Here is a 57,671-nt window from a genome sequence, read left to right on the forward strand (position 1 = left end):
TCTGCAGGGTCAAGCAAATCGCCATTACCATCTACGTTGTCGGTGATGACAGGTGCTGCAGGCGGTGTGTCAGGCGCCGCTGTATCAACGGTAAAGTCAACAGCCGCACTAGGCGCACTCACGTTACCAGCCGCATCGGTTACGGTGGCAATCACACTGTACTCACCATCCGCGGTGATGCCGTCATCTGCATCATTTGCAATGGTCACGTCAGCAATACCGTTGCCACCGTTGGCATCAAGATCATCTGCGGTCACGATATAGTCAACGGTAATGGTACTGCTGTCAGGCAAGGTCACCGTCAAGGTGACCGTGTCACCTGCAACGGTGCCAGTTGGTAGGGTTACTTGGGTTTGAACGCCATCTGCAAATTCTGCGGCATTGACCCCATCATCCGCTTCATCATCAATGACCACGACTGGCGCTGCGATAGCGGCACCTACCTCGCCACCAGGGGCAACGGTATCAACCGTTATGGTGGTCGCAGGAGATGGCTCACTCACGTTACCGGCAGCATCTGTGATGGTATAGCTGATATCGTAGGTGTCATCAGCAAGTGGTGTGTCAGGCGTTAGGGTGTTATCCACTAAGGTGGCTGGTACGGCCACGCCATCGACCAACAATGTCGGTGTGCCGTTTGCCAATTCATCATCTGGTATGACAACCCCTGGGGTGTTGTCGTTGGTGATGCCGTCATCAGGAATGGTTTCTGCAGGGTCAAGCAAATCGCCATTACCATCTACGTTGTCGGTGATGACAGGTGCTGCAGGCGGTGTGTCAGGCGCTGTGGTGTCTCGAATAGCATTGGCTGTTACAGCAGGAGAAACATTACCAGCCGTATCTTCGATTCTGACAGAAACCTCTAATACGGCCCCTTCTTCTGGTGCAGGTATTTCAACTTCAACATTACCAGCTTCAATATCGTCATCAGTCAAAACCTTTTCGACACCGTTGACGATCACGGTATAACCAACACTCGAACTCTCTGGCAAGTCAACAACGACATCTACCTGGTTACCCTCTATCTCATCAGCCGTGATAAAAGCATCTCCGTTCCCGATAGCTACACTATCTGGTGCTTCAGGCGCATCATCTGTATCTCTAGTAGCACTAGCTGTAACAGCCGTAGACTCGTTTCCAGCTAAGTCTGTGATACTGGCAGTGACTTGCAGAGACTGACCTTCTAATGGAGCATCAATAGTTACAGTTGCCGTACTATTTGCGATGTCATCATTAGTTAGTTGCTGATCAACACCATTGACAGTAACAGTGTCACCTACAGAAGCATTATCTGGCAAACCAATAGAGATAGTGACTTGATTATCACTAATCTCATCAGCGGTGATCAAGGCGTCACCATTACCGATAACAATGCTTGGAGCATCGGGAGCGGTAGTATCAGGGGCATTTATTGGATCAGACTCTGCTGAGGTATTACCTGCTGCATCAGTAGCAACGGCGTTAATCGCCTCACCATTGGCAAGCGGTGTATTAAGAGTTACCTCGTAGGCACCTGTGGTAGCATCTGCTATTACTGTACCAATGACATTGTCATCTGTATCTAAGATGTCTACGCGACTGCCGGGCTCAGCGTTACCTGTGACGGTAGTACCATCGAAGGCATCAATACTCGGGGCATCAGGGGCGGTAGTGTCTGCTTCTGAATTATCATCATCGTTATTATTACTACCTCCTCCTAAAGCTGCTGCCGCCACACCAACGCCTGCTAGACCTAACAACCATGGTAGAGCTGCAAAACCTTCAGATTCTGTCGCCCCTATCCACCAAGGAGTTGCATATCCATCTCCGCCCAATGATTGGCCCTGCACCTCGCCCACCTGTAGCTCGGTAACATAATCTGTCACATCACCTGTATCAGGAAGATAGTAGTAATAACTTCCATCTTCAGCGACACCAACAAGTGCACCATCGATATCATCATAAAACCCTTCAATAATAAGGTCAGCGTTTTCACTATTATTTTCAAACGAAATGTGAAGGTCTTTATCTACACGTTTGGTAACAATGTTTTTTGGTGCACGCCCAGACGCTGTATCAAGAAGCTCGTAATTTGTTTTATCAGTAGCTCGTATCACTGTCGGGATATTATTCTGCGTAACCACAGTATGTTCAGCAACTGTTCCGACTTGATTATTGGCTTTAACGGTTATAGTTTTCATAACATCATCCTTGATTAATGAATTCTAAAATAGTTTCCGATCTAGAATTATGAGTGAATTTGTTTGTATCCTTCATTTTTGTTCGCAGTGACTGAATTGTTTTTTACACGTATCTCTATATCTCGAAGATATCTTCAACAATATTTTTATGAAACTAACAAAAAATTTAGTTTGTGATTTTTGGCTGTTCGGCGATATGTTTGCTTTTGCAAAACAATAGCCATATGACAGAGGGGACGGACAATGTAATGAATCAAATAACTTGAAGATATCTTCTGAGCAGCTATCACTTGCTGAATAGCAAGAGGCTTTAATAGATGAGGTTTTAATAGATATAGGTGGGCTTGCAATTTTGTTTTTATCTGAGGGATATGCGGGTAATTTTTGACGTAAAAAACAGTACTACCAATCACTTTTCTGATGACTAGTTTTGTTAGGGTATAAGTATTATAGACAGACAATATTCGATCAGCCACCATAGTCCGGCTACTTACTAAAATGGCCATCCTAGCCGATAATAGTGCAGTCATGCTGATCATAATAATCGACCTCCAATCGATAGAAATCTAACTCATTAAAATTATTTTACCAACCTATATTCCTAATTATTTTTTATAAAAATATAGATTGATAAAAAAATTTATCTTTTTACAACTAACTATTTTCTATGCATTGTATATTCTAATAATAGTATGCTGATTTTATAGGTCAACATTAATACATTTATCGATTTGTAAAAAATGTTCCTTTATGTAAAACATGTATATGTATTTACAATAAACCTTATCATCCTTAAGTCAAAATGTAGATAAAGTTATTACGTACATCAGTGTAAATTGATATAAAAATAACTAGATATAACTATACTTACTTGTAATTATTACAAATATTACCAGTTTATTTTATATTCAATAATGATTATATAAGTCTAATCACTTCAGCATTCAGCACAGATTCTGGCAAACAGAAAACTATGATACCATCTATGCAATCACTACCTCTCTTAATGGTTAATGTCTTAAATATTAATATATTAAGATTAATTAGAGATCATTAAAACTCAAAATCAGCTTCAATTTATATTAAACAATGGATTATCTGATACATACTATCAATTGAAAATTTTATTTTGCATCATTAATATCTACGAGATGCACTCATATCGTAGATCTATAGTGAAATATAATCTTTTCTCTTAAAAATATCGTTTTCATATACATTTCATATCATTTTATTAGACCAACATAATTATACTAAAACTCTAGATACCAGCCAATACTTATCCGCTTCACATCCTTAAACGCTTTATAGATCGGCAATAATTTTCATTTTTAACCAAATTTTGTTTGATAGACTCTATATTGTCGCTACTACCAATTTAATGTAGTGACAAGCGTTCAGGTACACGTCCTCAGCACTACTTGATAGCGCTTAGTAGTATGGGGTGCTGGATGAATGAGACACTTATATGAGCTACAGGAAGACCTATCTTGTTTCAGATATTTTCGCTCAGTAGTCACTGGCTATGTTGGAATGAAATGGAAGAAGATCTGCCTTAAAGAAAGGCTATCTATGAGCTGTTGAAGGAAGGTTTGAAATCTCACGTAGGAAAGAGTCTAAGAGGGTCTATCGATATAAAACTGTCAATACTTAAAGTAGCTATAGTTGATTCAGATTAAAAGAGAGACAAGGCAACCGAGCGCAGATGTATATGTGATAATTCAAGTGAGGTTAACGCTGTCACTCTTTTATAGAAGTTTGACTATATTCAAGATACTACCCACAGCGCATCTAACACATCAAATATAAAGGGCTAATGTGTCAGATATTACGTTTATGGGTCACTCAGATAGTTGATACAGCACTTTCCACAAGTTTTATTTAGGCTTCATTTATTTCCAAACCAATTATCTGGCTTAGATGCCCTGTTTTCAGATATATCGTCGCGCCCCCTCGTCCTGCTGTGATTTGCGCGTACTCACCTGCAGGCAGACGCAACCATCCCCAACGCTGATAGACTCGGTTATCATCTACCAGCTCGCCTGCAATGACTAATAGCTCTGCGCCATTAGGGAGTGGATCATTGAATAACAACTCGCCTGCCTCTATACGTTGCAAGCTCACCTGCTCGACACCATCTGAGAACAAAGGACAAACGTCACGGTCACCTTGTCGCTGCCAATTGGCACCATCGTGAGTATCGATAGCAACATGATGCGCTTCATCAGGTAACATCTGCCGCAGCTTGACAAAAATAACTGCGCCTTCATCACTATAAGGCCTATGACCGGATGCTGGTGGGTTACGTAAATACCAACCTGCCGGATAGTGGGTGTCGTCTGCAGAAAAAGTCCCTGACAATACTAAAATCTCTTCACCGCCCGGATGCAGATGGTGCGGAAAATAAGAGTTCGGTGCATAACGGACAAGACTGGTCGCACGCGCCTTCTCCTCTCCTATGCGGTCAAGCATCACTCGCTCCACGCCATTCTGTGGTGATTTGACCCACCCGTGGTCTTCAGGTGCTAGCGAGGCACGACGTGAAAAATCTGCATTGATACGCATAAGGGGTTCCAAAGATAGAGTGAGTGGCGTCAGCGAGTGAGCCGTTATGAGATATAGATTGGTTATCTAAAATATCAATAACCAATCATGATGGCGAATATTGAATTATTGAGATTGGTGTGTTGTTCACTAACGTGGCGAACAACGCACGACCTTAATTTAGTGTCACTTTATCGAAAAACAAGTGATCAAGGAAAAATTATTAATACATCCATTAGCGTACTAGAATCACGGGAGACAATGTGCTCGCGATGATCTCTGTCGTTGTACTACCAAGGAACAACTGCTGCCATTTAGAGTGTCCATAAGCACCGACCACCATTATGTCAATATCGTTGTCGACTTGAAACGTTAACAGTCCATCAACGGCATCAGAAGCAGATAAATGATGCGCCTCAACGACAAAGCCTGCATCTTCTAATTTAGCAGCGGCGGCACTCATGCTTTGCTTGGCAGCATCATTGTGATTGCCGACCATTACGATATGACCTTTTAAACCTTTTAACAAAGGGCTTTTTGACACCATCCACGCCGCTTTTATAGAGGTCTTACTACCATCAAAAGCAATCATATATGAGCTAGGCTCTGTAAAAGTCTCTGAGCAAATCAGTATAGGAATATCCGATGCGCGAGCTACCGTTTCGATTTGGCTGCCGATATTGATGCGGCTATTTTTGTGGTCTTCGCCGCGGCGGCCCATGACGATCGCGCGATTTTCTTCTTTGAAATGCTCGATGCTAGGAAGCAATTTGCCATGACGTTGATAAATGCGCACATTGACATCCGCAAAGCTGCCTTGGATATGGCTTTTTGCATCTTGTACTAAGGCGTTGCTATAGCTATTGACTACCTTTGCCCTTTGCTCATCTAGCTGGGACAACTCTTCTAACAAAAACTGGCGGCTATTTATCCCTATCGCTCCTGACAGATCACGTCTGACTGAAGCGGGGACGTCGCTGACATGCAGCAACCCAACAGGCAAGTTCAGTTTGCTGGCATACCATGCTGCATAGTCACAAACCGATTCAGTCACTGCTGAGCCGTCAATACAAGCTAGAATGTGCTGTGATATTGTCATAATCTGTCCTTAGATGTGTTATTTAATCCTATACAGCTTGTTATATATGACCAAGCTATGCCCATCATTTGAGAGATGTTTCTAAAAACCGCTCCCTTAATTTGATGATACCCAATTTGGTCAGCTTCATCCAGCGATGTACACGCTTTTCTAGAATCACAAACGTACCAGTACTATTATTTTATATGGTTTACAAGAGTATTGCCTTAACACCCTGATGAACTCTAGTCATTGTCTAACCACAAGCGTTAGTAAAGTTTGCTACAATACCTCTTTTAGTATTTATGGTTCAGTATTTAAGACTTACGTATCGTTATTTAGGTGATTGAATTATGGCAAAGAACGCCCTACAGGCTCAACTATTAAAGGCTGGATTGGTCGATAGTAAAAAAGCCAAAAAAATCAGCAAGCAAACGCAGCATGCCAAGCGTACTGGCGACTCTGAGAGTTTGGAGACCAAAAAAGCGCTGGCAGACGCTCAAGCAAAAAAACTTGAAAAAGATCAAAAGCTCAATCAAGAAAAACAACAAGCCTTGGAAGAAAAGGCACTAAAAGCCAATATTGTGCAAATGATTAAGCAGCATCAAATCAGCGACACTACCGGTGAAGTCAGCTATCAATTCGTCGATGCATCAAAAGTGAAAAAAATATCAATCACTCAGAAGCTATATGATCAAATCGTAGCAGGTCACGTCGTAATTGCACGCTTAGAGGACAGCTACGCGTTACTGCCGCGCCCACTCGCAGATCGTATCGATACAAAAATGGAAGGGTTCATGGTGGTGTCCAATGATACCGCTGAAGACACGCCAGAAGAAGACGATCCTTACGCCGCGTATGTGATTCCAGATGATTTGATGTGGTAATCACTCGTCTGATTACTCAGACAAACATTCAGTCAAAACCCCTTCATAGAGTGACCATTCTATGAGGGGGTTTTGCTATCTGCGGTTTAATAGACAGTTTATTATGGCAGTCATCAGCCAGTTAATGACAGAAAACGTTTAAGCGTGGTGCCTCTCATTCTACTTTATCAGATTGTCTACTTTATCGAATAGATAGGGCTTTTAATTGAACAGTCACTCAACATTCAGTACAATATAATCCTACTCAATGAAATAAATGACCGTTAGACTCAATATAATATTTACGATCACGCAAAACCTCGTGCTTCAACCATGTCGACACAATCTCGAAGCTCTCCTCCGCTCTCTGACTTAGCCGGAAAAATCATGATTAAAAGAATATCCTTAATACTATTAATATTGATACTGGCGGCAAGTTTTTTTTATTTTGACCTCAATCAACTACTGACGCTTGAGGGCTTAAAAGGGTCGATGGCGCAGTTTGATGCGTATAAAGCTCAGTCTCCATTATTGGTTATTGGTGGTTTCTTCTTACTCTATGTGGTCGTCACCGCGCTCTCTTTACCTGGCGCAACTATTTTGACGTTGGCAGCAGGAGCACTGTTCGGTTTGGTGCAGGGCTTACTTATTGCGTCGTTTGCGTCCAGTATCGGCGCAACGCTTGCTTTTTTGACGTCACGTTACCTGCTGCGCGACACCATCAAGCAGCGCTTCCCTGAGCGTTTAGAAGCGATCGATAAAGGCGTTAAAAAAGAAGGCGCCTTTTACTTATTTACCCTTCGACTGGTACCGATATTCCCGTTCTTTTTGATTAATCTGTTGATGGGCGTCACTGCCATCAAGTCATGGACTTACTACTGGGTCAGCCAAGTCGGTATGCTCGCTGGTACGTTTGTCTTCGTCAATGCAGGGACACAACTGGCACAGGTTGAGAGTCTATCAGGCATATTATCGTTCGATCTGATTGTCTCGTTTGCGTTATTGGGCTTGTTCCCCTTAATCGCAAAATCGCTACTCAATGCGTTTAAAAAGCGTCGCGTCTACAAAAATTATAATAAGCCAAAAAAATTCGACCGCAATATGATCGTCATCGGCGCAGGTGCTGGCGGCCTTGTCACCAGTTACATTGCGGCGACTGTCAGAGCAAAAGTCACACTCATAGAAGCAGGTGAGATGGGCGGCGACTGCTTGAACTATGGCTGTGTCCCGAGTAAAGCCATTATCAAAAGCGCAAAAATCGCAGAGCAAATGCGCACAGCTGAGCGTTACAGTTTAGAGAACACCGCGCCGCAGTTCTCGTTTAAAAAAATCATAGCGCGTGTACACGATGTTATCGCTGAGATTGCGCCGAACGATAGTGTCGAGCGCTATACCGATCTAGGGGTCGAAGTCCTAAAAGGGTATGCCAAACTGATTGATCCTTGGACGGTTGAGGTTGCGCTCAACGATGGCGGCACTCAAACGCTCACGGCACGCACGATTGTGCTGGCCACTGGCGCTCGTCCCTTTATCCCGCCACTGCCAGGTCTTGAGGAGACAGGTTATGTCACCAGCGATACTTTGTGGGATAAATTTGCAACGCTTGATGAGACGCCCAAAAAGCTCGTCGTGCTTGGGGGTGGCCCTATTGGCTCTGAGCTGGCGCAAGCATTTGCGCGTTTAGGCTCAAACGTCACGCAAGTTGAGCGCGGCACGCGTCTTATGAAAAAAGAAGATACAGAAGTCTCCAAGTTTGCCCAAAAATCACTAGAAGCCAGTGGCGTCACGGTTTTGACATCGCACCAAGCATTACGCTGCGAGATGCGAGATGGCAAAAAGTACATTATCGTTCAGCAGTTGGTTGATGAGGAACAAAGCGGTCAGCAAAAAGAGATGGCATTTGAATACGATGAGCTGCTGTGTGCAGTCGGTCGTAGCGCCCGTCTTGAAGGTTATGGACTTGAAGCGCTAGGTATCGAAACAGACCGTACAGTGGTCACCAATGAATATCTAGAAACGCTGTATCCCAACATTTATGCAGCCGGCGATATCGTTGGGCCCTATCAGTTTACACATGTGGCGTCGCATCAAGGGTGGTACGCTGCTGTCAATGGCTTGTTTGGTCATTTCAAAAAATTCAAAGTCGATTACCGAGTGATTCCATGGACGACTTTCATTGATCCAGAAGTCGCTCGCGTGGGTTTGAACGAGCAAGAAGCAATCGACAAAGGGATTGATTTTGAAGTGACGCGCTATGACTTTAAAGAGCTAGATCGTGCGATTACTGACAGTGCCGCCAAGGGTTTTATTAAAGTCATCACCCCGAAAGGCAAAGACAACATCCTAGGGGTGACGATAGTGGCTGAGCATGCTGGCGATTTGATGAGCGAGTTTGTACTGGCGATGAAACATGGTTTGGGACTGAATAAAATACTTGGTACGATTCATACCTACCCAACATGGGCGGAGGGCAACAAATACGTCGCTGGCGAATGGAAGCGCAATCACGCACCTGAAACAGTATTGAGCTGGTTAGAGAAATATCACACATGGCGCCGTGGTTAATTAGGCATTTACCGATAAATAACCTAATAGACAAAACAAGCCTGAGATCATCTGGTTGAGCTGATAACTTTTTACTAGCTTAACTAAAATATATCAGTACAACGGACGCTTGAATGTTTGCATTTGGCCGCAGCATTTTGTGCTGCTCGCTGGTATCTTTGCCACTGCCTGCGCAATCACTATTTTTACCCGCATACATGGTGGCTATCATACTCTTAAGCAATTAGAGATGTCATAGCGATAGCCTTTTACAATCAACTAATATGCTTTTACTGAATGATCGAGTCGCAGCGCTTCTATAGAGGATGCCATATCTTCAGCAAGGTCATGTACTGTCGAGCTCTTGACATCACGCTGTGCGAAGGCGCGCAGCCCCATGACCTCCGCCTGTAGTCGTCGTCCTAGTCTGACCGCATCAAGCTGACTGTCTATCTCACCTATCTGCTGAGCCTTTTGAAAGCACTCTATAAATCGCGTCTCCATCCCTGACAGTAACACCTCAACTTTCTCTAATGCAGATTGCTCACGAGCACCCAGCTCCAATAAGCTTTTGACCAGCATACAGGCGCGGCTCGGCAATGCTTTATCACGAATACCGCCTAGCTGCCTGATGTAAGCGGCTAAACCTGATAAAGGCGTTTGGTGATGACTTAATACGCGCTCAAGCTCAGTCAACCCTAGACGGGCATAGTATTCTAGCGCTTCTTGGAACAGGCCGTCTTTACTACCGAAAGCGGCATAAATGCTCCCTGGACGCATATCGAGCGCTTGTTCGATGTCTTTTAATGAGGTGGCATGAAAGCCTTTTTGCCAAAAAAGCTGTAATGCTCGCTCCAGAGCGTCTTGACGATTATAGAGTGCGCTGCGTGACATACTATGCCCCATGTAAAAAGCCGTGACCTCATATAAAAATGAGCACGGCGATAAAATTTGAATGATTGCTCAATTTTATCCTTAATAGATGTTTCAGTAAAGTGAATACGGGAAAATAGACTGGGTAATAAAATAGAGAACGATCATGACGCTAGCTATCAATAACGATATTAACAGCTAGGTACTAGGTTCTAAAACAGCTAATAAAACTATGAGCGACTCAATCAGTCAGCAATACATGCTTGCTCTTTTGATAAGCGGATAAGCCATCGCCGCCCAACTCTCGGCCAATACCGCTTTGCTTAAAACCGCCCCAACCCGACTCTGGTAGGACGATTTGTTGCTCGTTAATCCAAACGTGACCTGCTTGAATTTGTAATACCATCTCCAGTGCGGCAGCTTCGTCAGCGCTCACGATGGTCGCTGCCAAAGCAAACTTGCTGTCATTGGCTAAACGAATAGCTTCTAAATTTTCGGTAAAAGTCGTACTGACTAATACGGGTCCAAACACTTCTTCCATCCATAACTGACTGGTCGTTGGTACATCCGTGTAAATGGTTGGCGTCGCAAAATATCCTGCGTCATCTACTATTTTGCCCCCCGTTAAGCACTTAAGCTGCTCGGTCGTGGCAATATCAAAGTATTTTTTGACTTGGTTTAATTGTTGCTTGCTGACTAGTGGTCCCATTTGCGTATCGGCTGCAAAACCATCGCCAATTTGCAAGCTTTCTGTTTTTACTTTTAGTGTCTCAAATAGCGACTCAGCAATACTTTGATGGACAATCAGTCGTGAGGTCGCCGAGCATATTTGACCAGCATTGGTAAATATACCACCAACGATCAAATCACAAGCGTGGTCGATATCGGCATCTGCGCATACTACAATGGCTGACTTGCCGCCCAGCTCTAGGCTGATGTCTTTGACACTCTTAGCCGCTTGACTCATGACCTTTTCGCCGACCACATTACTGCCGGTAAAAGAGACTTTATCAATTAGCGGATGGCTGGTCATGGCAGCGCCTACTTCAGCTGCGCCCGGTAAGATATTGACCACGCCTTTTGGCAGTCCTATCTCGGATAGGATATTGCCGAGCATCAGCTCTGGTAATAATGTCATCTCAGATGGCTTTAATAATACAGTACAGCCCGCCGCTAGCGTAGGTGCTAGCTTCCAAGCCGTCGTCACCATAGGGAAATTCCAAGGCGTAATCAGCGCGCAAATACCCACAGGCGCGTAGGTCTTTAGCAGTCGTATGCCTGACTCAAGCGTGGACACCTCAGACCACGTTGCTTGATCGGTGATCAAATTAGCATAATAACGATAGCAAGCGATGGCATCACCAACGTCTATCTTTGCTTCCTCAATTGGCTTACCATTATTTAACACAGACAGGCCAACCAACTTATCGAATTGCTGCTCCATAGACGCTGCAATCGCGCTTAGATAACGGGCGCGCTCGCTAACATCAGTCTGCGACCAGCTGCTATAAGCCTTAGAGGCAGCTCTGACCGCCATGTCTACATGAGCACTGGTACACAAGCGCGTCGTTGCGATTATCTCGCCTGAACTGGGGTCATATAGGGCATGGTTATTTTTATTGTCAAAGCTTGCATTATCAGAGTCAGTCTCAGGCGCTTCAATCTCAATCCACTCCCCATTGATATAAGCGGCATTTAACACGACTTCATTTTGAGCCGTCTGTGTTGCGCCTTCTCTGGTTAAGCTTGTAGCGTTCATCAATTCCACCATGGTTAATTGCCTTATACTTTTTGATAAAATTTTATTTATTTGCATAGCACGTGCAACGTAATTGATGAAATAATCGGTTTATCTGACGACAGAAAAACCAATTATTTTTTACGTTATATGCTTTGTTGATATCGAATGTGCGACTAATAAAGCAGATGCGCGACCGAAGTAATCACCACCAAACTGATAAGCGTACGAAGGATAAAAATCCCAAACAGCTCTAATATATTGAGTTTGATGTTTGATTTCAAAATCAGCGCACCGACTTCAGACATATAGATAATCTGAGTAATTGAGGCGGCACCCACGATGAAGCGTGTCATTTCACTCTCGATGCTTTTACCGACCAACGCTGGCAAATACATATCCGCAAAGCCCATAATCATGGCAGGTGCAGCCTTTGCCGCCTCTGGAATCTGTAACCATTCAAGCAATGGCACAAGTGGGGTCGCGAGCCAATTAAAGACAGGCGTGTACTCTGCTAAGCCCAAGCCAATCGTACCGATGGCAAAGACAACTGGGATCAGTCCAAAGTAAATATCAAACAAATTACCCACGCTGCGTTTGAACACATAACCCAAGCTTGGCATAGAGTGTGCGCGAGTGACGGCACGATTAACCGCCCATTGGTAAGTGCTATACCCAGCAGGAATACCTTCGTCTAGCATGCTTTTGCCAGAGTGATAGGTATCAGGCTTCATTGACAGTGGCGGTATACGCGGCATGATGATCGCAGCGATAAACCCAGTCAGCGCAATGGTCAGATAAAAATAAACAAAGTTATTGTCCACGCCAATGGTTTTGGCAACCACGTAGGTAAAGGCAATGGAAGTCACTGAAAAGGTGGTGGCAATGATGGCTGCTTCGCGCTGGCTGTAGAAACTTTTATCATACTGCTGCATGGTGACCAGCAAGCCGATAGATGCGGCCCCAAACCAAGAAGACATCGCATCAACCGCAGAACGACCTGGTAGTTTAAACAGTTTGACAAATATCTTGCTGGCCAATGTGCCCAAGAATTCCATGAGGCCAAAGTCAGTCAAAAATGGCAGCGATAAAATGGCGAAGAAAAACAACGGAATTAGAATGGGGATCAAATCTTCAAAAATGACGCCGCCCGTATTGCGATTAATAATAAACTCAGGGCCGACTTGCAGATAAATCATCCAAACAAACACCATACCTAACAAACGCGTGGTGAGCCAAAACCAATCAACATCAAAGAGATTCTTTATCAGTGAGCCTTCAGGCAGATTGGGTTTTAATACCTTTACTGCTAATGCTCCAAGACAGGAAATGGTCACGATCGCCATGGTGATATAGACCACAAATCCGCCCAATATTGCTTGTAATGTATCTGTGAGCACCCCCAATAAAATGGTGACCTTACCATCCCACTGAAACGGTATGATAAATAACGCAATACCCAATGCTGAAAATAGCAGAAACTTCCACATTGACGCCCGCCACTGCCCTGCCTGCGGTGTGTTTGGATCGACATCGTTTCCTAAAATCGGTTGCTGCGATTTATCAATAGCATTCGTCATTTACCTTCTCCTTAATGGGTGGTGATCGCCAGTTTTTCTATCTGGCTAGGGCGTGTCCCTATTTTAAGAATGGTGATAAAAATGAGATAAATCGTAGGCAAACAAGGAAAATAGTGCAGATAATATCGAGATATTGACCAGCTATTTGACGCCGTTTGGCAAAGATTTAGCCATTTTTAGCCCATTTAGTGATACACGTTTGAATTAGGGACACGCCCTAATAACGAGGTTTGCTCTAATGAAGATTTTTCCTTGAGCGACCCGCGTTTATAGTCCTTTGAGCATTGTTTATGAGTACCGTTAACTAAAATAGGTAACCGTCTCACCCATCTCTTTGAGAAAGTCATCCGCTTCATCAATCTCATAAATGATCGGTTGCTTGCCTGTCGTGTCTGTTTTTAGCGCCTCTAGCAATTGCTGCTTATCTGTAATTCTGCGATAGCCAGCGCCAAATCCTGCGGCTAGCGGCTCAAAGTTTGGCGTTTTAATATTGACACCAATCAGTGGCAAACCGCCCTCTTCCATATATCGGCGAATCTCGCCATAACCTTGGTTGTTCCATAACAGCACAATCAATGGCAGCTCAAGCTCAGCCGCACAAATAAGCTCTGCAATAGTAAATTGAATACCGCCATCGCCGATTAGGCTGACAACCGGCAAGTTCGAGCCAATCATGGCACCGATCGCCGCGGGCAAACCATAACCTAGCGTGCCAAAGCCCGTTGAGGAGTTGAACCATTTACGCGTCGCCAATGCTTCAAAGCCAAGATTACCGCTATAGACAGGCTGCGTTGAATCGCCCACAAAAATCACGTCTTGCACTTCATCTCGAATCAGTTTTAGCAAGGCATTTTGGCCCGCAAAGTCTGGGGTTACATCTTTTAAAAGTGCGTGTTTTGCCTCGTTCACTCGTGACAATGCCTGATGATCGAGTGCCTGCCCGTTTAATACCTGATTTTCTAAACGCCTGCATAGTCCACTGATAGCCATCTGCGCGTCAGACAATACCGCGATATCTGCTATAAATGGACGCTGCAGCTGCTCGGCATCGCAGTCGATACGCACTAATGTGCCATTGATTTTGAATTCGCCATTAAAGAACACATCGTAATCGGTCTCGCCAAGCTCCGTACCAATGGCGAGCACCCAATCTGCCTCTGTAATCACGGCTCGACCTGCGTCTAACGACTGGTTACTACCTAAACTTAATGGATGACCAGGTGGCAATAGCCCTTTGGCATTGATGGTCAAAAACGTGGGTGCATCGATCAGCTCTGCCAGTTTTTGCGCATCTTGATCGACATCCACACAGCCACCGCCATAAAGCAATACTGGGTTTTTTGCAGTTTTTAATGACTCGATAATCAGATCCAATTGCGCAGGATTTGGCAGTGGTCTTGTCACTTGTGGTGGGATTGAGCTGTTCTTGTCAGCTTGGCTATTAGCTACACCCTTTATACTAGGCGGCTTGGCAACATGGCTGGCATCAGCGGTGATGACATCAATCGGCAGCTGAATATGGACTGGCCCTGGACGCGCACCGTTAAATAACGCAAACGCTTCGGCGATGACTTTGGGTAATGACTCAGGCTGCCAGATGGTTTTGCTTGCGAGCGCCACCTTACTGACCATGCCTTGCTGATCGTGCAACTCATGCAAGTGCCCCTCCCCGCTCCCTGTGTCTTTGATTTTATTGACGCTAGAAATAACTAACATCGGTATAGAATCAGCCAGTGCTTGCGCCATCGCCGTCATGATGTTGGTCATGCCAGGACCTGTGATTATGAAGCACACACCGATCTTGCCAGAAGCACGATAATAGCCATCTGCCATGAACCCAGCGCCTTGCTCGTGACGCGGGGTCACATGGCGAATATTGGTATTGGGTAGGCCGCGATATAGCTCTACTGTGTGTACCCCCGGTATGCCAAAGACGGTCTCTACTCCATAGTATTCTAGCCACTGGACGAGCAACTCACCGCAGGTCAGAGGCGAAGCATCAAATGATATAGAAGGCGTTTGGGTCAATTGGGTCATGGAGTAATCATCCTAAAAGAGTCAGTAAGTATTGAAAATTGCTTATTGCTTATCGTTGTTATTTATAGCGTCATTATTTTTTTAGTAGCTACTTATATTGAATAGCCATTTGTTTTAGATTCTAGCTAAGTGCGATCAATCACAAATCATGATGCCTTAACCAGTCATCAATCATTACGTGCAGATGCTTGCCTGAAAAACTAGGAAAGTGACCGCCATGAACGACTCGCACAGGCAACGCATTAAGACGGCGCATGCTTTTGGCATAGTCAGCCATGTCGCTGTGCCATGTATCTTCGATCAATGGACCGTCATAGATGAGATCGCCAGAAATGAGCGTTTCGCTCGCCGCCTCCCACAAGGCGATACCACCTGGTGAGTGACCGGGTGTATGAATCACCTCAAATTGACGATTACCCAAGTCAATCATGTCACCATCTTCTAATGGCATAATTTTGGCAGGTGCAGCAATTTTGTAGCCACAATGGGCATAAGGCTCGGGCGGTAGCGCGTCAAACATCTCGTCATTGACGAACATATCCGCCAACGTACGGGCATTGTCTGGTTCAGCGAGAATATGCGCTTCAGCAGAATGCACATGACAGCAGTCAAACTCGCTCGCCGCACCAATGTGATCAAAATGCGTATGACTGGCAACGCCCACGATATCGCGATCACTGAGCAAAGCGACATGACGACGCAGCGGCACCGCACCCAATCCGAAATCTACTAATAAATCACGCCGGCTGCCACGCACGTGCCACAAATTGCAGCGAAAAAATGGCTTGATCCACGGTTCATCGATGAGCGTAATACCATCGCTATGCGCGGTGGTGCGATACCAGTTCTCTGGCTTGATACGCGCTAATGATTGTGCACTCATAAGTCAGCTCCATTAGATATATCCGAGCGGCTAAGATTTAAGTCACTGAGATTTAAGTCACTGAGATTTAAGTCACTGAGATTTAAGTCACTGAGATTTAAGTCACTGAGATTTAAGTCACTAAGATAGTTTTGATGTGTGCGGCTTTCATCGATGCGGGAGAGATCGATATCTACTATCATGGTGCCAACCGCTAAGCCAAGTCTGCCCAGCACCTCACCGTCGGGGCCAGCGACGATGCTATTGCCACAATAATGCAGATTCTCTTCTACGCCCGAACGATTGATACAAGCGACAAAGCATTGATTGTCCATGGCTCGAGCACGTATTTGGAGCACTTGACGCTCTGCATTTGGCAGCATGTTTGCTGTCGGTGATAGGATGATTTGTGCCCCTGCTTGCGCCAGCTCTCTTGCCACTTCTGGGAATTCATTGTCATAACAAATCATCAAACCCAATTTACCGAATCGCGTATCGACGATGCAGGACTTTTTACCTGCTGTAAAAAACTGATGTTCGCGATCCCATAAGTAACGCTTATCATAAGTCGCAAGATGCTTGCCGTTGTCATCTATTAATATGGCAACGTTACTCAGCTCACCATGGGATCGGCGTTCAGCGAGACCAAATAGCACATGTAAATTGTACTGACTAGCAAGTCTCGCTACCTCAGTGACAATAGGGCCATCGATCTCTTCTGCTAAATCATCAAGGCGCTCAAAGATGTTGTAGCCTGTAAATGCAAGCTCTGGTAGTGCGATCAGATCTACTTTTGCCTCCATAGCTAGGCGGCAAAGCGATTCTAACGCCTCTAGGTTGGCAGCTGGTTCAGCCCATAAAGGATTGGTTTGAGCGATCATCAGTTTCATAATGCGCCCTCCTCTTGAGCTGGAGTGACAGCATCACTCGGGCGAGTAAACAACGTCGCGCCTAACCAGTAGAGACCGCCTGTGATGATAAAGACAGGTAACGATGCACCAAATGACGGCGGCGCAATCAATGTCCAGTAAGCTGCTAGAGCCGCGCCAATCACGTAAGCTGCAATCGCAATCCTTGCCGTCAGACGTCCCAATTGATGCGTGGCGTCAAGTAGCTTTGCCGTATAGCCTTCTTTACTAACAAGGTAATAATCGACAATCATGACTGAAAATGCGGGGATGAATAGCGCGCCTACGATCAATAGGAAGTTTTGAAACTGATCTAAGATACCCGGAATGAGCGCACCAAAAATAGTGACCAGACCAATGATAAGAGCAGGTTTCCAAAAGCTCATATTGGGTTTGATGTTCATACAAGATAGCGTTGCGCTATAGACTGCCATGACATTGGTGGTCATGACCGAGAAGAAAATAACCAGTGCAGCTGGCAAACCAAAACCAAAGTCAGCGAGCAAGCGCGTCGGATCATAAGTCTGCTCCATACCATACATGATAGAGAGACCTGAGATAGTCGCACCTAAACCCATGGCAACGATGGCTGCCACAATGTAGCCAAAATAAGTGCCCCATATGGCAACTTTTGGCGATTTACAATTGCGATTGTAATCAGCAGCCGAAGACATCCACGAAAAGGCAGTAGCAATGACGATATCAAAGGCGATACCTAAGGTAATGCCATTACGCGATTCAACGGGCATCTCAAACAGTGTTGAAACATCATAATGTTGGTTTAGCTGATAGAGCACTATGACGGTAAGCGCCGCCATGGCTAATGCGGCCCAACGTTCGACAAGCTCAATACCGAGGTGACCACGCAACACGATAAGCACTACCACTGTCTCGCATAAAATAACAAACAGCGGCAGATTGCTATAACCTGTAGTGGCTTCGATTGCGTAATCAAGACTCATGCCAGCCAGCAGCGCCTGAATACAACTCCATGCAATCAGTACTCCCATATTCACTAACGAGATGAGCTGACTACCAACGGGGCCATAAGCGCGGCGCGTCAACGCCATCGAAGGCAAACCTGTGCGCTGCCCCATTAGACCAACCAATAGCAGCGGTATTGCTCCGATTAATGAGCCAATAAGCACGGTGGTGATAGCCGTAGTAAACCGTAAATCAGGTACGAGTAACATGCCCGTTAAAATAGTCGTCACCACGATATTGGCACCGAACCATAGCGCAAATGTACCAATCGAACCTAGACTATGCCCAACCTCATTTGGAGAGAGCGTGTCTTGACCAAAAAATGAAGAGGATTTACTCATTGGGGTCTTCCTTAACCGAATTATATTCATACCAGCTGCTCAAAAACGCTGATAACCATGTCCTTGTCTACTCACATACCCTATTCGGATAGCTGTCCTATGTGCCAACTCTAGCCAATAAGAGTCTGCTTTTAGTAAACCGCTTTGACCTTATCGTCATAGCGCACACCCGGTAGGATACATAGCATCTCAAACAATAAGTTCGCAGCCAGTACAGAGGTGTTGCCAAATGGATCATACGGCGGTGATACTTCGACCAAGTCACCACCGACCACATCAAGACCACGCATGCCACGAATGATTTCGATACCTTGAGTGGAAGTCAAACCACCGATCTCAGCCGTACCCGTACCGGGCGCAAACGCAGGGTCAATCCCATCGATATCGAAACTTAGATAAACAGGGCCATCGCCTAGCTTTTCGCGTACTTCTGCCATGAGCGGCGCGAGCGACTTATACCAGCACTCTTCTGCCGGTACCACGCGAAATCCTTGCTGGGTTGACCAGTCAAACTCTTCGGCGCTATAGCCTGTACCGCGCAGACCAATCTGTACCACGCGATTACCATCGATGAGGTTCTCTTCGACCGCGCGGCGGAACGGTGTGCCATGAGCGATTTTTTCGCCAAACATGTCGTCGTTGATATCAGCGTGAGCATCGATGTGCACCATACCGACAGGGCCATGTTTTTTGGCAAGTGCCCGCAGGATAGGCAGTGCGATGGTATGGTCGCCGCCCAACGTTAAAGGAATTGCGCCATGTTTAACGACTTTATCGGTATAGAATTTTTCGATGATATCGACGCTTTTTAGCAGGTTAAACGTATTGATAGGCACATCACCGATGTCAGCAACTTGCAATGACTCAAATGGTGCGGCACGCGTGGCCACGTTGTAAGGACGAATCATTCTTGACTCATCACGAATCTGTCTAGGCCCCAATCTGGCACCACTACGGTTTGATGCGCCAATATCTAAAGGCACACCAACAAATGCCACATCTAACCCTTCGGCATCAGCCTGAGTCGGCAAGCGCATCATAGAAGCGAAACCGCCAAATCTTGGCATATCATTGCCACTTAATGGTTGATTGAATGTCATCAGTTACTTCCCTATTTTGTTTGATTTATATACACAATTTGCTACATACAATTGACAATACATAAAAATATGGGAAGGAACCATGGTAAAATTTAGAAGTAAACTTCTGCTTTTTCGTAGTAAACTTGTTTTATTGGTTATTACCAGAAGTTTAAGAAGGATACAATTACTTGATAAAGTAGGTTTAATGGATAAAGTAATTTGTTGCGATAGCACATTATTGTGAAAGTAAGGGGTCGAGTATGATATTAGATGAGCTGATAAAAATAGATATCAAAACGCTACGTAGCTTTATGGCTATCGTGGAGTGTCAAGGCGTGACTGCTGCTCAGTCGCGTTTGAATGTCACGACCTCAGTGATTAGTGGACATTTGACTCACTTAGAAGACCGCTTGGGCATGACACTTTGCCATCGCGGTCGAGCAGGATTTAAACTGACAGAGGATGGCGCGGCTGTCTATGAGGCATGTCTGGGCTTTACCGAATCGGTCGCGAGTTTTCAACATCAGCTGCACTATATTAAGCAATTAGACTCAGTGCACGGCGGGCACATTAGGCTTTGCTTGATTGATCAGATGCCCAAGTTTTTTTATGATGCGCTTAGACAACGTCTTGCTAGCAGCTACCGAGAAAACCCACTGATACACTTTTCTATCGATGTGCAAAGCCCTGAGAGCATGCTAGAAAAGCTCGTTAGCAACGAGAGTGACATTGGTGTGGGTTATTTTGGTAGCTTTCCGCCGTTACTTACCTTTAAGCCAGCATTTGTCGAAAAACAAGTGGTCTGCTGCGGACGTGAGCATAAGCTATTTTATAACTCAGAAGGATTGACTTTTGAGGATTTAGAGCAGAATTATCCGTGGATAAAAAGGGGCTACGTGGTCGAGCATCATATCAATCATATCCGCCCAAAAACCCTAAGTGCCACCACATATCACATGGAGGCAACCGCGCAGCTTATCCTTGCAGGCCACCATGTAGGGTACTTACCGCGTGATTTGGCGAGACGTTATGAGGGCATGGGACTGATGAAAATACTCCTGCCCAATGAAGCAAGCTACGATGTCGAGCACCACTGGGCATATCGAGAAAATCAGCACAAACAAGCCGCTGACTTTTTAAATAAGATGATGAACTTATTATAAAAAGAGGACTATTATCACTGCACTACTACAGACGGTTGTTGATGCTTGAGACCAATGCTTCTAAGCTTACCTTTTTCGCCTACTTCCTTGATGACCAGTGACCACTCATCGTTCACCACAACTGTATCGCCTGAAACGGGTGCGGTACCTAAATGTGATGTCACATACTCAGCGACCGTCTGCTCCCACATGTTTTGTGCATGAGCTTCGTCTGTCGTCTTGAGGGTTTTTACTAACGTTTCGGATGCCATGACTTCCGTAAAAAATGGCAAATCTCCGAGTTTGACACTGGGTGACAGCAACCAATCACCATAAAAGTCATCGATAGCCTTACGATCTAACGTTGTGTCATTAAAAATCTTGGCAATTTTACTGGCGTGATTGCCTCGCATGGCGTACCAAACACTATCACCAAATTTTATTTTTGTATTTTCATCGACGACGACGATTTGTTGACCGCGCACCAGCGCAAATATACTGATCTCATCAGGGCTGATGCCTTTAGAGATACCCATAGGATGACGGCCAATAGCAAATGCGCCTGATTGCGCCTCAAACTCGTATAAGGTAATACTCGCTTTATCCGATACCCAAACCTCGTGTTCTTCTTTGGGATCTTTATTGGTTGGAATACGTACTTTAAATAGATTTGCCATAGTAGGAATGGTCGTACCTTGCAAAATCAGTGACAACACCACAACCCCAAACGCAATATCAAACAGCATAAAGGCGTTATCTATCCCCGCCATGACGGGCAAAATCGCAAGGGTAATAGGAACGGCACCGCGCAATCCGACCCAAGAGATAAACCCAATCTCACGATCTTTAAACTTAAACGGCTTCACACTGGTATAGACCGCGATAGGACGGGCAACAAAGATCATAAAGGCCGCTATCGCCACCGAATAATGCCAGACATTAAGAACATTTGATGGAGTAACCAGCAGCCCCAATACCACAAACAATACCGCTTGCGATAGCCAAGCGAAGCTGTCCATCACGCGCATGACATGCTCGGTTGAGCGTACCTTATGGTTGCCTATCAGTACCCCTGTGAGATACACCGCCAAAAACCCACTACCGCCGATCAAGTTGGTCGCAGCAAATACGGCTAAGCCCGCGGAGAGTATCAAAATGGCGTACATGCCCTCTGCCAGATGTATCTTGGGCAATAGTCGAGATAACAAATAACCAAAGAGCAAGCCCATCCCTAATCCAAAGCTCAACTGTTGCAACAGTAAGACCAAAAAGCCAAATACTGTCTGACCAGCAGGGTCGACGTTTAGGGCAATCAAACCCGTTACTAATAAAATGGCCAAGGGATCGTTGGCACCAGACTCTAACTCGAGCGTGGCTTGGACGCGGTCGTTGAGCTTGACTCCGCCATTACGTAGTAGAGAGAATACAGCAGCCGCATCGGTTGAGCCAACAATCGCTGCCATCAATAGACCAAAACGCCAGTCGACATCAAGTAGCCAAGTAACGAATACCCCGAGCACCAAAACCGTGACCAGTACGCCCCAAGTAGCCAAGGTAATCGCAGGTTTTAAACCGACCCGAAACGACTTAAAAGACGTGCGTAAACCACCATCTAATAGGATACAAGCCAGCGCTGCTTGACCCACAAAATTGGCCAGCCCATATTGAGAAAATTCAATACCCAAGATGCCCTGCTCGCCTGCCAACATACCGACGATCAAAAACAGCAATAGCAAGGGCACACCCAAACGCGCCGATAACGTGCTCGCCATGATACTGGCGAAAATGAGTACTGCCCCTACGAGGTATAGGATATTTAAGGTATCCATTTTTTAAAGCCCTGTTTTTTATAGTTATTGCATCAATATTGAATGAAGCATAATAGTACTTGATTGCGAAAATATTTCCGTTATCGCACTGTTATTAGATATCACGCCAGAGAGTTTCTCATCAGTGGCGATTGTCAGAGCTATTAATAAAAGCCATTTACACCGATTCTATATCGGTATTAAGAGTAACACCTGCTACTAAATTTATAGACAATATTTCGAGAAAATTTATCGAATACACCAGCGCGTATCTGTGAAATTATAACCTTTATTTAGCTATTTTTTTGTCCTGTCTTTTGACAGTATTTAGCCCTGAATATATTGCCATGTCAGTACCAAAATGGCGGCGGCTACTGTCCAAGCGACAACGCCTAACAACAGTGCTTTATATAAGCTCATATAACTGATGCTAAAAAACACCACCAAGGTATAAATCAAATGCGGTATCACACCCAGCATGCTAAATATCAGGGCAACCCTTAAATCAGTAGGACTGCGCTCAGTACCAACAATGAAGTGACTGATGAGCGTAAACGTAGGGAAAAGAGGCGCAAGTGCCGCCAGATAAAAAATCGCGTTTGTGCAAATAATTGAATTGCCAATACCATCAAAGCGCCAATAAGCATTTTTAGCCAGATCATGATGGATCACTCTCCTATTGAGTATGACGGGCTGAACATAGCCCAATCAGCCATCATACTAGAGTCTACAAATTGACATAAGAGGCGTCGCTGATTAATTGACTAGTGTGATCAAAAAATGCAAAAAAACCCATTTAGCTACGTTGCTAAATGGGGTTTTTTCTTTTACTCAGTAAGCTTTTACAAGTTACTTAATCCTTCTTTGGTTTTAATGCTGCGCTAATATCGGCTAGCAATGGCGGGATATCGTGCTTATCAGCGATGACTTCTATCATTACAAGCTTATCAGTAGTCGCGGCAGCTTTGTTTAAAGCCGCTTTTAGCTCGCCTGCTGTTTCTGCTTTGAGTAGTAAGCTATTCGCTTCGGTTGCGCCAAACGCTTTTGGCATGATCTGCCAATCGCATTTAGGAATATCGTTGTAGTATTGGTTTTCGCCATGAATGGCACGCTCTACCGTATAGCCGTCGTTATTGATTAAGACGATGACTGGATTGATACGCTCTTGAATCATGACCGCCAGCTCTTGGATAGTGAGCAGTGCTGAACCATCACCAATCAATAAAACACTGCGCTTATCTGGCGATGCAACTGCTGCACCTAAGCTGGCTGGTAATGTATAGCCGATTGATCCCCACATTGGCTGCCCATATGACGTCACCCCTTCTGGCAAACGTACATCACTGATGCCAAAGTATGCTGTTCCTTGCTCAGAGAACACTAGGTTATTACGATCTAAGCAATCAGCAATGATATGCCATAGGTCATCTTGGCGAATCGCCTCATTATCCCCGCCTTTTTGTTCATGCGGCTTAACTGGCTCACAGAATGGTTTTGGTACGATATTGATGCCAGAGGTCATGACTTCATGCAAGGCCTGTAACGCATCTTGCAAGGCAATCGGTGCAAAGTTCTTTCCACTAATAGAAGCACGCTCATAATGCAAGTCTACTACTATACTCTCGTCAATATCTTGGCTAAATCCCGCGGTAGTGGTGTCCGTATATTGCACCCCTACTTTGATCAGACATTCACAGTTTTCTACTGCATCTTTGACAATGGGGCGCGAGGCAACGCCTGCATAAGTCCCGGCCCAGCGATCGCTGTTTTCATCAAGCAGTGTCTTGCCCCACGATAGCGTGGTATAAGGAATATCGGTATCAGCAATCAGTGCTTTGAGCTGTGACTGCAACCCCAAACGATGCACCATCAAATCTGCCATCAGCGTCGTTGTCTTGTTTGGCAAGAACTCGGTGAGTGCTTGCTTGAAATCTGCTAGTGCCGCTTGACTGGTGATATCTTCTTGGCTATCGATCAGCTTGGTGGTTGGCGGATAAATAGGCTGACGCGCGACGTCTGGTGATAGCAATAGGTAACCTGGACGATGCTTTTTGAGAATTAAGCGAATGACTCTATCAATTTCTGAAGCAGCATTTTCAGGAGTAAGCTGCGCTCGTGCTACCGTCACGGGCTCAACCATCTTAATAAAATGATTAAATACGCCATCGCCAAGCGAATGATGAATACGGCGTTTTGAATCTTGCAAAGCTGTGCTTGGTGCACCTACGATGTGCAATACAGGCGCGTACTCAGCAAAAGAACCTGCGGTCGCGTTAATCGCTGACAGCTCGCCTACGCCAAAAGTCGTCACCATGGCGGCAAAGCCACGCTCGCGTGCATAGCCGTCGGCCGCATAACCTGCATTTAGCTCATTGGTGTTACCCACCCAGCGCAGCTTATCGGAGGCCAAGACATTGTCCAAAAAAGTTAAGTTAAAATCGCCTGGTACGCCGAATATCTCAGAAGCACCCGCTTCTGCGACACGATCAAACAAATAATCAGCGATGGTATACTGTTGACTCATTTTTTATCCTTATGACTTATCTTCGTAAGTGTTGATAATTGTGAATGTGATTAAATCATAATGTGCATCCCAGCTTATTTATGTATGCAAAGCTTTTGGAATACATATTATAATGAACCGTTATAACATACATTTGTAGATAGAAGACATGCCTATTTTAATAACTTTAACTTTTTTCATCATAGGTGTTGACACATAAAAAAAACTGCGTATAATACGCCTTCATCAACTGACGATAGTTAATTGATAATTAGCGGGAATAGCTCAGTGGTAGAGCATAACCTTGCCAAGGTTGGGGTCGAGAGTTCGAATCTCTTTTCCCGCTCCAAATACTTAAAAAGCCTCACTTAACAGTGAGGCTTTTTTTTGTCCAATTTTCGGGGGCTATAGCGTTTTTATATACTATTAATCCATCAAACTATTAAGTTAATCTAACGAGATAAAAGTCTCAAAATCAGCACCGTGACCAAAACGTGACCATTTCGTGCCCACGCTATAAATACTGATTTTGTAATTGACCCCAACTTATTATTCCTACCTTTATAAGAAGCGATGCTGAAAATATTTTCTTAGCATCGCTTTTCCCTTTCCACTGCTTTTTTACAATTAGTTCATAGCGTGACCAAAACGTGACTAAATCAGAGAAAAGCAAATTAAAAAATAACCCCGACCTTAATTTTATACTTTGAAGCGCCTTACATATAAAGCTATACCGCTTTCTTCTACGCATATATTTCTAGTTTTATAGGTCTTTAGGACTGGTCACCTACGTCTTTATTTGGCTTATAGATAAACAAGTCACCCACCTGCACGTCTAAAAACTCACATAGCTGGTCAATAGTATTGAAATCAATTCTAGATGACTCTTCATTATATAGTTTATGAAGGGTTGATTTACTCATGCCTGTTGCTCTTACAACGTCTGCTACACGCAATTTTTTCTCCGCCAAAATAACAGGAAGTTTAGACACGATCATAAAATTTACCTCTTTTCGGGTAAAAATGCTTTACATTGCAGTAAAAAGGTAATATATTACACAAATCGGTTATTAATTACCTTCAAGCGGGTAAAATATAACTGATTCCTTCAAGATGCATTTTTACAGGCTGATAAAATAATTTTTATTCTATCACTTAATGCAATGATTTAATAACTGAAAAGAGGTAAATACTATGAGTAATACTTATTTAACAACTGATGAGTTAGCCGAACGCATCAAGTACGACGCACGTACTATCCGCAATCAAATGAAAGACACCGTCTTGATTGAGAATATCCATTACATACGCCCTTTTGGTGGTCGTAAGATTTTATATGTATGGGAGCGTATCGAAGAAGATATGTGTAAACCTGTCATGAGCGCTATCAATGGAATGGCACTTCAATAAAAATAAGGAGATTTACTATGGCTACTATGCGAGGACGGTTTGGCAAGCTGGTCGTCGATTTCCGCTACTTAGGTAAGCGCTGTCGAGAAAAGACCAGTTTAGAAGACAACCCAGCTAATCGTAAAAAATTAGCGCAAGTCATGAAAAAAATGGAAGCAGAAATCACTCTAGGTATTTTCGACTATGCCGCTTACTTTCCAAAGAGTGAACGAGCACAGGAGATGATGGCACTGGCTGATAGAGCCGAAGCTTGTATCAGTCGCAATCCGACCTTTAGGCAGTTTGTCGATATTTGGTATGAGGAGAAGAAGATTGAATGGCGACCGAGCTATCGGCAAAAGATACAGATTATTCTAGATAAGTATCTCTTACCTGAGTTTGGTGGTAAAGCGGTACATGCCATAAAAAAATCAGACTTGCTGACTTTCCGTAGCTCCCTCGCCAAAGTTCGTTACGGTAAAGATGGTCAGTCAAGTCTGTCAGTAGCACGGATCAACCAGATCATGATACTTCTTCGTATGATACTAGAAGAAGCGTCAGATCGCCATGAGTTTGAGATGCCTTATAAAAATATTAAGAATCTCAAGCAAGCTCGTCCTGATGTAAATCCGTTTACATTGAGCGAAGTATGGCTGATTTTAAAGCATGTCCGTGCTGATTATAGGCCCTACTACACTACTCGCTTCTTTACTGGGATGCGTACCAGTGAGATTGATGGGCTTAAGTGGGACTGCATTAACTTTGACAGGCGTGAGATCAGTATTCGAGGAGCGTTAGTTAATGGTGAAATGGGTCCAACCAAGACATTGGGCTCACAACGTGATATTGCGATATCACAGTTAGTCTATGACGCCTTACTAGAGCAAAAGACTCGCACCTTTGGTAAGTCAGAGTTCGTATTCTGCAACTCACAGGGCAATCCGATGGAGTACCGTAATGTGAATAGACGGGTATGGAAGCCCACCCTTGCCCTACTCGGTCTTAAACACCGGCGTGCTTATCAGACTCGGCATACCGCAGCGACGCTTTGGCTCGCTGCTGGTGAGAATCCTGAGTGGATTGCTCGACAGATGGGTCACAGTAGTACAGAGATGCTGTTTCGGGTGTATAGCCGCTATGTGCCTGATATCACCCGTCAGGATGGCTCAGCGATGGATAACTTGCTACTTGCGAGCAAGGAAAAGCTAACTAGCACATCAAATAGCTCTAATGCACAACATGACAAGGAGACGTCACTATGACAATTATCAATTATGAAGAGCTGTTTGCTGAACTTAAACCTGACGGTGCAATCAGTGCAGATGCAAACCTTATTGCTAATGCATTAATGCGTGAGTTGTATATTTCATCTGGTCATAACCTAGCACGCTTCTTAGGAGTGAAGCGGTGCTTTAATAATGATATGGCGATGCGTGTGTGGGTGCAGAAGCGCTTGGATTCGAGTCTTGGTTATATGGTTGAGGATATGCGTTGTCAGCTTCAGAGCGAGCTTTACGAGCTATTACCACACTCTGATTATGGCAGCTACTGAGGAGAATATTATGAGTGTAAAACTTCAGCCTAATATGACGCATAGCCCATATGATATCAAAATATGTAAGGATTACTGGGCATATGATAATCAGAGCGGCTTTATTAACCATGTGAAGACGCTTTGTAAGAAATATGAGGTAAGTCCTCAAGTACTCTTTGAGACAGTTGCTCAGTGTCATGCATGCTTGGACGATGTTGTATGTGAGTACTGCGGCTATGCTTGTCCAGTTGAAGTACCTGCTGATATTCGTTATATGCGTGCAAAAGACAGTTGGTTATGTGCAATATGTGAGCATGCTTTATGGCGGACAGATAAAGAAAATAAATGAGTGTTAACCATCAAAAAGCCAGACAGCTTAAGTGAACTGGCCTCCATAAATTGGACATAATTTATGGGGGTTATTTTATGCGTTACGATCTAGACTTTAAGATCAAGGTCATTGCATACTATAAAAAAGGACGTACTGGAGTTTCCACAGCTAAGAATTTTGGACTTGATAAGGAGATAGTATCTAGATGGGTCCAGCAATATCAAATCGGTGGTATCGATGCTATCAAGCCTAAAACTAGCAAAACCAGATATAGTGCTGATTTTAAGTATAAAGTGATAACAGTGATATTGACAGAAGGTTTGAGCCAATCTGAAACGGCACTTAAATTTCATATTAGCTCACCTGCTCTCATCAGCCATTGGCATAAAGCTTATCGACTCTACGATATGTCTGGACTCACATCCAAACATAAAGGTAGTATCCCTATCATAAACTTATCGCCAAGCTTATGAAGCAGCTGAAGCTCAGTGCACGGATTCGACAGCAAAAATGGCGCTCATATAAGGGGCAACAAGGCAAAATATCAAACAATCATCTAAAGCGTCGGTTCAAGGCAAGTAGACCCTTTGAGCGTTGGCTCACTGACATTACCGAGTTTAAGGTCGGTGATAACAAATTATACTTATCACCGATACTCGATTGTTATAATAATGAGATTATTAGTTATACGCTCTCAAAAAGGCTGACCTATGATTTAGTAAGTCGAATGCTAAGTCAGGCACTGGAAAAAACTAAAGCCAGCCGTCATAAGAAGCTAATGCTACATTCAGATCAGGGATGGCATTATCAGATGAAGCCGTTTAAAAAGACGCTCAAAAAGCATCAGATTAAACAAAGTATGAGCAGGAAAGGAAATTGCCTCGATAATGCGCTGATGGAAGGCTTCTTCGGTACACTAAAGTGTGAGACTATTTATATTGAGAAGCCAGGCTCGATTGAGGCGTTAGAGAAACAGATTCATGAGTATATCCACTACTACAATCATGAAAGAATTCAGCTTAAACTAAAAGGACTGAGTCCTGTGCAATAAAGAACTCAGTCCTTGAAATAAACTTAAACCGTTTAAGATTTGGGGGTCAGTTTAAAGCTGGCTTTTTTGACGGTTATATCTCTTAAACACTATAAAAATTTAGTGTATTACCACAGACATATAGTCAGTTCAATATAATTTCGATACAAGGAAACCGAGTGCAAGCGATACATTAGTATGCTTAGCGAGGATGACGATGTAGCGGATTTATATAGACTTGACTATACCTACGGGTCTTGTTACCTTTCCATTAGATAATGTCACTTTCAGAACTTATAGTGCTGATTCAATATCTTCCTTCAAAACCTCAAATACTTTATTTTTATGTGCTTTTATGGCTTCATCGTTCCATAATTTATCTTCTAGTGTTGCAATCATCAGCTCTAATTTCAAGCTTAATGGAGCCATCTTGTTGCGCTGACTCTCTAATATCTCAGCCTTTTGCTTAGGAGTGTCATTACTTAAAGACGAGTTCTCACTAATACTCATTAAACATAAGTTTCCGAACCCATGTAAATCAGTTTCAGATAATATCTCATTAACTCTAGAGGTTTGAGGTGAAAAGTGCTCAACAGAACTTTTGAAACTAAACCTAAATTTAGATTTTGTTTCTTGAAGTAACTCAGTATCTTTCCACAATAGATAATCTAGGTAATTAAACGCAAATATTCTAACCTGGCCATACCTTAAGCATTCACTAAGAACTTCATTAGAAGCTGTAAATTTTGCGCTCTTGTCTATGATATACATAAAATCTCTAAACTCTTTACGCGTTGTTGTGAGATAACGATTTACCATAAAAGCTCGAGCAAGACTTTCTAAAAACTTTAGATACTCTTCTGCCCTAATTGGAGTTGATTTTTCTTTATCGTTTAACCAGTACAAAACTGCAGACAACCAGTTTTTACGAGAGTTAGTTGGATAAGACACATGAAAGGCTGAAAGTAGCATCATACAAGACAAATTTTCACCAGATTTATCACCTTCGTCTATACCGAAACTATTCACATAGCTTGAGCCATTTTTATCGAATTTATACCTTTTTAATGACCAATCTTCTTTGCCACTTGCGCGCTCACGCTTAACAATATATTGATCAAATAAATAACGTAGCTTTAGCAATGAAAAAATAAAAACCTTCACTTTCTCAATGTCTCCTCCTATAAATTTTTTGAAGGCATCAATTAAATCTTTATCATCTAAAGCAGGAAGGTCTTCATCAGACTGTGACTTTATATAAATGCGCAATACGTGCATAAGAAAATTAGGAAAATCGATAACGCTCGTAAATCGCTCCGCTTTTCCTTCATCAATATCATCATTACTGCTTGTACCTCTATCCCCTTCTTCTCTTAATTCTTTACCGACCTCGAGTGCACCCTCAAAAGAGAGCAGTCTATTCTTTGAACATGAACTGTCGCTTTGTACGATAATCTTATTAGTCAAATCATCAAATCTTTCCAATAAAAAATCTGTAGAATCTTCACTGAATATAGCTTTGCGCTCATCTACCGAGAATCCCAATTGTATATAACGGCTCATATCTGCACAGGCAAGCCATACTTTCTGAATAACAACACTAGCTTGCATATCTTCTTGGACGGCAGATAGCAAGCTTGCTTTGACCACTTCATGCTTCTCTAGCTGTTCCCCTCTATTATTCATCACCTCGAAATAGTGTGTAACATCAGTATTTTTAGGTACGCAGACGCGTAGGATTTTTACCTTTTCTAATAAATAATTAGCAAATTCATTTAGCGAAATAGCTCCTTTTTCAGCAAAATTGCTACTGATGACTCGATCTACAACTTTAAAACCCTCTAATATCGAAGTATTACTTTTATTGGTACTGACTATGTTTACTAATTCAGACAGCTTGCCCGGCGAATCGTATTTAGATGTTTCACTTGAACAAAAAACGTCAAACAGTTTATTGATTGTAGATTCTGACTTACTTCGGCTCTCAAAGCCAAGATTTACCTTCTTATACCATTCAAAACTATGTGGTATATGATGTTTCAAATAACAAGCTAATAAGCTTAATGTGGTAAAGCGCTGCTGACCATCCAGAATTTCAAAGTAATTTTTTTTCTCATGTACTACTAAACTACCAATATAATAGTCAGTTGTTTTACCTTCTTTTCCTGCAAAATCTTGAACATCATCGATAAGTTGCTGTATTTGAGGCTCGCCCCAGTCGTAGTTACGTTGATACACTGGTATCTTGTAATGATCTTTACCAAGTAGTTGCTGAAAATTAAGGCTTTTTTGAGTGCTACTGGACATTGGTAGTCTCCGTTACTTGCTTTGATATATAGTAGCCAAGCTCCTCAAAAATAGTTTTGATGCCTGCTACTGTTTCTAAATTTCTTATTTTTAGATTTTTTTGATTAAGCTGCCGTAGTGGCTTATTCAAAAAATCAACGGGCGACAATGATTGCTGTAAACGCATGAATAAATTATTATGCCTAATGTGTTTTTCTACACTTTCCAAGTAAACGCTTGCATTCTGTAGGCGCAATGAATAAGCCCAAATAAATATATACTCAATTGCTCGTGCTAAATCTTGCTCACCAAAGCGGTCGTAATAACAGAGAACAAGCGCGTTAAACAGGCGACGAACGTATCTATCACCCTGGCGCCACCAGTGGCTATATTCGTAACCCTCTTTTCTATTATCTATGGTCTGCATAATAGTTAAAGCAGTGGGTCTAGACACTTTGCCATGCTCTGACTTTTGTAATTTTTCTTGCTGGTATAAAGCAGCTTTTAGCCAATCATCTTTTTCTTCAATAGCCTTATTTAACAAGGGGTCTAGAAGTTTTTGATAGTAACCAACCCAATCAAAAAAGCGACGTCCATTAATCAATGTTTGGGTAATCTGAAACGGGTATTCCATTATTTGTTGGTCAAAATCACGATGTGCGTGTTGGTTATAATTATCAACTGTATTATGGATGATTTTTAGCCCTTTTTGAAAAGGATATGAGTGTGGATAGTACTCACTATTCAAATTAATCCCTTTAAATACATGAATATCAGATTTTGAAAAGTATAGATTAGGCTTGCCAAGACTCCACTGACGGATAGGGTATAGATAATTAGAGAACAACAATTTCAGATCCTTTGTGTTTTTTTGTTCCCAATTATTCACAACGGCTTCTTTTAAACTATTCTCTGACGCAGAAAATTCACGTAAGTGAAACGCTTTTAGCAAATCATGAGGACTCAATTCAAGACCGCGTGAGTTTTGTGAATCGAAAAATTGGAAGGCTTCAGATAGATCATGCAAGGTTACTTGAACCACTTCGCAATGATGCAGTAAAAAATCTAATACCTCTGGTGTAAACTCTGGGTTGCTGACATGACGTTCTATAAACTCAAGATTCTTACTTAGGTTTTTTTGAGTTTCACTACAATCAGGAAGGTTTATTTCTACTGGAGTAAAGCCATTAAACTGCTCCTTAAATCTTTTGGAATCCGCGGCAGCCTTAATAAGCAGTAGCAGTGTCAAAGCGCGCTGCTGTCCATCAACTAAATCAACTTGCATTTGACCTGCTTCATCATTATGTTGATGTAAAACTACAGTACCTAAGCGGTACGCATTATCTGGATTGTAAACATCACCTAAGTTATGACCAAGCTTTGTGCATTGGTAGTACAAATCTGTTAGCAAATCGATAATGTTGTTTTCTGTCCAGCGGTAAGGTCGCTGATAAATAGGTATAACTAGTTTTTTATTTGAATACTCTTTTGTAGATAGAAAACTCGAAACCCTTAGAATATTGTAAGCTTCATCAATGCTACTTTCTTCCGACATGAACTTATACCTATCTGATTTTAGTTGTTGTTAGCTATTATATATAACTAGAATTCTTATCATTTGTTGAAAAATATCACAATATAATAAACTCAGTCCGCCTGTTTTAAACTTCTATTTACCCTTCAGCATGTATTGTCCTTAATCGAAAAGAGTTAGGCTCATCGCTCATACTTGTGCAGTAGTACGTATATAATTCATCAGCCATAACGTTCTTTTCAATACATGCCACTATATAAGAAATAGTATCTAGTGAGGGGCTTTCACTACTCTCAATACCTAACAATAGCCCTTTGATATTAAGGTTTTTAGGGAACTGACCAACCAACTCATTGGCTGCATTTTTCATCATATCTGTGTCAAATCCATCTGTTATATAAGTTTGAATAAATTTATACGATTTTTCTCTTTCGAATAAGCTTTTAATATCGATAACATCTATACCTATTAAGCCACGTGGACTGATATTTAACAACTTAACTACTTGATTTGCATCTTCAGGCTGACATTTAACAATACCCTCTATAATATCTAAGCGATCAAAATTCATATCACTTATTTGCAATCCCACTAGAAACCAAGCCTCTGACTTCTCTTTTAGCTCTAGTAGCGCCTGCTCATCCCAATCCTCGCTGATAATAAAACAACCAATAACAGACTTAGGGTAACGATCCATAATTCGTTGGTATAGAAATGCATTAGGTGTGTCATCTATATACGAAGTGTCAAGCTGGTACTTCATGGTTATACTCACTTATAATTAATATTTTTTGGTATGATTAGAAGTATCAAATTTTGGCACTAGTTAAATCACATTCGGTTTTATTTACTTAGATTGCTGGTCATTGATTTGCTTTAGCATCTTGATAGTGTTTATATCGTAACTGCCAGCGAAGAACTGATATAAAAGCTGCTCAAATACACACTTATTACCAGCAGCAAAAGCAAATAACGTTAGCGAAGATTGCAGCTTCAAATTGTCCGGTGAACCAAAGATATCTAAAGCCCTTTTATCAGGATGCAGTTGCAATAATTCAGCGCACTCTATTAACCGTGCTCCAAGCACCTCATGCTGCAAATACGCTTTTGCTTGTTCTAGACTCCCTATTGCGAAGCGTCGAGACATTTTACTGTGCCCTAACCCTTTCACCTGTGGAAAAACAAACCACATCCAATGCGTACGCTTACGACCTCGGGTCAGCTCTTCAATTACTTGTGAATAGATAGTATCTTGAGCTTGGATAAAATCATCAAACAAACCTTTATCTATTGTTGTCATTTTCTGCACTCCTTGCGATTTAATTAATGAGCGTTTGCCTACCTGCTACGCTAACCAGCCACATATATCACCCCCATCCAGCAATGGTCAGGTTTATCAATCATCCTATCGCTGTAAAACACTTCTGAATCATCAGCAATCCGACTTTCAACAGCAGTTGTGATACTAAAAAACTCATCAAGAGATAGTGTATGATCGCTTTCAATATCAAGCATCATATACTCTATACTAAGACCTTCAGGAATTTGATTGAGTAGCTTATTAACGGCATGCCTTACTTGCCCTGAATCAGCCACACCCGTTACCCTAGCTTGTATAAATTTAGCAGTCTTTTCAGACCCGCAGGATCTTTTGATATCATTGACATCTATACCAACCTTATCCCGATCAGATAGTACCGATTCAAATACGCTTATCACCTGCTCGACTTCATCCGCTTTGCAAATAATGATCCCGTCTATAACCTCGAATCTATCAATATGCTTATCGGTGGTTTGTAGCGCAAACAATGTGCAACCGACTTGTTGTTGTAGATTTAGCAATGACTGTTCATCCCAGCCATCTTCGATAACAATAAACCCAACCTCAGACAAACGATAGTTATCTGCCTGCGGCGTATATAAAGCAGTTAAAGGTATGGGCTCTATCTGAAGCTCATTACTACGTTCTTCGTTGATATCGTTTTTTATAGTCTGTTTATCTTTAAAAATACTATCTACTGTCATACCTAACCCCTCTTTAAAGTGAAATCATTAATTACGGTTATAAAGCTGCATCCCACTTTCTAGGCGCTCAAGAATAACTACCTTTAGCTCTAATGGTTCAATGACGACGGACAATTGCGACATACTTACCAGCCAATCCTGCAGACGAGTAGTATTAGCAACTGTAGCGCTGACTTGTTTCCAAGTGTCATCGATAATAGTAATTTGCTGATCTATCGATAATGGTCGTTCATAAAGATGCTGACAGGCATACCTTTGCACCTTTAAAATCAATTTAATTTGGGTATCGTCGGTCGGCTCTAACCTACCCAGTTTATGCAAACTCTTTAACGAAAAAGCATCTCGCCCTACCCAGTCAGGTATTGGCTTATCTATGGCTACTGCCTCGGTAATACGATTGAACGCAAAATTGCGATGCTCCTCTAGCAGTTTATTATCATCGATATGATCATCAGCAGGATTAAAGCCTGTGAGATAGATCATATTGTCAATAAAGATCAGTCCTTTGGGATACACCACTCTTTGAACTGGTTTTTCTTCCCATTTATTTTGATAGCCTATTCGTAATTGACGATTCTGTAGCAGAGCCTGATGAATACTGCCAATCACCTCACTATCAAGCTTTGGTGCTTGCACGATACTAGGTAAGGTGATGAGATGATCTTGCCATTGTCCTAGCGGACTTTGATGAAATTTGTCTTTATCCTGTCGACGTAATTGAGTGAGCTTGTCTGTGATTTCTTGTTTAAAAGATACTGGTAAGTAGTTTGCGGTATATTTATCTAGCATCTCCCAAAAGAACACGGTTTGCTCGTTAATAACATCGATGCTAAAGCTGGGTTCAATATAAAACCGTGCTGTCTTGCCACTGATATTATTGCCCCATGCTGGCACTCGGACTAAGGCGTCACTATAGAAGATATCGTTAAAGATTTGGTTTAAGCCAATCAGATCGTTCTCTAATTTTTTACGCTCATTTATATAATTGTCAGGATCATCACCATAACCAACCATAAGCTCTGTTAATGACATAGCATCAGCTTCACTACGAGGCAAACATTGATATAAAGCAAATAGGCGTTCTGATTTTTTATAGCTGGCGATTGAATATGTAGGCATAGTATTTACTCTATTAGACTGATGAAATAATCAACTCATTATTAAAATACAGGCTCAATCAAAACGAACCAAAATCGCTGTGCCATTGTCATAAGCATTGCCATCGGAATCATAGACCTGATTTTTAAGAGTGATTAACCATTCTCTTAAATCCGTCTCCGCACTAACAGTTTGCCATTCGTGGCTCGGTACTAAGTCATGAATACCATCAGTACAAACCAAGAGACAGTCGCCACTATTAACATTAATCCTTCGAGAGATGCTCTCTGGTGCTTCACTGCTGATATAACTGTCATCAGTGGTCAAGGCAAAGCACTCAGTAATGCTATATAAACTCCCTGCCATACCTTCTCGGTTATAGTCAGAAAACTCCACTTGGCGACCCTGCTCTTTTGCTTGCTGATCAATGAGTTCGTTCAATAGATTATGGTCGCGAGTCAAGCACTGCCACTGTGATGCGCCTTTGGACAGCCGATAAACGCGGCTGTCGCCCACATGGGTTATCGTTGCCTTTATGGTTCCATCATCCTTTAACTCACAGGTAACCATCGCGAGGGTTGCCGCCGCACCATGACGCTTAGATGAATGCTTGGTTTGATTAATCAGCTGATGAATACTGTCTGAAGAAATACTTTTCTGATCGTTCCATAACCGTCTGATCACTTTTACCACCGCCTTTGAGCAGTACTGCGAGTGATTAGAGCTTGCGACACCATCAGACACTGCTAGACAGAATGGCGCCGCAACTGGTGTCACTACCATTACCCCTAAGTCTTCTTGATACCAATTATTTAAAAAGAAAAAAGCGTCTTGCTGCAGGTTATTACTAGCATTCCCTAGAAAGGTAATTGCACAGGTCTGTGCAATAGAAAGAGTTTCTTTTAAAGGACAATGGTCAAGAGAAGAAGACATGATGGTAAACCTATATGTTTGTCATAGAGGCTAGTATATCTGACTACCTGTAAATTTATTTTCTAGGTTGCATTTGCTGAGGTTTTCGTTCAAATGAACTTTATTTTCATATTGAACTAATGTTTGTATATATAATAAATTGTTGCTAATATGTAACCCTTTTATTTTATCGGATATATGTTATGTATCAGAACAAATTTTTTCTTTTGAGTGCCAGCTTAATAGCCTTAGCAAATTTATCTGGCTGTGCTGAAGTAAGCACATTAACAAAGGATTTTAGTACATCTGTTGGTCAAGGCGTCTCTACCATAGTCAAAGATATTAACACCAGTATAAACACATCTACTTCAGTAAAGTCTCAAAATCAGAATGCTGCTTCAATTCCTCCGACAGATATGATTTTTTTAATGGGTTGGATGGAAGATGCTTGCCAAGGTAGCGTCGCACCATATAACAAAATTTCAGATCGTTATTATGCTTTTAAAGATACCGTTGTTGATATGGATAACTCACGTGCCCAGCCTTATTCACAATGGTCACCAGAATATCGTGATCAGATTCAAAATGTTATAAAAAGTACAGATGGATCCTATGTAACTTTCTCACTGCCATTGAAGAATGCCTATTATAGAAAACAACCTTTAAAGGCTATAGAAATTGGCTACCGTGAGGAAACTGAAGGCGCTCATGCGAAATTAGTCTTTACTCAATCTGCGAACGTTACCGCAGTTGTCTCAAGCTTTAAAACTCGTAAAGTCGAAGGTATGGGAGGTATGTACAATAGTGGAGCTACTTATAACGCTGAAGAAAGAAGTCTAAATTGTGAACTTTAGGTCAGTACTCATTAAAACATATAACAAGAAATTCTAATTTCTGACGTATCTTCATTAAAAATTTGTTTATTAAAATATATATTCCTACATCATTACTGTGTTTTGAACAAACAATATTAGAAAGTAAAAAGGACCACTAGGATGTTACGAAAAAAGGTGATTGCCTTAACAGTTATAACAAGTTTCTTATTTATTGGTTGTAGTAAAAGCGAGTCTGTTCCAAGTACTAGAAATGCTAACGACGATATCAGTAACAAATCAACCAAGGTAGAAACTGCATCAAATATAGAGCCAAATATAGAAGTAACACCAGGAACGGAAGAGACTTCAACCACAGACTCTGTTTCTAAACTGGTTCAATACGTAGCCCCCAATGGTGAGTACTCAGAACAATGCGGGTTCAAAAACAACGAAGGTAAAATCGTTGTAAAAGCAGAATATGATTTCTGCGGTACGTTTCATGAGGGCATGGCCTATCTACTCAAAAAGAATCTAGAGTCTGACTCTGACGGAGGCTATTACCTTGGATACACTAATAGCTCAGGTGAACTTGTGATTCCGGTGAGTATCGAAGCAGATTATGGCTGGATGTTAGATACTAGAAACTTTAGCGAAGGCTTGGTCGCTATTTTAAATAAAGACCAATGGGGATATATGGATAAAGAAGGCAAAGCTGTAATCCCCTTTGAATTTGACAGCGCTAGTGACTTTGCTAATGGTATTGCTACAGTATCCAAAGACTACAAATATGGTGCGATTGATCGTTCTGGTAAAGCGGTACTTGAGTTTAAATACAGCCACCTTGGTGATTTTAAAGAAGGCCTAGCATCCTTCAGTCCAATGAATTCAGATAAGCAAGGTTTCATCAATACGAAAGGTAAAGAAGTCGTTGCCCCAATTTGGGATCAGACAATGTATTTCTCTGAAGGACGAGCTGCTGTTGCTAAAGGCGATTATGAAAATGCCAAGTGGGGATTTGTTGATACCTTAGGCAAAGTCATCATTGAACCTAAATATGATGGCGTCTTTGTTGATCCAGGTGGGGATTCTCCCGATGTCATCGGTGGCTATTTTGAGAATGGCACTATAGATGTTTATCAAGAGGGCGAAAATGGACAAGTAACGGCTATTACTATTGATAAGAATGGCAAAGAGCTGAAACGTAAAGACTATGCGAGCACCTTAGATGTACTAGAGTCAATGTATAACTAGACTACAAGAAAAACTCTAAAGTATTTAGTTGTTTAGAGCTCTGTTCTCATCCAATAGGAATAGCCATCTAAACCTTTTCTGATTTAAGCCCTTATTTGCTAAGGTTTTATTAGAAACTACCGTTCGTCGGATCGATATTTAGACGCCAAATTAGTCGATATAATTTCAAATACAAATCGAGACCAACAAAAACTTTAATTACAAGGAATGCAATTCATGACTTTACCCCCTACCCGTTTGCTACCCCTAGCTGCCCTACTAACCTTTGCTACGTATATTCTTCCCGCTCAGGCTTACGTAGATAACTGTAAACCGCCTAAGACAAATTATGCTGAAATTGCTTGTACCGCAGATAGCAAATACTTTGTCGGGTACAACTCTGATTATAGTGTTAGAACCTTATTAGATGAGCAAGGCAAAGCGCTAGTAAGCTCAAAAGGCTATGACGATGTAGACTACTACGGTATTAGCAATGGCGTCTTTGCAGTGATGAAAAATGACAAAGTCGGCTATATGAATACCCGAGGTAAGCTTGTGGTACCAACCATCTACGATACTATGCAAGACCCTAATGATAAATACGATGAGTCATGGTCTGAGCCCGTATCTGACGGACGTATATTAGTCTCTAAAAACGGCAAACTGGGTATTATCGATACATCAAACAAAATTGTCATGCCCTTCACGAATAAATATCCTTCTATAGAGTCATTTAGTGAAGGTATGGCACCAGTTATGTCAAAGTCTTATAAATGGGGCTTTATTGACAAAGATGGTAAGGAAGTTATTAGGCCTCAGTATGACGGTATAAATGGTGATTTTGGCGGCGTCTATGGTTTTTCTCAAGGCTTAGTTGGCATGAAAAAAGGTAAGAAATGGGGCTATATTACTAAAACTGGTAAAGTCGCTGTACCTTTCGTATACGATGAAATACGTCCGTTTAGTGAAGGTCTCGCCGGGGTATTAAAAGATGGTAAATGGGGGTTTATTGATGGTGCAAATAAAACTGTGATTCCTTTTAAATACTCTGATAGTAATGTCGAACGATATAGTTCTAACTTTATGGGGGCCACTTATTTTATCTTTAATGAGGGTACAGCCCAAGTTGCGACCATCAATCAGAAACAAATATGCATCAATAAATCAGATAAAAAGATAGCCTGTCAATAGATTGATACTGCTTTAGCAGCTCAAACCAGTTCTATCAATCTGTGTCTTTAGCATCACTATTTAACATCTTTTTAATTTTAAGGAACTTTGCATGCAGGCCAATCATATTTTATCTATATTCGCAATAAGTAGCTTAATGGCTATATCGGGATGTTCTGAAACCACTTCAGTAGAGGAAATGACAGAGGTCACTACTCCTGAAGAAACAGCACCTACAGAAATAGTCGCCACTGATTCAACGGCTATTGCTGAACCTGTAGTAGAGACTGAAGAAGTAGAAACTGTCGAATCTATTGACGAAAACCCGCCTAGATTTGCTAACGTTACTGACTATTTAGCATTGAAATCTAATACAGATTGGAGTTGGGATTCGCTAGCAGATACTCCTGATATTAAGGAGTGGTATAGCAAAACGCCTACCAAGAACGAATACTCACCCGAGGATCCTAGTTATTCTATTAGAGGAGGTCTTGACGATTATGGTGGCATGGTAGTTTATGGTACCAAAAAGCAGCCAGAGATAATAACTATTGGTTCAGGTCAAGCGGTTATGGAAGATGAGACTGGCAGCGCTGTATATAAACTCGAAGACATATTTAGAGCCAGCGAGCTTACCCGAGTGAAATCGAACTGCGACACAGGCGAAAACGAGCTATTTTCACAACAATTTTATAAATGGCAAAAGCCAGGGTATCAACCGCTTTATATCTACTCAATCATAGATCATGCCAATGCAGGTACCTCAAGTGATGTTGGTATTGCCAAAAGCTTGGATAAGTTCTTTGAGTCCGATTATAGTAGCGCCCTTATGGACTTAAGGGCTTTAGATGCTGACTATAATGATATTACTTGCACCTTTGATCTTTAATATCTTTTTAATTTTAAACTTAACGGAATGAACGATGAAATCAAAAAATACGTTATCTGTGTTGGTTATTAGCAGCTTTATAGCATTATCTGGCTGTGCTGAAAGCAAAACGATAGGTAGAACCGTAGGGAAAGGAGCCTGAAGTCTTGTTGATAGTTTTGCGACAGGTGTACAAAAAGGTATTGATGAATCTTTCTTAGGTAATAAAAATAAAGCAGTAAGCTCTGCCAACAATGTCAAGACGACTACCACCGCCACAAAAGCATCAAATACTATTACAAGCAAGGATATGGTTTACTTATTTGGCGGGATGGAAGATGCTTGCTCAGGTGAAAACCCAGCTTACAACGGTGTAAGAAAAAACTTGTCTGAGTTTACCGTGTAGTGGTCAACTAATTTTAGACACCTGATAAGAGGATTTGATTAAAGTAACGTCTTTCTTTTTCAGCTGGTGGCAAATAATCATTAAAACTATGTGGTCTTACGGATTGATAGGAGCCCCAGATATAGTCAGTGATAGCACTCTTAGCCTCAAAGATATCCTCATAGCCACCCTTAGGCATCCATTCTGTCTTAAAGCTTCTAAAGAAGCGCTCAGTGGGTGCGTTGTCCCAGCAATTACCTTTTCGGCTCATACTTTGCTTCATGCCCTCACAACTTGACACAGATTCAGTGTATGCCTTGCTAGTGTAATGCGTTCCTTGATCTGAGTGAAACAAGACGCCACTGGGTTTAAGTCTCGTCTGATACGCCATCTGTAGTGCTTTAATAGTCAGCACACTGTCAGGTGAGTCTGAGACACTAAAGCCTACCACACGCCGTGCAAACAAATCTAATACTACCGCTAGGTAACACCAGCCGCTTTTGATACGGACATAGGTCACATCACCCGTCCAGACTTGATTAGGTGCCGTTGGTCTAAAGTTTCGGTCTAAGAGGTTGTCATGTGTTTTATGCATCTGATCAGCATGCTTGTACTTGTGCGTCTTTTCCTGACAGCTTTTAAGTCCCATGCTTTTCATAAGGTTACCTGCTAAGTAGCGCGTCAGCCTAATTCTGTGCTCGTTCCATAAGATGGCAACAATAGTACGAGTCCCAGCTGATTGCTTGGAGTCGTTGAATATCAGGCGTATCAAGGCTTTTAATTTCACGTGTTCTATATCTATCGGCTTAGTTTGTATGCCATAGTAGTAGCTGCTTCTAACCACACCGAATAAGTCGCATAGCTTGCGCTTGCTCAAGCTTTTATCTTGCTCTATTAGCGATAGACGTTCAGGCTGTCCGATGCCAGCAGAGCGGAAGCCTTTTTTAGGATATCTTTCTCCATCTTAAGCTGTCTAACTTCTCGTTCAAGCTCTTGAATGCAGCGCTGATCATCGGTTAGTGCTAGACCTTCGGTTGGTCCAATATCTTGTCTCTCTTTTTTATACTTGCGTACCCAGTTATCTAGGGTCGAGACGCCAACTCCTAGCGACTCTGCGACCTCAACAACTTTGCGCTTATGATCAACGACTAAGCTGATAGCTTCTAATTTGAATTCTCGGGTGTGTTGGTTGCGTTTGGTAGTCATACTAATTATCCTCTCTAAGATAGTATAACCTCTTAAACATGGTACGATTTAATTATGCCACTACATAAAACCCTCCTTGTTTTCTTCGTATCTATTAAAAAAGGAGCACGAAAACGTAATTTCTTCGACCTCCTTTTTATTCTTAAAACTATAAGATCAACTTATAACCCCAAGTAACACATTACCGAACGACTATTACTATCAAACTCACCCCCTCGAGAGATGTCTAGATCATCTCTAGTGGTTTTAAAAATTGGCTTTAGTTCCATAAAGTTACTATTTTTGAAATATAATGATTTGTAGACATAGTCAGACTCTGGCCGATTAAATAGCTCTAAGCGTGATAAATCATACCCACGATAAGTTGCATTGTTGAAATTCACGTAGTAGTGGATGCCCTCATCATCTTGGACTACTGATATGTCTCTGATAACATTAGTCAGTAAAGCAGGTAAATTTTGACGATAATCAGGTTTAACATACGGCGTATAATCACCATTCTCCTGATAGCGCTTACCCATAAAACTCTCTTCAAAAGTATTGAAAGCTTGCTGTCTCTTATTCTCTTCAGTACCCGGAGTATAAGCCACCTCATTAAATCCGCAACTATTTTCAAACCATTTAAGCAATCCGACTAGATCTAGTTTTTCAGTAGGTGGTGGCGATGTTTTGTTGACTTTAGATGCATTTTGATTTGGCATTGTCGAGCTAGTCGTCGTCTGCAAATCATCCATAAACGTATTCATATCACTGCAGCCTATTAACGCCGTGCTCACTATAAGTGTCAACGTCATAGCTCTGACGGGTATACTAGATATCTTTTTTAATATCATCAGTAGAAATCCTTTTAGCTGTTATTTATAAGTTCTCAAATAGTATGGCAATTAATATTTATTTTAAGCCAATCTTATAATAGCTCCAGGGCTGCTGCTGAAGATCATAACTTTTTATAGCTTTTAGCTTAAGGTCTTTACGATTATATTCAGGGGAATCACTATTAAGCTTAGCATCTAGCTTATCCATAATTGAGTAGTAGTTATTTTGATTAAGACCACCAATGAGCTTGGTACCCATGAACTTCAGGTACTCATTGTTGTAACCTTCTATCTCAAACTCAGTATAGTAATTGTCCTGAGATCTACTGATAACAAGGTTGTCTGCAAGCTCAAGACCGGAAGGACAGTTAAAACAACCAGGTAGAAATTTAATGCTATCTAGATCAGCCTGATTGAGCATGTCTATAATTTTCGTAGACTCGGTGTTGTAAGTTACGCCACTTGACGCGGTCTTAAACCTACACTTTTCGTTGTTCGGTTCGGCTCTAATACTATTAATTTTACCCTGACTATTGACTTCAACGTTTAACATACAGTCATAGGCTTCGCTATTACTATAGCCACCCCAGCTCTGCTTTTTAAGACCGAGCTTATATTGACTACTTAAAGCTTTAACATCTTTACCTAAAGAGCTTGGCGATAAGAAGCCATTATAATCAGCAGCCATAGCAGGCGTACTTACCAATAAACCTAGCATGATCCCTAGACTAAATGTTTTGTTATTCATAGTACATATTCCTATATTATTTGTTTAATAATCGATTTTAGTTTATTTCTATATTAGATGCACTACTAATTTAATAATGCATCTAATCTTGCAACCCATTGATCAGCATCTGTACTATCTATAGTAAAGAAATCATACCTAGGCTGCTCAGGATTTCTAATGTAAACGCTAACGTAGTACTTACTCATGGAACTTAGAGTGGCGCCATATTGATTTTGAGTTTCTACCCCTTGAGAGTAGGCTTGCCAACGCTGTACGTCATTAAAGTTACAGATAAGCACTTGAGGACTCGTGTTAGGGTCAAGGGTAAGGGCAATGCGTCTAGCCTGCGTGTCAATTAAAATACCTACCGACTCATAATCTACATTGAAGTTATGCTCTTGGACTAAATGGCGCTTAAAATAGTTATGAGTATTCTGAAAATAAGGCGGAATACTGTTTTTTGTACGGTCGATAGTAAGAACTTTAGAAAATGCGCTGAATGTAGAATATATAAAGCCAAGTAAGCCTAATATTATATATATAATGATCAGCCACCCAACGCTGCCTACGATAATTAAAAATAGAGCAGATAAAACAGCAACGACTATCCAAAACTTTTTATTAGTAAGCAGCTGTGTTAGCCCACTTGGTTTACCTAAGTCAAATTTAGGAACGTTATTGTCAGGGGCAAATACCGTTTGGATGGTCATAATAATGTTTCTCTAATAAGTTAAAAGGAGATTACTACGCTACTCTACACACACGGCAAAAGTCAGCTCTGTATATATTGGTAGCAATACTACGTTATTCGTAAGGCCAACATTTTTGGCTTGTACAGTAGTTTTAGCCAATACCGTCATTGGCAGCGCTAGATAAAAAATTTGTAGGAAGTTCACAAACAATCCTTGGGATAGTTTTTAGTCTATAAATTATAAGTAGCTAAACGTGTTATTTTTTAGCCATCCGACGAACGGTAGCTAAATATTTTAGTTATTTAACTACCGTTCGTCGGATGGCTTTCCAGAAGTGACATTTTTGTGGTATGTGGCAAATGTAAATTAAGACATTCGTTTAATTCAAATTTTTAAATACTCACTTGTATGATTTAATGCAAAACACTTTAAAAAAACTCAACTTGCCTAACCTCTAGAATAAAAGTAAACAAAATATTGCTAATATTCTTAATTATTTTTGAGAAATGAGCGGATAACTAGCATATTGCGAACGAAACTATTAACGCTGTTCATAATCACAGCTTTTGCTCTCAGTAGATGCAGTAACAACGATGCTACAGCTACTGAAACTAATATCGTAACCACTAATAATGTAATCGAATAAACCAAAGTACTAGTAGAGCCAGCAACCATATTGGAAGACGAGACAAAGCCTGAAGTTACTGCTGATCTAGTTCACTACACTATAGTCAATGGCGAGTACTCAGAACAATACGGCCTTAAGGATGAAGCAGGCAACGTAGCCGTAAAAGCAAAATATGACTTTTACGGCTGTTCTAATGAAGGAATGGCATACCTTAAGAACAACTCAAATGCAAATTCTGAAGGCGCTTATATGATTGGTTATGTCAATAGCTTTGGCGAATCAGTCATACCAGTAGATATCGCAGCAGGTTATGGCTGGTTCTTAGATGCTAGAGACTTCTCTGAAAGATTGGTGGCAGTATCAAAAAAAGATGAATGGAGTTATATGGATAAAGAAGGCAATACAGTGATTCCTTTTAGATACGAGACAGATTCGGACTTCTCTGGCGGTTTAGCTACAGTGTTAAAAGATTATAAATACCGCGCTATCAATCACAATGGTGACAGCGCTATCATCCTCAAATACAGTCATCTAGGTGAGTGTAAAGAAAGCTTGATGGTGTTTATCCCAGTAAGTTCAGACGAAACGGTGTTAATACTAAATGTAAAGTAAGAGTAGAGCCAGTTTGGGATCAAGCTATGGACTTCTGTGAAAGCTAAGCTACTGTTGCTAAAGGGGACTACGAAAGCGCTAGGTGGGAATTTATAAATACCTCAAGCAATGGCGTCATCGAACCCAAATATGATCATGTCTATATCGACTCTATGGGCGACTCACCTGATATTATTAGTGGTTACTTTGAAAACGGTATAATTGAAGTCTATCAAAATGCTGACAATGAAAAAGTAAGGGCTATTACTATTGATAAAAAAGGTAAAGAGCTTGAACTTAAGAATTATCATTACTCATCAGACTTACTTGAAGAGAGCTACAACTAACTGAGCAATAGAAAATAGTGTCTTTTTCTATTGCTATAATCAAAACTTATCAAAAAAAACTTCATATTTTTATCTGATTTAGCTGAAGACCTCGGTTTTAGAGACTCGGCTAGAATTACCGTTAGTCGGGGCGCTAATTTTAGTAGTAAATCAACCATTATAATGTCAAAAATAGATCGAGTCTCACTACTTATTATTCATTATATTAGGTAAGTTTTTAATGCAAGCCAATCGAATTTTATCTTTATTTGCCTTGAGTAGCCTAGTTTCTATGACAGGTTGCTCTAACTGTAGTAGTCAACTAATTTAGGACAGCTGATAAGAGGTTTTGATTAAAGTAACGTTTCTCTTTTAGTTAGTAAAATTTACTCTTAGGTCAAATAATTAGAAGATTTCCTGAGTGTGCTACCTATCAGGCTGTCATGTTTTGAGAGATAAACCAGGACAACCAGGGAAACCATTCAGCTGCTAATGGCGTATCTTCTAAAGCTAAAATATAGTCCGAAAACTGTTCATCTAATCTAGTCAACAGCGCAGGCTGTTTATCAATACGTGCTCTGGTAAAGACTATACCCACTTCAAGTTGCACTGCATTGTAATCGTGCCAGCCACTTTCCTGCTTATGATAATTAAAATCGTTTTGCCAACGGCTAAGTGTATGACTAAAACCAAAATAACATTGGAACATGATATAAATATCTAATGTCTTGGCACATGGTATCTTGGGTAGCAAACGATATAATTCCAACAACCGACTGTGATCCACTTTATGTTGAGTTTGCGTTAATATCGCACGCATTCCTGTATTCAACAGCTTAGGATAATCTTGTAGGTAAGTACGAGCGGTTGAAGAAGCAGCAAGTGACAAAGCAGCAGATGATATAGCATTTATTAATTTGCTTACTTCTTCGAACTCATTTCGATAGTAGGCAACCGATTGAGTTTCAAGCGATAAAGCGATCCATTCTGAAAGTATAGCTACATCTTCTGAAGTATAAGACAGGTCAGTATTCCCCGCATCATTACCGGCATATTTCGTTTGCGTCAATAGTGATAGCTGCTCAATACATTCATCAGCATCATAGCACCATTCAAAAAATGCACTATCTCTAGGTGTCAATGTACTAGACATAACTCACTTTCAACCTTATCTCTCCTTAGTTTCATTCAGCTTGACCCTGTTTGATTAGTGATTTTCTTTATTTAAGTGCTAACTAGAAACCATTCTCTCTGTTCAGATGGTAGATGGCACACAAAATTTGCGCTTGCGGTGTTTGCCTGCAAAAATACCACCTTTCTATCCAAGACCTTAACTGCCACAAAGTGTCCTTGTTTAATCAAGGTAACCTTGGACACATCATCACTCTCTGGTTCCGGCAATACATAAGCACCTTTGCTACCTCCTGCCAAATATACCTCGTCCTTCAGGGTGTCACAGCCAAACCAAGGAATATGTGGCATATTCATAGCGATTGCAAATGTATTGTTAGATTGTTGGCGTAATATCAAACCTAAATTTGATACCGCTAGCAGTCGACCATTAGCATAGGTAATATCATTGATAGGTATGTCTGATGGGATTGAAGGGTCAAATGTCATAGCATGCCATTGTTTATTTTCATACTTCATCAGCTGGCAGCCATACCCCATTAAGAAGTAATCACCATTTACTTTTTTGAATCTGATGGGGCGCTTTACACCAGTATAGCTAGTAAAATCTCGTCCATCATAATGAATCAACGTACCCTCAAAAGTTGCTATCCATAAGTCACTATCTTCACCAATGATACAAACAGGCGTTTGCTCTGTTATTCTCTGATATGACCATTTTAATGCGTACGCTTGGGTTTCCAGCTTTTCATACAAGTCACTACCACTTAACTTAGATTGAGAGCTATATAGATGTCCCATCATATCCACTGCCCAAATTGTGCCAAGTGAGGATACGGTGATGTCTGCTAAGGTGACGTTTGTGGTAAGCAAGGTAGTTTTATGAGAATACTCACTATATAAAGTGACTTTTTTGATAGCGGCGGGGGGCATAATATGCATGTCGTCATTTTCGTAAGACTGCAAGCATATAATGCCACCACCTTGAATGAGCACTTTATTTACTGTTATATAGTCAAAATCATTGCTCATTATAAAAACTCAATATACTCATTTTCCGAACTTTCTAGGTTAGGTAGCCTTGTTACGATATCAGATATCGCTATAGGGCACGCTGTTAGCATCGGCATAGATTCATTTAAACTCAGAGTTTGTTGTAATAGCTCTTGCTTTATACAAGCAGCAAGTACCTCTGCCTCTTTTTGAAGATACATTCGGGGTAGACTGTTTGTCACACGTTTTACGCGAACGGTCGTAAAAAACTCAATCAATGCGCTTTCTATTTCTTCCAACCATACTAAAAGAGTGGGCTCACATTGTGGTGTTATGAGTTTGCGAGCTATACTGATAAGCTGAATGGTTAAAAAACGACATTCAGTGCCTCTTGTCTGGCTATCTTCCACCCAAAAGCTTAATGCACTTTCTCTGATAAGCCCTGTCAAATAAAAGGTAAAAGATATATTTTTGCCACCGTACCTTTTTTGCTGTGGTAAATTATTGGCGTGGGCAGATGGATTAAATGGGTTAATAAGCTTTAGCACTTCATATCTTGCGCTATGATAATCCATTAAATTTTTGGGTATGGCTTCTAAATCATAACCCATATCCGTATTGCCTTTAATTATATAATCAGCTAATAAATTAAGTGTTACTAGCATACCTTGTTTATGCGCGGTCTTAAGAGCTTGCAAAGTATCAGTGTCATATAATCTAGCGGCAGTTCTGATTTGCTTTTGTTGGTCGGTCTCGTATTTTTCACGGCTCATACTGGCAGTCAATATCACGTGTATACCGTTATCAAATATCAGCAAATCCTGAGAATCATAGTGAACTGGGTTTACCTTCTGCCCTAATGACACTGCCCAATGACCACTGGATGTGAGGCACTCATATAAAGGTAGCCCTGCTTCATCAAATACGGTTTTATTAGAGATGCTGAAGGCAACATCAACCAGCGCCTTTGTCATTATATTGACGATACTACGATGCGCCTTAGCGTCCTCAACTTTACGTGCGTTGATTCTCCTAAATAAATCGTAATAAAGAAGCTGTAATAGTTTATTGCGAAGCGATGGTGGTAAATTAGCCCAGCCAATTCTCGCGACGAGAGTTAGCAGTAAGCTTAAATCGTTAGGATTAAAGCTAAGCAATAATTGTTCAATCAACACCAATATAGCTTGCGCACGCTTGATGTCTTTTTTTGAGCCGCTCGTGCGAGGGTAAGTAATATAGCCCACGACTATAACTGCTTATTATTGCGTTCAATGGCTATTTTCCCAATGGTCGCTTTGTCTTCATGAGCGTCTATATCAGGTCCTTGATACAAATCGTCAGGATTGGTCCAGCTTAGATACTGCAAAGACTCTCTCTCCTCTTTACCATATAGCCTCTCGAATACTGCGAAGATAGGCGTGTCTGGTGGTATTTCACCAGATTCGACTTTGTTTAGTTGCGATATAAAGTGACTATTCCAATCCAAAGTAGCCACATCGCCCAAGTGTTTTTGCAATACTGCATAAGTCTCACGCCCCTGCTCGGTCATCTCTACCTTATCACCTTCTTTTACTATATTTATCAGCTCACTGTCGTGCATTAGGCTTTCGATAATTGATGCCGCTGTAGATGGACGGCCCACCTCAAAGATATCCATATTTTCTAATAGCTTAGTCAGTGACAAGGCTTTGGTCTCATCCTGCAAAGACAGCTCCATAGTAAAGTTGCCATTTTCAATAGCTTTAATATCTTCTTCTGACAAACAATTGGACTGCTCACCATCACCACTATTAAAGAGTACGCCTAAAGGCGTGTCTAGCCAGCCTTTCTCTACTGCCATATTAGTCTGTAGTGCAATAATAAGGTTATCTTCTTCCTCTTTTACCGTTTCAAATTCAAGCTGTATCTTTTGGCGCATAAATTGAGCGGCACCTAATTTCTCGCTGTCTTGCATCTCTTTAATAAGTGTAAATAGTTTGCGCTCATCATCCTTGTGAATATGTGCTAATGCATCTTGATCTATAACAGAGATATCATCGTGGGCGCTATTTGTCATGAATTTCCCTCATAAAGCTGCTGTAATATGCGCATGGTTGTTGCGGGCATCATGCGGTGCTTTTGCCAAGCTAATGATATAATCTCAAGCGTTGAGCGGCTAAAAGGCTCATACTCAACCATATCACTTTGAATATCAACAAGTGTGTATTTCTCAATGTTTTTTGCTGTGATAGGTTTACCCGTTTTTTCAATGCTCTCTGCTACCTTTTTTAGATAAGAAGCGGGCACGTTTGGTATCTGCCCCATTACTTCACGCCCATTCACTATTAACTTAACTTTCAAAGTAGTCGACTTGCATCGCTTTACGCTTGCTTCATGTTGTGCTATTAAATCCAATATTACAGCCTTTACTCGCCCCATACCTTGGCGACCAGCATGTCCATAGGGTAAATGTTCTGCTAGCAACGTCCACATATACTGCGCCAACCAGCGGTCGATAACTTGTCGGGCAACTTCAGCAGACACCATATTTTGATCAATCTTTCTTGAATTTTTAAGCGCTTTACATACCCCATCTTCAGTTATTGACCGTAATGCCACTCGTTCAAACTTTTCTATAAGCTGGGGCGCACGCTGTTTGATAGCATGATGCAAATGCCAGGCGATAGCCTCACCAACATTATCATCATCAGTCGCTACGTATATTTTTTTGACTTGTGGACCTTGCTTTAATATTACTTCTAGCGTTCTTTCTCCATTGGGCAGTAATTCATATTGCGGACGTAGCTGCTGGCTTGCCACCTCTACCGAGGCATCTTCAAGATCCATATTGGTAATTGCACCACCTGTGGCATGCACAATATAGTCACTTTTCAAAATTTTTTTAAGCGACTTTATCTTACCCGGCGCTTCAACAATAAACAGATAGTTTGGGAAGAGACGCACACCAAATCTGGCCATGTACCAACCTAAATAATGTATAGAATTGGTTGTGTGAAACTCTTTGTTTTCAATGGCTTTAAGGTTGTCCAATTTATATATTTTTGGTGATAGAAACGCAATAAACGACTGTTTAGCACGAGAGACTGCCACGTTTAAAAGGTACGGTTGATCTTCAAAAAATAGGGTTTCGCCATCATCATGAGATTGTACACCAGAGTAGATAATAATATCTTTTTCGGCACCTTGCAGCGTATGAATGGTATTGATGATGGTCTCAGCAATCTCTTTTTCTGGAATAACAGTACCTCGGGCTCTATTCTCAGCTTTTAAAGCGGCACGTATGCAACTTGGCTGCTGATTAAACGGAGTAATAATTGCAACCATATCCTGTAGACGTGGTCTATCTGTTTTGTCTGCTTTATTTCTTAACAGTGCTTGCCAAACGCTGTACTTATCAACAACCAACCGAGCAATCATTTCAGCTTCATCTTTGTTTTGCTTAGATGAACCACCTTGCCCTCTGCTAGAAGACCCTGTTGACTCTATATAAGCCATTGCTGGTAAATCTTCATCTTTACGGTCTTTATCTAACGGTGGAATATAAAACAGCTTGTTTTCATATACCAGTTGATTACAGTAGTCAATAATATTTCGATAACAGCGGTAATGCCCTCGCAACATAAAACCTTTACTTTGATAGTTTAAGCTAGATCTCTCCTGTACCACATGCAAAAAACTACCATGCGATACCGATAGTTGCTGCTTAAATAAGGAGGCAATCTGCTTTGGTGAATAGCCGTGTTTCAACCAAATTAGATACTCATCAAATGGGGAGACATCTTTTTGCGTATCAATCACTGGTGCCAATTGCAATACATCACCCACAGACATTAAACGCTTGGTCAAAGATGCTAATGGCAAGGCATTCATAATAGTCGCTTGACCCGACTCATCAGTGATGAGCAAGTCGATACCTCCATACACATAATCTGTTTGGGTCGCTCCTTTCGGATAACTCATAATCTTAAGTAAGGCTGGCAGGCGGTTAGTAGTTGAGATGATTACAGGCGTTATCATACATACACGCCGCAAGCCTGCGATTATATTGTCTTCGGTACGTGAAAAATGCAAATGAGATGCTTGATCGATGATAAATTGACCTTCCCAATAGCGAGCAGCTAAATGAAACAGCTGGGTGCGGTACTCTAAATCAACACATTGCTCGATCAACAAGTTGAGCGCTGCTCGACGCAATACAACTGGATAATGCTCGGGTTCAATAGCTTCATCGCGTATTATTTCACGGCATACTTTTTCATAAACCTTTATGTCATTATATTTATAAAGTTTAATTAAGTCTTCACGAGTGTTTTTTAAGGCTGGCAGGTGATTTTCTTCTTGATATAACGGAAATACTTTATCCAAATCAGCATTGTCTGAAAAAAGTTGCGCTTTGGCGCTGTTCAATGCCTCTGCCATCTTGGTATAAGTTAAAGACAATAAATAATGCAAACCATCAACGGCTTGCTGTATATCAGTTGGGGCTGATAGCCCTTGTTGACCAAAAAACACCCTAGCCTTTTTTAGGTAATAGTTGGCTAACTTATTATTGGCATGCAAGTCATTAAGCTCCGCCCCCACATTTTTCCACTCAAAGTTATACGGTTTACTTGGTCCCACGATACTTAAGATTGGGATTTGCTCTTTTTCTTTCTGGCTTAACTTGCGCTCAGCATCTTGTGAAGCAAAAAAGCTACCGTAAGTTGGGCAATGTGGAATCCAGCGCTGGTACTCAAGTAGATACTCATCATTATCATCTTGCACCACATTAGGGAAGGCAGAGGTAACATTTTTTACCGATTGGTTAGTCGCACCGCTTGCCACAATGATAGGACAGGGTTCTCTAAGCAACGCCGCTTTTACCACATAGTGCGCAACCACTGCTTTAAGCATTGAGGTCTTACCACTGCCTGGTGGGCCATTAACCGCTAACACTCGACCATAGCTATTATTGTTTTGATAATTTTTATCTAAATAAGCTGCTGCTAGCGAAGCATGGCGCTGGGTATTGTCTAGTGGGAATAACTCACGGTTATGTTTTAATGAGATTGGATGATCACTACTTTTTTGAGTATCCATATGACCTAATAAATAGGGTATATCTGGATCATAGTTGTCCTGAGCTGTAGTCAATAGATCGTTATATAAATCATCTGCCGTAAAATCTAATGCTTGAGTATTCACTGAATCAACATCATAAACTGACAGTAGCTTAGATAAAGCAGTATGTTGATAAGTCTGAGCGCCATCAGATAACAAGCTCTCATATAATTGTATCAACTGTTTCTTAGCGCCATCATCGGGCTTTACGACCAAAGACAACATCGGTTCTATCTCTTGACCTTTAAGCTGCCTTTGTATTTTCTCACGCAAGGCGTGTAATGAATCAACTTGACAGCTTGTATACAGATATTGGCATGCCTGATTGAACCAGGTTGGAGAGGTTCCTACTTGTAACGAATATGACAAATCCTCATAAGATAAGGAGCTATCATTTAACTGTATTTCAGGACTCTCTTGATTATGCTCTCCTAGATAGTACTCGGCGTTTAAGGTAATTGTCTCAGCTATATTTGGTAATAAATAGACGCCAGCCTGCCCATCCTCAGGCACATCGAGAGTGACTGGGATTGCCAAGACTCCATAACCTTTGGGCGCTCCACGTTTCACAAATTCTAATAGCACATAATAAACTTGGTTCGAATTAGCCGATGCCAGGCTTTTCAGGTCGAATGGTTGGCTAAGCATCGCCGCCCAAGACTCTATATCGTCTGAAAAAGAAAGCGGGATACGCTCGAGCGTATATAGCTTCCTCATCGAATCAAAGTTCATTTGCTCATAAAACACTTGTAACGTTTTGCTCATTTTATACTCGCTGAAATAATTTCTTTAACCTCAATTCCCCACTTCGATGTTTCAGTACGTACCTTATAGCGATATTTTTCTGGCTCATTAACTTGGCTCATTTGATGCTTCCAATCAGTAAAAATAGCGCTATCATCACTTTCTATGATGGAAAAACCATATTTAGGTGTAGTTTTATACGGTGGTTTTTTACCGATATGATCAGGTAGCTGTTCAATATATTCTGCCAAAACAGTAACACTCTCTCCCGCCCCAACACCACCTTGGTTCTCTTCACTATCTTGCAAATCATCCGCGCACAATATGCGATTGACCTCAGTGGTGAATACTGGAAATATGATTTCTTTAAAAACTACCGACAGCTTTTGACCAGAATCTAGCGTACGAAAACCCCGCGCTATTAACAGCGCCTTTGGAATAATAAGTGCTAGATCTATATATTCGCTACGTACCCAGGCGATAGCATGGTTGTTGAATGCATAGTTTTTTTGACTGCGCTCAATCTTCATTACATAATTAGGATAATTATCATATCGGCTCCAAGTATTGACAACTTTACAATGAGCTTTATACGGTTTATCACTGTCTATCCCTATAAATAAACCTTTATCTATATCTTTAATCCGCCAAGGTTCTTTTAACCCTTCCCGTTTAATGCGTAAATCAAAATCAGTACCCGAATGAATCGCATAAATTCCTTTTCTTATTAGCTCACTTCTTGGCAAAAACACTCGATCATGTGGCGGCTTTATTGTTTCCAATAGCGCCATACCTTCATTATCTAAAGACGTCATTAATACACATCGGAACTGCTCGTTGTATTCATCTTTGGCAGCAACTGGAAGTCTAAAATTACACCATTCTTCGTTCATATGAAGAATCAAATGCACTTTGACCGTGTCTTTTGATTGTAGAGCGGAGACATCTTTAATAAAGTATTCAAGCTCTGACTGCCAAGCAGATGCACTCAAACTAATACCTTCAACAAATTGTGTAACAAATCTGTATAACTTATATATTTTATCCTCTTTTTTTATCAAATCGATTCCAACATAAGTTAAGCTTGCTGTTGGTTGATTTTGCATTGCTAGCAATTGCTCAGGACTCACTAATAAGCTAACTTTATTTCTATAGTCTTTATCGTTAAACACGATACTTGCTGCTAGGACAGCCTGTTCAGTAACACTGTCGACACCTAGCTTCTTCATCTCGACATCATGGAAAATAATGGGCAAAAACGCTCTTTTATTAATGTAATAGTCGGCTAAATACAGATTTGGATCATCAGTTTTTTTACGAATGTTGGTGATAACACCCTTATCAGTATATATAGGATCTTTTGTGTGCCACTGCTGAATGATAAATCCGCTATCTCTATCCTCGTTTTTATGAGTAAAAGTGACCACCACTGAACTGTTATAAAATATTCGATACAACCAGGAAAATGCCAAACCTTTAGGCAATACAATATGGTTATTGCTCTGCTCTGTTATCAAATGAATACGACCATCTTCAAGCCGTTGACAATAACAGTGGTATTCAAGTCCTGAAGTCTCTTCATTGTATTGAGACAAAGGCAGCAATTGATTAATAAAGGCACTGCCATTACTCAAATTAATACTAGCCCAATAGTAGCTACCTTCTAAAGGAGATGTATAAAGCTTTCCACCTTCTATTACTTTATTAGATAAATAGGCACAAAGCTTTTGACCGTCTACTTCAATATCGGCATAAAAAGTACCTTTATGGTTCTTCATTAATTGTAGTTGAGCCAATATTTTGGTCTGTGACACCTTTAGTCTCCTCTCCCTCTCTAATAGATGACACTAGAAGTACTCTTTTAGCACATTCTATCTATTCGAATCATTTTAATAACTGTGTAATTAAGACTTTACTGCTTACTTTTCACAACCTAGAATTACTCTTATGGCCTATACAATATATTTTGTCAGTATGAAGGCATCTTAGGCTCTAGCATGAGATGCTCTCCCTGCTATTTCTCTGGCGTCTGTTGGTAGCATTCCACTAGCTCAGTATTTAAAATGAGCTAGAAATAGCTAAATAGGTCATACAGAAAACTATAATGCGAGTTTTAGACTAAGGTTTTAAGAGAAAAAATTAGGTAGAGAATCTGATCTTTTTGGATGTACCAAATGAGAGCCAATGCAGGCGTCAGGAACAGCAACCATGCTGCAACGCGAGGAGAGATACGAGTAACACGATACCGGAGAATTTCCGTTACTATATCAATCCCCAGTCTATAAAGAAGAAATAATACATAGCCGTAGAGAGCAGTTCCAACACAAGTAATAGACAAGTTAATTCCATTAGTAGATGTTAATTCTAAACTTGCTAACCAGTACCATACTTTATAGACAGATTGGTATGGGACAACAATAGTATAATCATAAAACCATGCAATCAGTTTATAAGGAAGTTCGTAGTTACTACGATCTACCAAATATGGCGTTATAAGATGCATAGTCTCAATGTAAAAGAGAAGCACCAATATTATTAACATTGTAGATGTTGCAAATGATGAGCCTGTAGACGAGCCTACATAGTAACTTTGTGAATAGTACCCATTATTTGCATTAGAATTAGGATTAGAATATTGGCCAGAACGTATGATATTACGATTGTGAGCTGTATCAGCTATGTACTTACCATCGTTATGATTTCTTATTGCCATTTTTTAACCCTTAATAGCTAATGCTCAAATATATTTAGAATGTCTCTACAGCTTTTCAGACTGGCGAACTATCTCTTACTTGAAGGATTTTTAAAAAGGAATTTCGTTTGCAGCTGCCTTGGCCTGCCATTCTTTAGCCTTAACCATATCCTGAGCAACACCTAAACCTTTTTCATACATAAGACCTAAGTTGTATTGAGCGGGATACATATCAACGTGATCTGGCTTACTATACCATTCAAATGCTTTAGTATAATCTTGAGTAACACCTATACCATCTTTATACATATCAGCTAACTTTATTCCTGCATCAGCATTCCCATTC

At 41.4% G+C, this 57,671-nt stretch carries 51 protein-coding genes and 1 tRNA gene (1 of these 52 only partly in view); 16 read left to right on the forward strand and 36 right to left on the reverse strand.

The window, feature by feature from the left end; all coding sequences use genetic code 11:
* From ACHUET_RS02580 to ACHUET_RS02590, 3 genes are all read right to left on the reverse strand, one after another.
* The coding region (locus ACHUET_RS02580) for an Ig-like domain-containing protein (RefSeq protein ID WP_394210406.1) at positions 1-2,180 on the reverse strand (2,180 nt) is incomplete at its 3' end.
* 1,881 nt (positions 2,181-4,061) lie between these two features.
* Positions 4,062-4,745, reverse strand: coding sequence for a cupin domain-containing protein (locus ACHUET_RS02585; protein ID WP_394210408.1), 684 nt, complete (start codon positions 4,743-4,745; stop codon positions 4,062-4,064).
* Positions 4,746-4,959: 214 nt separating this feature from the next.
* Positions 4,960-5,823 carry a universal stress protein gene (locus tag ACHUET_RS02590; RefSeq protein WP_394210410.1) on the reverse strand — a complete coding sequence of 288 codons (864 nt, stop codon included), beginning with the start codon at positions 5,821-5,823 and terminating at the stop codon, positions 4,960-4,962.
* A 332-nt stretch (positions 5,824-6,155) separates the two neighbouring features.
* Here ACHUET_RS02590 and ACHUET_RS02595 point away from each other — a divergent pair, with 332 nt between their 5' ends.
* The gene (locus ACHUET_RS02595; protein WP_394210411.1) at positions 6,156-6,689 is read left to right on the forward strand and encodes a DUF2058 domain-containing protein; all 534 of its coding nucleotides are present in this window, start codon (positions 6,156-6,158) and stop codon (positions 6,687-6,689) included.
* Positions 6,690-7,055: 366 nt separating this feature from the next.
* Positions 7,056-9,233 carry an FAD-dependent oxidoreductase gene (locus ACHUET_RS02600; RefSeq protein WP_394210413.1) on the forward strand — a complete coding sequence of 726 codons (2,178 nt, stop codon included), beginning with the start codon at positions 7,056-7,058 and terminating at the stop codon, positions 9,231-9,233.
* Between the two features lie 258 nt (positions 9,234-9,491).
* Here ACHUET_RS02600 and ACHUET_RS02605 read toward each other — a convergent pair whose 3' ends face one another.
* From ACHUET_RS02605 to speB, 8 genes are all read right to left on the reverse strand, one after another.
* Positions 9,492-10,106: a TetR/AcrR family transcriptional regulator gene (locus ACHUET_RS02605; protein WP_394210415.1), complete on the reverse strand. Its 615-nt coding sequence runs from the start codon at positions 10,104-10,106 to the stop codon at positions 9,492-9,494.
* A gap of 220 nt (positions 10,107-10,326) precedes the next feature.
* Positions 10,327-11,844 (reverse strand): aldehyde dehydrogenase family protein, encoded by a 1,518-nt coding sequence (locus ACHUET_RS02610; protein WP_394210416.1) that lies wholly within the window; start codon positions 11,842-11,844, stop codon positions 10,327-10,329.
* Positions 11,845-11,999: 155 nt separating this feature from the next.
* Complete coding sequence (locus ACHUET_RS02615; protein ID WP_394210418.1) at positions 12,000-13,403, reverse strand: YjiH family protein; 1,404 nt, start codon at positions 13,401-13,403, stop codon at positions 12,000-12,002.
* Between the two features lie 300 nt (positions 13,404-13,703).
* On the reverse strand, positions 13,704-15,440 hold the full coding sequence (locus ACHUET_RS02620; protein ID WP_394210420.1) for a 5-guanidino-2-oxopentanoate decarboxylase: 1,737 nt from the start codon (positions 15,438-15,440) through the stop codon (positions 13,704-13,706).
* 139 nt (positions 15,441-15,579) lie between these two features.
* On the reverse strand, positions 15,580-16,323 hold the full coding sequence (locus ACHUET_RS02625; protein WP_394210421.1) for an MBL fold metallo-hydrolase: 744 nt from the start codon (positions 16,321-16,323) through the stop codon (positions 15,580-15,582).
* A complete protein-coding gene (locus tag ACHUET_RS02630) occupies positions 16,320-17,192 on the reverse strand; it encodes a nitrilase-related carbon-nitrogen hydrolase (protein WP_394210423.1) in 873 nt (290 codons plus the stop codon). Before ACHUET_RS02630 ends, ACHUET_RS02625 begins: the two co-directional genes overlap by 4 nt.
* The gene (locus ACHUET_RS02635) at positions 17,189-18,535 is read right to left on the reverse strand and encodes a purine-cytosine permease family protein (protein ID WP_394210425.1); all 1,347 of its coding nucleotides are present in this window, start codon (positions 18,533-18,535) and stop codon (positions 17,189-17,191) included. Before ACHUET_RS02635 ends, ACHUET_RS02630 begins: the two co-directional genes overlap by 4 nt.
* A 131-nt stretch (positions 18,536-18,666) precedes the next feature.
* Entirely contained in the window at positions 18,667-19,635 is a 969-nt protein-coding gene (gene speB, locus ACHUET_RS02640; protein ID WP_394210427.1) for an agmatinase, read from the reverse strand.
* 242 nt (positions 19,636-19,877) lie between these two features.
* On the opposite strand from speB, the gene ACHUET_RS02645 reads away from it, so the two are divergent.
* Positions 19,878-20,780 (forward strand): LysR family transcriptional regulator, encoded by a 903-nt coding sequence (locus ACHUET_RS02645; protein WP_394210429.1) that lies wholly within the window; start codon positions 19,878-19,880, stop codon positions 20,778-20,780.
* Between the two features lie 14 nt (positions 20,781-20,794).
* Here ACHUET_RS02645 and ACHUET_RS02650 read toward each other — a convergent pair whose 3' ends face one another.
* The 3 genes from ACHUET_RS02650 to ACHUET_RS02660 form a co-directional block, all read right to left on the reverse strand.
* Positions 20,795-22,588, reverse strand: coding sequence for a potassium/proton antiporter (locus ACHUET_RS02650; RefSeq protein WP_394210430.1), 1,794 nt, complete (start codon positions 22,586-22,588; stop codon positions 20,795-20,797).
* Positions 22,589-22,894: 306 nt separating this feature from the next.
* Positions 22,895-23,239 carry a GlpM family protein gene (locus ACHUET_RS02655; protein ID WP_394210432.1) on the reverse strand — a complete coding sequence of 115 codons (345 nt, stop codon included), beginning with the start codon at positions 23,237-23,239 and terminating at the stop codon, positions 22,895-22,897.
* A gap of 181 nt (positions 23,240-23,420) precedes the next feature.
* Positions 23,421-25,091, reverse strand: a complete 1,671-nt coding sequence (locus tag ACHUET_RS02660) for an alpha-keto acid decarboxylase family protein (RefSeq protein ID WP_394210434.1) — start codon at positions 25,089-25,091, stop codon at positions 23,421-23,423.
* 253 nt (positions 25,092-25,344) lie between these two features.
* On the opposite strand from ACHUET_RS02660, the gene ACHUET_RS02665 reads away from it, so the two are divergent.
* A tRNA-Gly gene (locus tag ACHUET_RS02665) sits at positions 25,345-25,419 on the forward strand.
* A gap of 424 nt (positions 25,420-25,843) precedes the next feature.
* Here ACHUET_RS02665 and ACHUET_RS02670 read toward each other — a convergent pair.
* Positions 25,844-26,068: a helix-turn-helix domain-containing protein gene (locus ACHUET_RS02670; protein ID WP_193008784.1), complete on the reverse strand. Its 225-nt coding sequence runs from the start codon at positions 26,066-26,068 to the stop codon at positions 25,844-25,846.
* Positions 26,069-26,264: 196 nt separating this feature from the next.
* Between ACHUET_RS02670 and ACHUET_RS02675 the strand changes: the two genes are divergently transcribed.
* From ACHUET_RS02675 to ACHUET_RS02700, 6 genes are all read left to right on the forward strand, one after another.
* The gene (locus tag ACHUET_RS02675; RefSeq protein WP_011513303.1) at positions 26,265-26,480 is read left to right on the forward strand and encodes a hypothetical protein; all 216 of its coding nucleotides are present in this window, start codon (positions 26,265-26,267) and stop codon (positions 26,478-26,480) included.
* 17 nt (positions 26,481-26,497) lie between these two features.
* Positions 26,498-27,721 (forward strand): tyrosine-type recombinase/integrase, encoded by a 1,224-nt coding sequence (locus tag ACHUET_RS02680; RefSeq protein WP_394210436.1) that lies wholly within the window; start codon positions 26,498-26,500, stop codon positions 27,719-27,721.
* Positions 27,718-28,011 carry a hypothetical protein gene (locus tag ACHUET_RS02685; RefSeq protein WP_394210438.1) on the forward strand — a complete coding sequence of 98 codons (294 nt, stop codon included), beginning with the start codon at positions 27,718-27,720 and terminating at the stop codon, positions 28,009-28,011. The genes ACHUET_RS02680 and ACHUET_RS02685 overlap by 4 nt, the downstream gene beginning before the upstream one ends.
* Before the next feature lie 10 nt (positions 28,012-28,021).
* Complete coding sequence (locus ACHUET_RS02690) at positions 28,022-28,342, forward strand: hypothetical protein (RefSeq protein WP_394210440.1); 321 nt, start codon at positions 28,022-28,024, stop codon at positions 28,340-28,342.
* A 77-nt stretch (positions 28,343-28,419) separates the two neighbouring features.
* A complete protein-coding gene (locus ACHUET_RS02695) occupies positions 28,420-28,797 on the forward strand; it encodes a helix-turn-helix domain-containing protein (RefSeq protein WP_394210442.1) in 378 nt (125 codons plus the stop codon).
* Positions 28,794-29,375 carry an IS3 family transposase gene (locus ACHUET_RS02700; RefSeq protein WP_394210444.1) on the forward strand — a complete coding sequence of 194 codons (582 nt, stop codon included), beginning with the start codon at positions 28,794-28,796 and terminating at the stop codon, positions 29,373-29,375. The genes ACHUET_RS02695 and ACHUET_RS02700 overlap by 4 nt, the downstream gene beginning before the upstream one ends.
* Before the next feature lie 273 nt (positions 29,376-29,648).
* Here the strand turns inward: ACHUET_RS02700 and ACHUET_RS02705 are convergent, their stop codons facing one another.
* The 7 genes from ACHUET_RS02705 to ACHUET_RS02735 all read right to left on the reverse strand — a co-directional run bounded on the left by ACHUET_RS02705 (position 29,649) and on the right by ACHUET_RS02735 (position 37,230).
* Positions 29,649-31,661 (reverse strand): DUF262 domain-containing protein, encoded by a 2,013-nt coding sequence (locus ACHUET_RS02705; RefSeq protein WP_394210446.1) that lies wholly within the window; start codon positions 31,659-31,661, stop codon positions 29,649-29,651.
* A complete protein-coding gene (locus tag ACHUET_RS02710) occupies positions 31,651-33,195 on the reverse strand; it encodes a DUF262 domain-containing protein (RefSeq protein WP_394210447.1) in 1,545 nt (514 codons plus the stop codon). The genes ACHUET_RS02705 and ACHUET_RS02710 overlap by 11 nt, the downstream gene beginning before the upstream one ends.
* Before the next feature lie 118 nt (positions 33,196-33,313).
* A complete protein-coding gene (locus tag ACHUET_RS02715) occupies positions 33,314-33,871 on the reverse strand; it encodes a hypothetical protein (protein ID WP_394210449.1) in 558 nt (185 codons plus the stop codon).
* Between the two features lie 150 nt (positions 33,872-34,021).
* Positions 34,022-34,474, reverse strand: a complete 453-nt coding sequence (locus tag ACHUET_RS02720) for a DUF1810 domain-containing protein (protein WP_394210450.1) — start codon at positions 34,472-34,474, stop codon at positions 34,022-34,024.
* Positions 34,475-34,524: 50 nt separating this feature from the next.
* Complete coding sequence (locus ACHUET_RS02725) at positions 34,525-35,199, reverse strand: hypothetical protein (protein WP_394210452.1); 675 nt, start codon at positions 35,197-35,199, stop codon at positions 34,525-34,527.
* A 27-nt stretch (positions 35,200-35,226) separates the two neighbouring features.
* The gene (locus ACHUET_RS02730) at positions 35,227-36,318 is read right to left on the reverse strand and encodes a helix-turn-helix transcriptional regulator (protein ID WP_394210454.1); all 1,092 of its coding nucleotides are present in this window, start codon (positions 36,316-36,318) and stop codon (positions 35,227-35,229) included.
* Between the two features lie 54 nt (positions 36,319-36,372).
* Complete coding sequence (locus ACHUET_RS02735; RefSeq protein ID WP_394210456.1) at positions 36,373-37,230, reverse strand: PP2C family protein-serine/threonine phosphatase; 858 nt, start codon at positions 37,228-37,230, stop codon at positions 36,373-36,375.
* 182 nt (positions 37,231-37,412) lie between these two features.
* On the opposite strand from ACHUET_RS02735, the gene ACHUET_RS02740 reads away from it, so the two are divergent.
* The 4 genes from ACHUET_RS02740 (at position 37,413) to ACHUET_RS02755 (ending at position 41,313) form a co-directional block, all read left to right on the forward strand.
* A complete protein-coding gene (locus ACHUET_RS02740) occupies positions 37,413-38,063 on the forward strand; it encodes a hypothetical protein (protein ID WP_394210458.1) in 651 nt (216 codons plus the stop codon).
* A gap of 141 nt (positions 38,064-38,204) precedes the next feature.
* Positions 38,205-39,275, forward strand: a complete 1,071-nt coding sequence (locus ACHUET_RS02745; protein WP_394210460.1) for a WG repeat-containing protein — start codon at positions 38,205-38,207, stop codon at positions 39,273-39,275.
* Between the two features lie 216 nt (positions 39,276-39,491).
* Entirely contained in the window at positions 39,492-40,445 is a 954-nt protein-coding gene (locus ACHUET_RS02750; RefSeq protein ID WP_394210462.1) for a WG repeat-containing protein, read from the forward strand.
* A 91-nt stretch (positions 40,446-40,536) separates the two neighbouring features.
* Positions 40,537-41,313, forward strand: a complete 777-nt coding sequence (locus ACHUET_RS02755) for a hypothetical protein (protein ID WP_394210464.1) — start codon at positions 40,537-40,539, stop codon at positions 41,311-41,313.
* A 398-nt stretch (positions 41,314-41,711) separates the two neighbouring features.
* Here the strand turns inward: ACHUET_RS02755 and ACHUET_RS02760 are convergent, their stop codons facing one another.
* From ACHUET_RS02760 to ACHUET_RS02785, 6 genes are all read right to left on the reverse strand, one after another.
* On the reverse strand, positions 41,712-42,554 hold the full coding sequence (locus tag ACHUET_RS02760) for an IS3 family transposase (protein ID WP_394210466.1): 843 nt from the start codon (positions 42,552-42,554) through the stop codon (positions 41,712-41,714).
* Positions 42,555-42,571: 17 nt separating this feature from the next.
* Positions 42,572-42,883 (reverse strand): transposase, encoded by a 312-nt coding sequence (locus ACHUET_RS02765; RefSeq protein ID WP_394210468.1) that lies wholly within the window; start codon positions 42,881-42,883, stop codon positions 42,572-42,574.
* A gap of 161 nt (positions 42,884-43,044) precedes the next feature.
* Positions 43,045-43,629, reverse strand: coding sequence for a hypothetical protein (locus ACHUET_RS02770; protein ID WP_394210469.1), 585 nt, complete (start codon positions 43,627-43,629; stop codon positions 43,045-43,047).
* Between the two features lie 145 nt (positions 43,630-43,774).
* Complete coding sequence (locus ACHUET_RS02775) at positions 43,775-44,446, reverse strand: hypothetical protein (protein ID WP_394210471.1); 672 nt, start codon at positions 44,444-44,446, stop codon at positions 43,775-43,777.
* Between the two features lie 65 nt (positions 44,447-44,511).
* Positions 44,512-45,138: a hypothetical protein gene (locus ACHUET_RS02780; RefSeq protein WP_394210473.1), complete on the reverse strand. Its 627-nt coding sequence runs from the start codon at positions 45,136-45,138 to the stop codon at positions 44,512-44,514.
* Between the two features lie 39 nt (positions 45,139-45,177).
* Positions 45,178-45,324 carry a hypothetical protein gene (locus tag ACHUET_RS02785; protein WP_394210475.1) on the reverse strand — a complete coding sequence of 49 codons (147 nt, stop codon included), beginning with the start codon at positions 45,322-45,324 and terminating at the stop codon, positions 45,178-45,180.
* A 472-nt stretch (positions 45,325-45,796) separates the two neighbouring features.
* Between ACHUET_RS02785 and ACHUET_RS02790 the strand changes: the two genes are divergently transcribed.
* Together ACHUET_RS02790 and ACHUET_RS02795 are read left to right on the forward strand one after the other, a co-directional pair.
* A complete protein-coding gene (locus ACHUET_RS02790; RefSeq protein ID WP_394210477.1) occupies positions 45,797-46,360 on the forward strand; it encodes a WG repeat-containing protein in 564 nt (187 codons plus the stop codon).
* A 152-nt stretch (positions 46,361-46,512) separates the two neighbouring features.
* Complete coding sequence (locus ACHUET_RS02795) at positions 46,513-46,686, forward strand: hypothetical protein (RefSeq protein WP_394210479.1); 174 nt, start codon at positions 46,513-46,515, stop codon at positions 46,684-46,686.
* Positions 46,687-47,098: 412 nt separating this feature from the next.
* Here the strand turns inward: ACHUET_RS02795 and ACHUET_RS02800 are convergent, their stop codons facing one another.
* The 8 genes from ACHUET_RS02800 to ACHUET_RS02835 all read right to left on the reverse strand — a co-directional run.
* Positions 47,099-47,818, reverse strand: a complete 720-nt coding sequence (locus tag ACHUET_RS02800; protein WP_394210481.1) for a hypothetical protein — start codon at positions 47,816-47,818, stop codon at positions 47,099-47,101.
* 71 nt (positions 47,819-47,889) lie between these two features.
* Positions 47,890-48,828, reverse strand: coding sequence for a hypothetical protein (locus tag ACHUET_RS02805; protein ID WP_394210483.1), 939 nt, complete (start codon positions 48,826-48,828; stop codon positions 47,890-47,892).
* Positions 48,828-49,562 carry a hypothetical protein gene (locus ACHUET_RS02810; RefSeq protein WP_394210485.1) on the reverse strand — a complete coding sequence of 245 codons (735 nt, stop codon included), beginning with the start codon at positions 49,560-49,562 and terminating at the stop codon, positions 48,828-48,830. The genes ACHUET_RS02805 and ACHUET_RS02810 overlap by 1 nt, the downstream gene beginning before the upstream one ends.
* Positions 49,563-50,035: 473 nt before the next feature.
* Positions 50,036-50,845, reverse strand: coding sequence for a DNA topoisomerase (locus ACHUET_RS02815; RefSeq protein ID WP_394210487.1), 810 nt, complete (start codon positions 50,843-50,845; stop codon positions 50,036-50,038).
* Positions 50,842-54,654, reverse strand: coding sequence for an AAA domain-containing protein (locus tag ACHUET_RS02820; protein ID WP_394210489.1), 3,813 nt, complete (start codon positions 54,652-54,654; stop codon positions 50,842-50,844). Before ACHUET_RS02820 ends, ACHUET_RS02815 begins: the two co-directional genes overlap by 4 nt.
* Positions 54,651-56,447: a hypothetical protein gene (locus ACHUET_RS02825; RefSeq protein WP_394210490.1), complete on the reverse strand. Its 1,797-nt coding sequence runs from the start codon at positions 56,445-56,447 to the stop codon at positions 54,651-54,653. Before ACHUET_RS02825 ends, ACHUET_RS02820 begins: the two co-directional genes overlap by 4 nt.
* Before the next feature lie 299 nt (positions 56,448-56,746).
* A complete protein-coding gene (locus ACHUET_RS02830) occupies positions 56,747-57,346 on the reverse strand; it encodes a hypothetical protein (RefSeq protein WP_394210492.1) in 600 nt (199 codons plus the stop codon).
* 90 nt (positions 57,347-57,436) lie between these two features.
* Positions 57,437-57,671, reverse strand: the end of a protein-coding gene (locus ACHUET_RS02835) for an SEL1-like repeat protein (RefSeq protein WP_394210494.1). It continues 896 nt past the right edge of the window; 235 of the gene's 1,131 nt are visible here — the last part of the coding sequence; its start codon lies beyond the right edge, outside the window — the gene reads right to left on this strand; it ends in the stop codon at positions 57,437-57,439.

The organism is Psychrobacter piscatorii, from assembly GCF_043641605.1.
In the GTDB taxonomy this organism is placed as follows: Bacteria; Pseudomonadota; Gammaproteobacteria; order Pseudomonadales; family Moraxellaceae; genus Psychrobacter; species Psychrobacter piscatorii_C.

Bases quoted from the DNA above. Each gene is read 5' to 3' on its own strand.
- ACHUET_RS02745 (WP_394210460.1), top strand. From the start codon at position 38,205: ATGTTACGAAAAAAGGTGATTGCCTTAACAGTTATAACAAGTTTCTTA.
- ACHUET_RS02605 (WP_394210415.1), bottom strand. From the start codon at position 10,106: ATGTCACGCAGCGCACTCTATAATCGTCAAGACGCTCTGGAGCGAGCA.
- ACHUET_RS02725 (WP_394210452.1), bottom strand. From the start codon at position 35,199: ATGACAGTAGATAGTATTTTTAAAGATAAACAGACTATAAAAAACGAT.
- ACHUET_RS02810 (WP_394210485.1), bottom strand. From the start codon at position 49,562: ATGAGCCGTGAAAAATACGAGACCGACCAACAAAAGCAAATCAGAACT.
- ACHUET_RS02750 (WP_394210462.1), top strand. From the start codon at position 39,492: ATGACTTTACCCCCTACCCGTTTGCTACCCCTAGCTGCCCTACTAACC.
- ACHUET_RS02770 (WP_394210469.1), bottom strand. From the start codon at position 43,629: ATGAATACGTTTATGGATGATTTGCAGACGACGACTAGCTCGACAATG.
- ACHUET_RS02775 (WP_394210471.1), bottom strand. From the start codon at position 44,446: ATGAATAACAAAACATTTAGTCTAGGGATCATGCTAGGTTTATTGGTA.
- ACHUET_RS02690 (WP_394210440.1), top strand. From the start codon at position 28,022: ATGAGTGTAAAACTTCAGCCTAATATGACGCATAGCCCATATGATATC.
- ACHUET_RS02730 (WP_394210454.1), bottom strand. From the start codon at position 36,318: ATGCCTACATATTCAATCGCCAGCTATAAAAAATCAGAACGCCTATTT.
- ACHUET_RS02755 (WP_394210464.1), top strand. From the start codon at position 40,537: ATGCAGGCCAATCATATTTTATCTATATTCGCAATAAGTAGCTTAATG.
- ACHUET_RS02720 (WP_394210450.1), bottom strand. From the start codon at position 34,474: ATGACAACAATAGATAAAGGTTTGTTTGATGATTTTATCCAAGCTCAA.
- ACHUET_RS02735 (WP_394210456.1), bottom strand. From the start codon at position 37,230: ATGTCTTCTTCTCTTGACCATTGTCCTTTAAAAGAAACTCTTTCTATT.
- ACHUET_RS02805 (WP_394210483.1), bottom strand. From the start codon at position 48,828: ATGAGCAATGATTTTGACTATATAACAGTAAATAAAGTGCTCATTCAA.
- ACHUET_RS02765 (WP_394210468.1), bottom strand. From the start codon at position 42,883: ATGACTACCAAACGCAACCAACACACCCGAGAATTCAAATTAGAAGCT.
- ACHUET_RS02625 (WP_394210421.1), bottom strand. From the start codon at position 16,323: ATGAGTGCACAATCATTAGCGCGTATCAAGCCAGAGAACTGGTATCGC.
- ACHUET_RS02830 (WP_394210492.1), bottom strand. From the start codon at position 57,346: ATGGCAATAAGAAATCATAACGATGGTAAGTACATAGCTGATACAGCT.
- ACHUET_RS02680 (WP_394210436.1), top strand. From the start codon at position 26,498: ATGGCTACTATGCGAGGACGGTTTGGCAAGCTGGTCGTCGATTTCCGC.
- ACHUET_RS02610 (WP_394210416.1), bottom strand. From the start codon at position 11,844: ATGAACGCTACAAGCTTAACCAGAGAAGGCGCAACACAGACGGCTCAA.
- ACHUET_RS02695 (WP_394210442.1), top strand. From the start codon at position 28,420: ATGCGTTACGATCTAGACTTTAAGATCAAGGTCATTGCATACTATAAA.
- ACHUET_RS02780 (WP_394210473.1), bottom strand. From the start codon at position 45,138: ATGACCATCCAAACGGTATTTGCCCCTGACAATAACGTTCCTAAATTT.
- ACHUET_RS02795 (WP_394210479.1), top strand. From the start codon at position 46,513: ATGGGCGACTCACCTGATATTATTAGTGGTTACTTTGAAAACGGTATA.
- ACHUET_RS02675 (WP_011513303.1), top strand. From the start codon at position 26,265: ATGAGTAATACTTATTTAACAACTGATGAGTTAGCCGAACGCATCAAG.
- ACHUET_RS02815 (WP_394210487.1), bottom strand. From the start codon at position 50,845: ATGACAAATAGCGCCCACGATGATATCTCTGTTATAGATCAAGATGCA.
- ACHUET_RS02820 (WP_394210489.1), bottom strand. From the start codon at position 54,654: ATGAGCAAAACGTTACAAGTGTTTTATGAGCAAATGAACTTTGATTCG.
- ACHUET_RS02615 (WP_394210418.1), bottom strand. From the start codon at position 13,403: ATGACGAATGCTATTGATAAATCGCAGCAACCGATTTTAGGAAACGAT.
- speB (WP_394210427.1), bottom strand. From the start codon at position 19,635: ATGACATTCAATCAACCATTAAGTGGCAATGATATGCCAAGATTTGGC.
- ACHUET_RS02800 (WP_394210481.1), bottom strand. From the start codon at position 47,818: ATGTCTAGTACATTGACACCTAGAGATAGTGCATTTTTTGAATGGTGC.
- ACHUET_RS02595 (WP_394210411.1), top strand. From the start codon at position 6,156: ATGGCAAAGAACGCCCTACAGGCTCAACTATTAAAGGCTGGATTGGTC.
- ACHUET_RS02620 (WP_394210420.1), bottom strand. From the start codon at position 15,440: ATGACCCAATTGACCCAAACGCCTTCTATATCATTTGATGCTTCGCCT.
- ACHUET_RS02685 (WP_394210438.1), top strand. From the start codon at position 27,718: ATGACAATTATCAATTATGAAGAGCTGTTTGCTGAACTTAAACCTGAC.
- ACHUET_RS02590 (WP_394210410.1), bottom strand. From the start codon at position 5,823: ATGACAATATCACAGCACATTCTAGCTTGTATTGACGGCTCAGCAGTG.
- ACHUET_RS02715 (WP_394210449.1), bottom strand. From the start codon at position 33,871: ATGGATCGTTACCCTAAGTCTGTTATTGGTTGTTTTATTATCAGCGAG.
- ACHUET_RS02740 (WP_394210458.1), top strand. From the start codon at position 37,413: ATGTATCAGAACAAATTTTTTCTTTTGAGTGCCAGCTTAATAGCCTTA.
- ACHUET_RS02630 (WP_394210423.1), bottom strand. From the start codon at position 17,192: ATGAAACTGATGATCGCTCAAACCAATCCTTTATGGGCTGAACCAGCT.
- ACHUET_RS02710 (WP_394210447.1), bottom strand. From the start codon at position 33,195: ATGTCGGAAGAAAGTAGCATTGATGAAGCTTACAATATTCTAAGGGTT.
- ACHUET_RS02705 (WP_394210446.1), bottom strand. From the start codon at position 31,661: ATGTCCAGTAGCACTCAAAAAAGCCTTAATTTTCAGCAACTACTTGGT.
- ACHUET_RS02635 (WP_394210425.1), bottom strand. From the start codon at position 18,535: ATGAGTAAATCCTCTTCATTTTTTGGTCAAGACACGCTCTCTCCAAAT.
- ACHUET_RS02700 (WP_394210444.1), top strand. From the start codon at position 28,794: ATGAAGCAGCTGAAGCTCAGTGCACGGATTCGACAGCAAAAATGGCGC.
- ACHUET_RS02670 (WP_193008784.1), bottom strand. From the start codon at position 26,068: ATGATCGTGTCTAAACTTCCTGTTATTTTGGCGGAGAAAAAATTGCGT.
- ACHUET_RS02600 (WP_394210413.1), top strand. From the start codon at position 7,056: ATGATTAAAAGAATATCCTTAATACTATTAATATTGATACTGGCGGCA.
- ACHUET_RS02645 (WP_394210429.1), top strand. From the start codon at position 19,878: ATGATATTAGATGAGCTGATAAAAATAGATATCAAAACGCTACGTAGC.
- ACHUET_RS02650 (WP_394210430.1), bottom strand. From the start codon at position 22,588: ATGGATACCTTAAATATCCTATACCTCGTAGGGGCAGTACTCATTTTC.
- ACHUET_RS02660 (WP_394210434.1), bottom strand. From the start codon at position 25,091: ATGAGTCAACAGTATACCATCGCTGATTATTTGTTTGATCGTGTCGCA.
- ACHUET_RS02585 (WP_394210408.1), bottom strand. From the start codon at position 4,745: ATGCGTATCAATGCAGATTTTTCACGTCGTGCCTCGCTAGCACCTGAA.